Source organism: Microbacterium sp. LWS13-1.2 (genome assembly GCF_040144835.1).
GTDB lineage: Bacteria > Actinomycetota > Actinomycetes > Actinomycetales > Microbacteriaceae > Microbacterium.
In genome coordinates this window covers 784,283-841,598 of record NZ_CP151632.1, presented here as the reverse complement: position 1 = coordinate 841,598, position 57,316 = coordinate 784,283, and the positions used below count along the sequence as shown (strand labels likewise).

At 69.8% G+C, this 57,316-nt stretch carries 53 protein-coding genes and 1 pseudogene (2 of these 54 cut by a window edge); 41 read left to right on the top strand and 13 right to left on the bottom strand.

Annotated features, from left to right (window positions below):
• Positions 1-80, bottom strand: the 5' portion of a protein-coding gene (lpdA, locus tag MRBLWS13_RS04090) for a dihydrolipoyl dehydrogenase (RefSeq protein WP_349427764.1). The gene continues 1,321 nt to the left of window position 1, outside the view; only the first 80 of its 1,401 coding nucleotides appear in the window; it begins with the start codon at positions 78-80; its stop codon lies off the left edge, out of view.
• 9 nt (positions 81-89) lie between these two features.
• Positions 90-788: a copper resistance CopC family protein gene (locus MRBLWS13_RS04085; RefSeq protein WP_349427763.1), complete on the bottom strand. Its 699-nt coding sequence runs from the start codon at positions 786-788 to the stop codon at positions 90-92.
• Positions 789-894: 106 nt separating this feature from the next.
• Between MRBLWS13_RS04085 and MRBLWS13_RS04080 the strand changes: the two genes are divergently transcribed.
• Entirely contained in the window at positions 895-1,290 is a 396-nt protein-coding gene (locus tag MRBLWS13_RS04080) for a hypothetical protein (protein ID WP_349427762.1), read from the top strand.
• Between the two features lie 72 nt (positions 1,291-1,362).
• On the opposite strand, the gene MRBLWS13_RS04075 is transcribed toward MRBLWS13_RS04080, so the two are convergent.
• The gene (locus tag MRBLWS13_RS04075) at positions 1,363-1,728 is read right to left on the bottom strand and encodes a hypothetical protein (protein ID WP_349427761.1); all 366 of its coding nucleotides are present in this window, start codon (positions 1,726-1,728) and stop codon (positions 1,363-1,365) included.
• A gap of 259 nt (positions 1,729-1,987) precedes the next feature.
• On the opposite strand from MRBLWS13_RS04075, the gene MRBLWS13_RS04070 reads away from it, so the two are divergent.
• The 3 genes from MRBLWS13_RS04070 to MRBLWS13_RS04060 all read left to right on the top strand — a co-directional run bounded on the left by MRBLWS13_RS04070 (position 1,988) and on the right by MRBLWS13_RS04060 (position 3,892).
• Positions 1,988-2,491 (top strand): FHA domain-containing protein, encoded by a 504-nt coding sequence (locus MRBLWS13_RS04070; RefSeq protein WP_331910068.1) that lies wholly within the window; start codon positions 1,988-1,990, stop codon positions 2,489-2,491.
• Entirely contained in the window at positions 2,491-3,183 is a 693-nt protein-coding gene (locus MRBLWS13_RS04065; RefSeq protein WP_349427760.1) for a MerR family transcriptional regulator, read from the top strand. Before MRBLWS13_RS04070 ends, MRBLWS13_RS04065 begins: the two co-directional genes overlap by 1 nt.
• 166 nt (positions 3,184-3,349) lie before the next feature.
• Positions 3,350-3,892, top strand: a complete 543-nt coding sequence (locus tag MRBLWS13_RS04060) for a MerR family transcriptional regulator (protein ID WP_308867592.1) — start codon at positions 3,350-3,352, stop codon at positions 3,890-3,892.
• A 1-nt stretch (position 3,893) separates the two neighbouring features.
• Here the strand turns inward: MRBLWS13_RS04060 and MRBLWS13_RS04055 are convergent, their stop codons facing one another.
• Both MRBLWS13_RS04055 and MRBLWS13_RS04050 read right to left on the bottom strand, forming a co-directional pair.
• Entirely contained in the window at positions 3,894-5,108 is a 1,215-nt protein-coding gene (locus tag MRBLWS13_RS04055) for an aminotransferase class I/II-fold pyridoxal phosphate-dependent enzyme (protein ID WP_349427759.1), read from the bottom strand.
• A 133-nt stretch (positions 5,109-5,241) separates the two neighbouring features.
• Entirely contained in the window at positions 5,242-6,051 is an 810-nt protein-coding gene (locus MRBLWS13_RS04050) for a ParA family protein (RefSeq protein WP_308867590.1), read from the bottom strand.
• An 86-nt stretch (positions 6,052-6,137) separates the two neighbouring features.
• Here MRBLWS13_RS04050 and MRBLWS13_RS04045 point away from each other — a divergent pair, with 86 nt between their 5' ends.
• From MRBLWS13_RS04045 to MRBLWS13_RS04035, 3 genes are all read left to right on the top strand, one after another.
• Positions 6,138-9,545 (top strand): pyruvate carboxylase, encoded by a 3,408-nt coding sequence (locus tag MRBLWS13_RS04045; RefSeq protein WP_349427758.1) that lies wholly within the window; start codon positions 6,138-6,140, stop codon positions 9,543-9,545.
• 73 nt (positions 9,546-9,618) lie between these two features.
• Positions 9,619-11,682 carry a MinD/ParA family protein gene (locus tag MRBLWS13_RS04040; RefSeq protein ID WP_349427757.1) on the top strand — a complete coding sequence of 688 codons (2,064 nt, stop codon included), beginning with the start codon at positions 9,619-9,621 and terminating at the stop codon, positions 11,680-11,682.
• Positions 11,683-11,690: 8 nt separating this feature from the next.
• Positions 11,691-12,182, top strand: a complete 492-nt coding sequence (locus MRBLWS13_RS04035; protein ID WP_349427756.1) for a peptide deformylase — start codon at positions 11,691-11,693, stop codon at positions 12,180-12,182.
• A 67-nt stretch (positions 12,183-12,249) separates the two neighbouring features.
• On the opposite strand, the gene MRBLWS13_RS04030 is transcribed toward MRBLWS13_RS04035, so the two are convergent.
• Complete coding sequence (locus tag MRBLWS13_RS04030; RefSeq protein ID WP_349427755.1) at positions 12,250-14,076, bottom strand: long-chain fatty acid--CoA ligase; 1,827 nt, start codon at positions 14,074-14,076, stop codon at positions 12,250-12,252.
• Between the two features lie 153 nt (positions 14,077-14,229).
• Between MRBLWS13_RS04030 and MRBLWS13_RS04025 the strand changes: the two genes are divergently transcribed.
• The 3 genes from MRBLWS13_RS04025 (at position 14,230) to MRBLWS13_RS04015 (ending at position 17,271) form a co-directional block, all read left to right on the top strand.
• Entirely contained in the window at positions 14,230-15,165 is a 936-nt protein-coding gene (locus MRBLWS13_RS04025) for an ROK family protein (protein ID WP_349428979.1), read from the top strand.
• A 4-nt stretch (positions 15,166-15,169) separates the two neighbouring features.
• Entirely contained in the window at positions 15,170-15,859 is a 690-nt protein-coding gene (locus MRBLWS13_RS04020; RefSeq protein WP_349427754.1) for a lysophospholipid acyltransferase family protein, read from the top strand.
• Positions 15,860-15,921: 62 nt separating this feature from the next.
• Entirely contained in the window at positions 15,922-17,271 is a 1,350-nt protein-coding gene (locus tag MRBLWS13_RS04015) for a 3-deoxy-7-phosphoheptulonate synthase class II (protein ID WP_349427753.1), read from the top strand.
• A gap of 61 nt (positions 17,272-17,332) precedes the next feature.
• Here the strand turns inward: MRBLWS13_RS04015 and pknB are convergent, their stop codons facing one another.
• Together pknB and MRBLWS13_RS04005 are read right to left on the bottom strand one after the other, a co-directional pair.
• Positions 17,333-19,288 (bottom strand): Stk1 family PASTA domain-containing Ser/Thr kinase, encoded by a 1,956-nt coding sequence (gene pknB, locus MRBLWS13_RS04010; protein WP_349427752.1) that lies wholly within the window; start codon positions 19,286-19,288, stop codon positions 17,333-17,335.
• A gap of 77 nt (positions 19,289-19,365) precedes the next feature.
• Positions 19,366-20,580, bottom strand: coding sequence for a LysM peptidoglycan-binding domain-containing protein (locus MRBLWS13_RS04005; RefSeq protein ID WP_349427751.1), 1,215 nt, complete (start codon positions 20,578-20,580; stop codon positions 19,366-19,368).
• Between the two features lie 165 nt (positions 20,581-20,745).
• Between MRBLWS13_RS04005 and MRBLWS13_RS04000 the strand changes: the two genes are divergently transcribed.
• A complete protein-coding gene (locus MRBLWS13_RS04000) occupies positions 20,746-21,132 on the top strand; it encodes an Rv2175c family DNA-binding protein (protein WP_349427750.1) in 387 nt (128 codons plus the stop codon).
• A gap of 46 nt (positions 21,133-21,178) precedes the next feature.
• On the opposite strand, the gene MRBLWS13_RS03995 is transcribed toward MRBLWS13_RS04000, so the two are convergent.
• Positions 21,179-22,273, bottom strand: a complete 1,095-nt coding sequence (locus MRBLWS13_RS03995; RefSeq protein ID WP_349427749.1) for a polyprenyl synthetase family protein — start codon at positions 22,271-22,273, stop codon at positions 21,179-21,181.
• A gap of 63 nt (positions 22,274-22,336) precedes the next feature.
• On the opposite strand from MRBLWS13_RS03995, the gene MRBLWS13_RS03990 reads away from it, so the two are divergent.
• The 10 genes from MRBLWS13_RS03990 (at position 22,337) to MRBLWS13_RS03945 (ending at position 33,497) form a co-directional block, all read left to right on the top strand.
• Positions 22,337-22,702 carry a DUF3040 domain-containing protein gene (locus MRBLWS13_RS03990; protein ID WP_349427748.1) on the top strand — a complete coding sequence of 122 codons (366 nt, stop codon included), beginning with the start codon at positions 22,337-22,339 and terminating at the stop codon, positions 22,700-22,702.
• 199 nt (positions 22,703-22,901) lie between these two features.
• Positions 22,902-23,333 (top strand): division/cell wall cluster transcriptional repressor MraZ, encoded by a 432-nt coding sequence (gene mraZ / locus MRBLWS13_RS03985; RefSeq protein WP_163620259.1) that lies wholly within the window; start codon positions 22,902-22,904, stop codon positions 23,331-23,333.
• A gap of 124 nt (positions 23,334-23,457) precedes the next feature.
• Positions 23,458-24,426 carry a 16S rRNA (cytosine(1402)-N(4))-methyltransferase RsmH gene (gene rsmH / locus MRBLWS13_RS03980; RefSeq protein WP_349428978.1) on the top strand — a complete coding sequence of 323 codons (969 nt, stop codon included), beginning with the start codon at positions 23,458-23,460 and terminating at the stop codon, positions 24,424-24,426.
• On the top strand, positions 24,423-25,049 hold the full coding sequence (locus MRBLWS13_RS03975; RefSeq protein WP_349427747.1) for a hypothetical protein: 627 nt from the start codon (positions 24,423-24,425) through the stop codon (positions 25,047-25,049). The genes rsmH and MRBLWS13_RS03975 overlap by 4 nt, the downstream gene beginning before the upstream one ends.
• A gap of 57 nt (positions 25,050-25,106) precedes the next feature.
• On the top strand, positions 25,107-26,894 hold the full coding sequence (locus tag MRBLWS13_RS03970; protein WP_349427746.1) for a penicillin-binding protein 2: 1,788 nt from the start codon (positions 25,107-25,109) through the stop codon (positions 26,892-26,894).
• 27 nt (positions 26,895-26,921) lie between these two features.
• Entirely contained in the window at positions 26,922-28,337 is a 1,416-nt protein-coding gene (gene murF / locus MRBLWS13_RS03965) for a UDP-N-acetylmuramoyl-tripeptide--D-alanyl-D-alanine ligase (RefSeq protein WP_349427745.1), read from the top strand.
• Entirely contained in the window at positions 28,334-29,446 is a 1,113-nt protein-coding gene (gene mraY / locus MRBLWS13_RS03960; protein WP_349427744.1) for a phospho-N-acetylmuramoyl-pentapeptide-transferase, read from the top strand. The genes murF and mraY overlap by 4 nt, the downstream gene beginning before the upstream one ends.
• Positions 29,443-30,996 (top strand): UDP-N-acetylmuramoyl-L-alanine--D-glutamate ligase, encoded by a 1,554-nt coding sequence (gene murD, locus MRBLWS13_RS03955; protein WP_349427743.1) that lies wholly within the window; start codon positions 29,443-29,445, stop codon positions 30,994-30,996. The genes mraY and murD overlap by 4 nt, the downstream gene beginning before the upstream one ends.
• Positions 30,947-32,221: a putative lipid II flippase FtsW gene (ftsW, locus tag MRBLWS13_RS03950; RefSeq protein ID WP_349427742.1), complete on the top strand. Its 1,275-nt coding sequence runs from the start codon at positions 30,947-30,949 to the stop codon at positions 32,219-32,221. Before murD ends, ftsW begins: the two co-directional genes overlap by 50 nt.
• A 178-nt stretch (positions 32,222-32,399) precedes the next feature.
• The gene (locus MRBLWS13_RS03945; protein ID WP_349427741.1) at positions 32,400-33,497 is read left to right on the top strand and encodes a UDP-N-acetylglucosamine--N-acetylmuramyl-(pentapeptide) pyrophosphoryl-undecaprenol N-acetylglucosamine transferase; all 1,098 of its coding nucleotides are present in this window, start codon (positions 32,400-32,402) and stop codon (positions 33,495-33,497) included.
• Here MRBLWS13_RS03945 and MRBLWS13_RS03940 read toward each other — a convergent pair.
• Positions 33,483-33,857, bottom strand: a complete 375-nt coding sequence (locus MRBLWS13_RS03940) for a GntR family transcriptional regulator (RefSeq protein ID WP_349427740.1) — start codon at positions 33,855-33,857, stop codon at positions 33,483-33,485. The two genes, MRBLWS13_RS03945 and MRBLWS13_RS03940, sit on opposite strands and share 15 nt — an antisense overlap.
• Positions 33,854-34,768 (bottom strand): hypothetical protein, encoded by a 915-nt coding sequence (locus MRBLWS13_RS03935; protein ID WP_349427739.1) that lies wholly within the window; start codon positions 34,766-34,768, stop codon positions 33,854-33,856. Before MRBLWS13_RS03935 ends, MRBLWS13_RS03940 begins: the two co-directional genes overlap by 4 nt.
• A gap of 114 nt (positions 34,769-34,882) precedes the next feature.
• Between MRBLWS13_RS03935 and murC the strand changes: the two genes are divergently transcribed.
• The 9 genes and pseudogenes from murC to MRBLWS13_RS03890 all read left to right on the top strand — a co-directional run bounded on the left by murC (position 34,883) and on the right by MRBLWS13_RS03890 (position 42,630).
• Positions 34,883-36,319: a UDP-N-acetylmuramate--L-alanine ligase gene (murC, locus tag MRBLWS13_RS03930; protein WP_349427738.1), complete on the top strand. Its 1,437-nt coding sequence runs from the start codon at positions 34,883-34,885 to the stop codon at positions 36,317-36,319.
• 5 nt (positions 36,320-36,324) lie between these two features.
• Positions 36,325-37,341, top strand: a complete 1,017-nt coding sequence (locus tag MRBLWS13_RS03925; RefSeq protein WP_349427737.1) for an FtsQ-type POTRA domain-containing protein — start codon at positions 36,325-36,327, stop codon at positions 37,339-37,341.
• A gap of 172 nt (positions 37,342-37,513) precedes the next feature.
• Entirely contained in the window at positions 37,514-38,665 is a 1,152-nt protein-coding gene (gene ftsZ, locus MRBLWS13_RS03920) for a cell division protein FtsZ (RefSeq protein WP_349427736.1), read from the top strand.
• 46 nt (positions 38,666-38,711) lie between these two features.
• Positions 38,712-39,398 (top strand): YggS family pyridoxal phosphate-dependent enzyme, encoded by a 687-nt coding sequence (locus MRBLWS13_RS03915; RefSeq protein WP_349428977.1) that lies wholly within the window; start codon positions 38,712-38,714, stop codon positions 39,396-39,398.
• 32 nt (positions 39,399-39,430) lie between these two features.
• Positions 39,431-39,895 carry a cell division protein SepF gene (gene sepF / locus MRBLWS13_RS03910; RefSeq protein WP_308867697.1) on the top strand — a complete coding sequence of 155 codons (465 nt, stop codon included), beginning with the start codon at positions 39,431-39,433 and terminating at the stop codon, positions 39,893-39,895.
• 9 nt (positions 39,896-39,904) lie between these two features.
• Positions 39,905-40,204 (top strand): YggT family protein, encoded by a 300-nt coding sequence (locus tag MRBLWS13_RS03905; RefSeq protein WP_308867539.1) that lies wholly within the window; start codon positions 39,905-39,907, stop codon positions 40,202-40,204.
• Between the two features lie 139 nt (positions 40,205-40,343).
• Entirely contained in the window at positions 40,344-40,916 is a 573-nt protein-coding gene (locus MRBLWS13_RS03900; RefSeq protein ID WP_349427735.1) for a DivIVA domain-containing protein, read from the top strand.
• Between the two features lie 3 nt (positions 40,917-40,919).
• Positions 40,920-41,450: pseudogene (gene lspA / locus MRBLWS13_RS03895) on the top strand (signal peptidase II); the annotation flags it as partial.
• A 259-nt stretch (positions 41,451-41,709) separates the two neighbouring features.
• Positions 41,710-42,630 (top strand): RluA family pseudouridine synthase, encoded by a 921-nt coding sequence (locus MRBLWS13_RS03890; protein ID WP_349427734.1) that lies wholly within the window; start codon positions 41,710-41,712, stop codon positions 42,628-42,630.
• Between the two features lie 45 nt (positions 42,631-42,675).
• Here MRBLWS13_RS03890 and MRBLWS13_RS03885 read toward each other — a convergent pair whose 3' ends face one another.
• Positions 42,676-43,155: an NUDIX domain-containing protein gene (locus tag MRBLWS13_RS03885; protein ID WP_349427733.1), complete on the bottom strand. Its 480-nt coding sequence runs from the start codon at positions 43,153-43,155 to the stop codon at positions 42,676-42,678.
• A gap of 77 nt (positions 43,156-43,232) precedes the next feature.
• On the opposite strand from MRBLWS13_RS03885, the gene MRBLWS13_RS03880 reads away from it, so the two are divergent.
• The 7 genes from MRBLWS13_RS03880 to MRBLWS13_RS03850 all read left to right on the top strand — a co-directional run bounded on the left by MRBLWS13_RS03880 (position 43,233) and on the right by MRBLWS13_RS03850 (position 52,114).
• Positions 43,233-43,802, top strand: a complete 570-nt coding sequence (locus MRBLWS13_RS03880) for a GNAT family N-acetyltransferase (protein ID WP_349427732.1) — start codon at positions 43,233-43,235, stop codon at positions 43,800-43,802.
• A 9-nt stretch (positions 43,803-43,811) separates the two neighbouring features.
• The gene (locus tag MRBLWS13_RS03875; RefSeq protein WP_349427731.1) at positions 43,812-44,258 is read left to right on the top strand and encodes a hypothetical protein; all 447 of its coding nucleotides are present in this window, start codon (positions 43,812-43,814) and stop codon (positions 44,256-44,258) included.
• Between the two features lie 203 nt (positions 44,259-44,461).
• Complete coding sequence (gene dnaE, locus MRBLWS13_RS03870; RefSeq protein ID WP_349428976.1) at positions 44,462-47,932, top strand: DNA polymerase III subunit alpha; 3,471 nt, start codon at positions 44,462-44,464, stop codon at positions 47,930-47,932.
• 119 nt (positions 47,933-48,051) lie between these two features.
• Positions 48,052-49,161: a hypothetical protein gene (locus tag MRBLWS13_RS03865; protein WP_349427730.1), complete on the top strand. Its 1,110-nt coding sequence runs from the start codon at positions 48,052-48,054 to the stop codon at positions 49,159-49,161.
• 84 nt (positions 49,162-49,245) lie between these two features.
• The gene (hisD, locus tag MRBLWS13_RS03860) at positions 49,246-50,547 is read left to right on the top strand and encodes a histidinol dehydrogenase (protein WP_349427729.1); all 1,302 of its coding nucleotides are present in this window, start codon (positions 49,246-49,248) and stop codon (positions 50,545-50,547) included.
• A gap of 31 nt (positions 50,548-50,578) precedes the next feature.
• Positions 50,579-51,070 carry a transcriptional regulator NrdR gene (nrdR, locus tag MRBLWS13_RS03855; protein ID WP_349427728.1) on the top strand — a complete coding sequence of 164 codons (492 nt, stop codon included), beginning with the start codon at positions 50,579-50,581 and terminating at the stop codon, positions 51,068-51,070.
• 18 nt (positions 51,071-51,088) lie between these two features.
• Positions 51,089-52,114 carry a quinone-dependent dihydroorotate dehydrogenase gene (locus tag MRBLWS13_RS03850; protein WP_349427727.1) on the top strand — a complete coding sequence of 342 codons (1,026 nt, stop codon included), beginning with the start codon at positions 51,089-51,091 and terminating at the stop codon, positions 52,112-52,114.
• A 30-nt stretch (positions 52,115-52,144) separates the two neighbouring features.
• On the opposite strand, the gene MRBLWS13_RS03845 is transcribed toward MRBLWS13_RS03850, so the two are convergent.
• Positions 52,145-52,741: a DUF3043 domain-containing protein gene (locus tag MRBLWS13_RS03845; RefSeq protein WP_349427726.1), complete on the bottom strand. Its 597-nt coding sequence runs from the start codon at positions 52,739-52,741 to the stop codon at positions 52,145-52,147.
• Between the two features lie 47 nt (positions 52,742-52,788).
• Between MRBLWS13_RS03845 and MRBLWS13_RS03840 the strand changes: the two genes are divergently transcribed.
• From MRBLWS13_RS03840 to ctaD, 4 genes are all read left to right on the top strand, one after another.
• Entirely contained in the window at positions 52,789-54,189 is a 1,401-nt protein-coding gene (locus MRBLWS13_RS03840) for a dipeptidase (protein ID WP_349427725.1), read from the top strand.
• Positions 54,190-54,318: 129 nt separating this feature from the next.
• Positions 54,319-54,684, top strand: coding sequence for an iron-sulfur cluster assembly accessory protein (locus MRBLWS13_RS03835; protein ID WP_349427724.1), 366 nt, complete (start codon positions 54,319-54,321; stop codon positions 54,682-54,684).
• Positions 54,685-54,853: 169 nt separating this feature from the next.
• The gene (gene coxB / locus MRBLWS13_RS03830; protein ID WP_349427723.1) at positions 54,854-55,753 is read left to right on the top strand and encodes a cytochrome c oxidase subunit II; all 900 of its coding nucleotides are present in this window, start codon (positions 54,854-54,856) and stop codon (positions 55,751-55,753) included.
• A 2-nt stretch (positions 55,754-55,755) separates the two neighbouring features.
• Positions 55,756-57,316 carry the 5' portion of a cytochrome c oxidase subunit I gene (gene ctaD / locus MRBLWS13_RS03825; RefSeq protein WP_349427722.1) on the top strand. Its footprint extends 203 nt past the window's final position, so 1,561 of the gene's 1,764 nt are visible here — the first part of the coding sequence; the start codon lies at positions 55,756-55,758; the stop codon falls past the right edge of the window.

Sequence of the window (57,316 nt, the reverse complement as noted above, 5' to 3'; positions counted from 1 at the left end):
AGGCCGAGCTGAGAAGCACGGACGGCCGCGACGTACCCGCCGGGCCCCGCGCCGAGGATGGCGACGTCGTAGTGAGGCATGCTTCCAGCCTAGTGGTCGGCCGGAGGCTCGGAGTCGGGCTGCGAGGGGGCGCCCGGAGCGCTCGCGGACGAGGCGGCGAGGGCCTTCTCGCGCCGCGAACGCGACACCAGCAGGTAGACCACGGCGGCCACCAGCGCGAGCGCCAGCACCCCTGCGATGACCCACGGCCACGCGCTCGGTGCGTCGTCGGAGGCAGGAGCGCTCGTCGCGGTCGGGGTGGGCTCGACGGTCTCCGTCGGCGCAGCGGTCGCCGTCTCGGACGGCGTCGGCGCCGTGGTCTCCGTGGGCGCCGGCGTCGGTGCAGGCGCTCCCGCGACCGTGAACGAGAACTCGCCCGAGATGGGATGCCCGTCGCTCGAGACGACCTTCCACAGCACGGTGACCGCACCGGACGCCTCACCCGCGAGCGGCTGCGTCAGCACGTTGTCGTTCACGACCGGGGCACCGGCGGTGAGCGCGGTGCCCGCGGCATCCGTCACCTCCACGACCGATGCGCCCTCGTCGTCGGCGATCTCGGCGCTGAACGTGAGCGTGAGCTGCGCGGGAAGAGCATCGAGACTGCTGTCGGCGGCGGGATCGCTGCCGAGCAGCTCATCGTGCGCCTGAGCGGGGGACGCCGTGCCCAGCACGACGGCGAAGGCGACCAGCAGGGCGGCGACGAGCGCGGAGACGGGGGCTGAGAGCCGCTTGTGAACTCTGTGTGACATCACGCGATCGAGCCTATCCGGCCCTTCGATCCGGGCGTTCCGAGGTCTAGCATGGCCGCAAGGCGGGGGATCTGCCCGCCGACCCGGTGACGGAAGGATGGCGGCGATGGACTCCATGATGATGGACGCCATGTCGAAGGCGTCGATGCCCGGCATGGACACCATGGACATGTCGGTGATGCAGGCCTGTATGGACGCCTGCTCGGCCTGCGAGCAGGCATGCACGGTGTGCTCCACGCAGATGATGTCGTGCGCGCCCGCGTGCATGAACTGTGCGGACATGTGCAACACGATGATGCGCGCCATGATGCGCATGCAGGGCATGACCCCGGCGGCGATGATGTCGATGCTCGACGCGTGCATCGCGATGTGCCAGGTCTGCATGGACGAGTGCATGGAGCACGCGGACCACAGCGAGGTCTGCAAGATGTGCGCTCAGGCCTGCCAGGCGTGCATGGACGCCTGCATGGCGATGAAGAACTCGATGATGGCGATGGGCTGAGGCCCGTCGCCTTTCTCATTCCTCCTGCGCGATACCCCGCGCAGGAGGAATGCACGATCGCGGCGGGACCGGTCAGGCTTCGGCGAGCTCCGCGCGGAGGACGTTGAAGCGCGCCCCGCCGACGGCGAGCACGTGGTAGCGCTCATGCAGCGCGACGGGCGTGCCCGGGGTCGCGGTCACCGCGGCGCCCACGCCGTTCCACAGCACGATCGACGTCGCGTCCGCCAGCGTCCGGACGATCACGAAACCGGAGCGCTCGTCGGACTCCTCGACGATGGCATCCGCCCACTCCGACGGCGTCGCCGACGCCAGGCGCGCCTGGATCAGGTGCAGCGCGTGGCCGGGAGCGAACGAGGAGCAGCTGCCGCCGTGGTCGCACATGCACGCCGCACGCTCACGCACCTGGAGGGGCGGGATGTGGCTGTGCGGGCTGGACACGGTGGTCTCCTTCTCATTCGACGAATCGTCTACGGTCCTGCCAGGCTAGGCGGGCACGTGTTCCGGCGCATCTCGCGCGACACGTGGCGAAACATTGCAGTACGAGCGCTTTTCCGGGTGCGCCGAGGCTCCGCCTCACCCCGCGGACGCGCCGGAGCTCTCGGGAGTGCCGGTGGCGGTGATCGGGGGAAATGGGGCGCAAACGACCTCGTCGCAGCCGAGGTCGATCGGATAGGCTGAACGGATAGAGGAGGAAACCGTGGAGCACGACCGCCGACCCGATCAGGGCGACATCCGCCGCGCAGCAGGGGCCGACGCACACGAGTCCGACCGTGCCGCCGACACCACGCAGACGTTCGGCCACGACTCCGATCTCTCGTTCGTGCCGTTCGGCAGCGAGCTCGGCGATGCGGAGCTCGACGCGATCGATGCCCTCCCCTCCGGTGCTGCACTGCTGCTCGTCCGTTCCGGACCCACCGCAGGCGCCCGCTACCTGCTGGACTCCGACGTGACGACCGTGGGGCGGCATCCCGAAGCCGACATCTTCTTCGACGACGTCACCGTCTCGCGCCGCCATGCCGAGATCACGCGCTCCGGCACGACCTTCGAGCTGGTCGACCAGCGCTCCCTCAACGGCACCTACGTGAACGGCGAGCGGGTCGACAGGGCCACGCTCACCAATGGCGCCGAGGTGCGCGTCGGAAAGTTCCGCCTCAACTTCTTCGTCTCGCCGGCCGACCTCGCCCGGGCGGCGGACGCCTGATGCCCGCGGCTTCCGCCCACGAAAGGGCGTCGTCCGCGGGTCTTCTCAGTATCGGGCAGGTTCTCGCACGCCTGTCACCGGAGTTCCCGTCCCTGACCTCGAGCAAGCTGCGCTTCCTCGAGGTGCAGGGGATCGTCACACCGCTGCGCACCGAGTCGGGGTACCGCAAGTTCTCTCAGGACGACCTGGAGCGGCTGCGCCTCGCGCTGACGCTGCAGCGCGACCACTACCTGCCGCTGTCGGTCATCCGCGACTATCTCGAGGACGTCGACGCCGGTCGCGACCCAGCCACGCCGACCGCAGTGCCGCCTCCGTCGATCGTGCCCGCGCCGCGCCGCTACCGCCGCGACGAGATGCTCGCCGCCGCCGGTGCCGCCCCGCAGCTGCTCAACGACGCCATCAGCACGGGCATCATCGCCGGCGCCGAGTCGTACACGGAGCAGTCCGTCACGCTCCTGCGCGCGCTCGTCGCCCTCGACCGGCACGGCATCGAGCCGCGCCACGTGCGTGCGCTGCGACAGAGCGCCGAGCGCGATGTCGCCCTCGTCGAGTCGGCGCTCGCCCCGCTCCTGCGACGGACGGATGCCTCGTCCCGCGGTCGTGCCGGCGAGCTCGCGCCCGAATTGACCCGGCGTCTCGACGACGTGCGGGCGATCTTCGTGCGCGCCGCGCTCGACCGCATGCTCGCCTGATCAGCCCGTCAAACCAGGCGAGCCGAACAGCCTGCGCCAAGCCCGGAACCGGTCGCGGAGCCCGTCCAGGCGTGCGACACGCCGACCTGCGAACAGCGGATGTCATTGCCGCGAGGGGGAGGCTGATCTAGCGTTGAGGTATTCGATTCCGGAGGGGGGAACGAGCATGACCGGAGACGTGGCTGCAGGTGAGCCATTCGGTGCCGAACTCCTCTTCACCGACGGACTTCCTGCGATGGACGACGAGGTCGGCTATCGCGGTGCCGTGGCGGCGAAGGCCGCCGGCATCACCTATCGTCAGCTCGACTACTGGGCTCGCACCGAGCTCGTGGAGCCGACCGTGCGGGGCGCGAGCGGGTCGGGCTCCCAGCGGCTGTACGGCTTCCGCGACATCCTGGTGCTGAAGCTCGTCAAGCGACTGCTCGACACCGGCATCTCGCTGCAGCAGATCCGCACCGCCGTCGACCAGCTCCGTGCCGCCGGCATCCGCGATCTCGCCGGCACCACCCTCATGAGCGATGGCGCGTCCGTCTACCTCTGCACATCTAACGACGAGGTCATCGACCTCGTCAGCCGCGGCCAGGGCGTGTTCGGCATCGCCGTCGGCAAGGTGCTGCGCGAGGTCGAGTCCGAGCTCGTCGAGTTCGAGTTCGAGCGGCCCGACCCCATGGACGAACTCGCGGTCCGCCGCGCCGCCCGCTCCGCCTGACTCACGCGAGCGCCGGCTCGACCCGTCCTCGCTCAACAGTGGTGGCGTTGAAGGCCTGAGCCAGGTCGGCGATCAGGTCGGCCGGGTTCTCGAGGCCGATCGACAGGCGCACCAGCGCGTCCGAGGGCTTCGCGTCCGACGCCACCGGGCGATGTGTGAGAGCGGCCGGGTGCTGGATGAGCGAATCGACGCTGCCCAGCGACACCGCGTGCGTGAACAGCTCGACCGCCGCCGTCAGCGACGATGCGGCGTCGAAGCCGCCGGCCAGCTCGATCGCGATCATCGCGCCCGGACCCGACTGCTGAGTGCCCACGAGCCCGCGCGGATCGCTCGCCGCGAAGCCGGGGAAGTGCACGCGCGCTACCTCGGGTCGAGTCGTGAGCCACTCTGCGACGACGCGGGCGCCCTCCTGCTGCGCCCGCATGCGCACCGGCAGCGTCGCGAGACCGCGGTGCAGCAGGTACGCGGAGAGCGGGTGCATGATCGCACCGGTGATGGCGCGCGTGCGGCGCAGCGCCGCGGCGAGCCGTGCGTCGCAGGCGACCACTCCGCCGACGACGTCACCGTGACCGCCGAGGTACTTCGTGGCGCTGTGCAGCGACAGTGCGGCACCGAGATCGAGTGGATGCTGCAGCACGGGCGTGGCGAACGTGTTGTCGACCAGCACGGGCACGTCGCCGGCCGCAGCGACGACGGCGCGGATGTCGACGAGTTCGAGCGTCGGGTTGGCCGGCGTCTCGAGCACGACGAGCGCCGTGTCGTCACGCATCGCCGCGGCGACCGCGTCGGGGGCGCAGAACGAGGTCTCGACGCCGAGCAACCCCGATGCGAGCAGATGGTCGGTGCCGCCGTACAGAGGACGCACCGCCACGACGTGGCGGCGCTGGGACTCGTGCGTCAGCGCGAGCAGCACCGCGGTGACCGCGGCCATGCCCGACGAGAACGCCACCGCCTCCTCGGCGTGTTCGAGGCGCGCGAGGGCGTCTTCGAACCGGGCGACCGTCGGGTTCCACAGCCGCGCGTAGACGTTCGAGCCTCCTTCGAACGGGTGGCCGCCGGTCGCCAGCACCTCGTACGACATGCCGCCGAGCTCGATGCCGGGCAGCGGATTGGTCGACGAGAGGTCGAGGGGGAGTGCGTGGACGCCCAGCGCTGCGAGATCGTCGCGGCCGGCGTGCACGGCAAGGCTGTCAGGGTGCAGCGTCATCGATGCCATGGCGATATGGTCAGTGATCGAGAGCCGATTAGCAAGTCCTGATCACTCACGCGTGCACAAAGTGCGCAAAGTGTTCATCGAGTGAGCAGACTGGTCACCCGCGCGGATGCCGGGATGCCGGCATCCGTCGCCGTCAGGAGCGCGTGTCTTCGGGGACCGGGATGCGGCCGGTGCGCATGACGCGGTCGAGCAGCGAGTCGAAGTCGGCCGCGAGCTCCTGGGCGGAATCGCCGGGCCAGATGTGCAGGGGCTTCGCGGCACCCTGCGCCTGCTGCAGCGAGGTGCGCTCGGGCAGCTGCGGGCTCAGCACGAGGGGGCCGAACATGTCGCGCAGCTCCTTGATGCGGAACTGGTGCTCGATCGACTGGGGGCGCACGCGGTTGACGACGATGCCCAGCGGCTGCAGGCGAGGGGAGAGGCCGCGGCGGATCTCCTCGATGGCGCGGAGGGCGCGGTCGGCTGCGGCGACCGAGAACAGGCCGGGCTCGGTGACGACGATGACGCGGTCGGATGCCGCCCACGCGGTGCGCGTGAGGGCGTTCAGCGACGGCGCGCAGTCGATGAGGACGAGGTCGTAGTCGGCCTCGATGGTGGCGAGCGCCTCTTCCATCTTCCAGACGTCGCGCACGCTCGGGTGCGGGCCGTCGAAGTTGATCGCGGACGGGCTGCCGATCATGACGTCGATGGTGCCCGGATGCACCTTCGCCCAGCCGCTGGAGGTGATGGCCTGGCGGACCGTCTTCTCCTTGGGATTGGCGAGGACATCGGCGACATTCAGTCGACCGGCGACTTGGATGTCCATGCCCGTCGATACGTCGGACTGCGGGTCGAGGTCGACGACGAGCGTGCGGACACCGCGGGCGAAGGCCGCCGACGCGAGTCCGAGAGTCACGGTCGTCTTGCCGACGCCACCCTTGAGCGAGCTGACGGATAGGACGTGCACAAGGCACCACGTTACCGTCCCCTAGGCTGTGAGCACACTCAGCCTGTTTCCAGAGGCCCACCCGCGCCGCCGCTCACGGAGGTCGAATGTTCCGCAAGATCCTGGTCGCGAACCGAGGCGAGATCGCCATCCGGGCTTTCCGCGCCGCGTATGAGCTGGGGGCCCGCACCGTGGCGGTGTTCCCGTACGAGGACCGCGGCTCGCTGCACCGGCAGAAGGCGGACGAGTCGTACGAGATCGGCGAGAAGGGCCATCCGGTCCGCGCGTACCTCGATGTGGACGAGATCGTGCGCGTCGCGAAAGAGGCCGGCGCGGACGCGATCTACCCGGGCTACGGCTTCCTGTCCGAGAACCCGGAGCTCGCCGAGAAGGCGGCCGCGAACGGCATCGCCTTCATCGGTCCGCCCGCCAAGGTGCTCGAGATGGCCGGCAACAAGGTCACCGCCAAGCACCACGCGGTCGCGGCGGGCGTGCCCGTTCTGCGCTCGACCGAGGCCTCGGACGACGTCGACGCCCTGCTCGGCGAGGCCGACGAGATCGGCTTCCCGATCTTCGTCAAGGCCGTCGCCGGCGGCGGCGGACGCGGGATGCGGCGCGTCGAGCGCAGCGAGGAGCTCGCCCCGGCACTCGCCGAGGCGATGCGCGAGGCAGGGAGCGCCTTCGGCGACGCCCGCGTCTTCCTCGAGCAGGCCGTGCAGCGCCCGCGCCACGTCGAGGTGCAGATCCTCGCCGACGCGACGGGCGAGACCGTGCACCTGTTCGAGCGCGACTGCTCGGTGCAGCGTCGCCATCAGAAGGTGATCGAGATCGCCCCGGCGCCCAACCTCGACCCCGCCGTCCGGGACGCGCTGCACGGCTACGCCGTGGCCTTCGCCCGGTCGATCGGCTACGAGAACGCGGGAACGGTCGAGTTCCTCCTCGAGACGGCCGGTCCTCGCACCGGGGAGGTCGTCTTCATCGAGATGAATCCCCGCATCCAGGTCGAGCACACCGTCACCGAGGAGGTGACGGATGTCGACCTCGTGCAGTCGCAGATGCGCATCGCCGCCGGGCAGACGATCGCCGAGCTCGGCCTCACGCAGGACCGCATCCAGCTGCGCGGAGCCGCGCTGCAGTGCCGCATCACGACCGAGGACCCATCGCAGGGGTTCCGGCCCGACACCGGCCGCATCACCACCTACCGCTCGCCGGGCGGCGCCGGCATCCGCCTGGACGGCGGCACCACCGCCGCCGGCTCGCAGATCAGCCCGCACTTCGACTCGATGCTGGCGAAGCTCACCTGCCGCGGCCGTGACTTCCCGGCCGCCGTCGCCCGCGCCCGCCGAGCACTCGCGGAGTTCCGCATCCGCGGCGTCTCCACCAACATCCCGTTCCTCCGTGCCGTCCTCGACGATCCCGCGTTCATCGCGGGCGACGTGAGCACGTCGTTCATCGACGAGCGCCCCGAGCTGCTCACCAGCAACCCGTCGCGCGACCGGGCGACCAAGCTGCTGAACTGGCTCGGCGACATCACCGTCAACCGCCCCTACGGCGACAAGCCCCTGTCGGTCTCGCCGGGCAGCAAGCTGCCCGAGATCGACCTCGCCGCCGCGCCGCCCGCCGGCGCGATCGCCCGGCTGCGCGAGCTCGGCCCCGAGGGGTTCGCCCGCGCGCTGCGCGAGCAGAGCGCCCTCGCCGTCACCGAGACGACCTTCCGCGACGCCCACCAGTCGCTGCTCGCCACCCGGGTGCGCACGCGCGACCTCGTGCGGGTCGGTCCGCACGTCTCGCGGATGACGCCCGAGCTGCTGTCGGTCGAAGCGTGGGGCGGTGCGACCTACGACGTCGCACTGCGCTTCCTCGCCGAGGACCCGTGGGAGCGTCTCGAGGCGCTGCGCGAGGCGATGCCGAACATCCCGATCCAGATGTTGCTGCGCGGCCGCAACACGGTGGGCTACACACCGCGCCCGATGGAGGTGACGGACGCGTTCGTGCGCGAGGCCGCGGCCACCGGCGTCGACATCTTCCGCATCTTCGACGCGCTGAACGACGTGTCGCAGATGCGTCCGGCGATCGACGCGGTGCGCTCGACCGGCACGGCGATCGCCGAGGTGGCGCTCTGCTACACCTCCGACCTGCTGGACCCGGCGGAGCAGCTCTACACGCTCGACTATTACCTGCGTCTCGCCGAGCAGATCGTCGAGTCGGGCGCGCACATCCTGGCGATCAAGGACATGGCAGGGCTGGTGCGCCCGGCCGCCGCCGCGAAGCTCGTCACGGCGCTCCGCGAGAACTTCGACCTGCCGGTGCACCTGCACACGCACGACACCGCAGGCGGCCAGCTCGCGACCCTCCTCGCGGCCAGTGCCGCTGGTGTCGATGCCGTGGACGCCGCGGCGGCGCCGATGTCGGGAACCACCAGCCAGCCGTCGCTCTCGGCGCTCGTCGCCGCCCTCGCGCACACCGATCGCGACACCGGCCTGAGCCTGCAGGCGGTGAGCGACCTGGAACCGTACTGGGAGGCCGTGCGCCATCTGTACCGCCCGTTCGAGTCGGGACTGGCCTCGCCGACGGGCCGCGTCTACCACCACGAGATCCCGGGCGGACAGCTCTCGAACCTCCGCCAGCAGGCGATCGCGCTCGGCCTCGCCGACGACTTCGAGCTCATCGAGGACATGTACGCCGCCGCCGACCGGATCCTGGGCCGCATCCCGAAGGTGACGCCGTCGTCGAAGGTCGTCGGCGATCTCGCGCTGGCACTGGTCGCGGTGCGCGCCGATCCCGCCGACTTCGAGGCGAACCCGCAGAACTACGACATCCCCGACTCGGTGGTGGGCTTCATGGCGGGCGAGCTGGGCGATCTGCCGGGCGGGTGGCCGGAGCCGTTCCGCACCAAGGTGCTCGAGGGTCGCACGATCTCGATCGACGTGCCCGAGCTGACCGCCGACGAGCGCGAGGGCCTCGGCGGCGACACGGCGCTGCGCCGTCGCACGCTGAACCGGCTGCTCTTCCCTGGCCCGGCACGCGAGTTCGAGAAGAACCGCGAGGCGTACGGCGATCTGACCGCGCTCGGCACGCCCGACTACCTCTACGGCCTCAAGCCGGGGGAGGAGCACGTCGCCGAGATCGACCCGGGCGTCCAGCTGTACGTCGGGCTCGAGGCGATCGGCGAGGCCGACCCCAAGGGCATCCGGACGGTGATGACGACCCTCAACGGCCAGCTGCGCCCGGTGTTCGTGCGCGATCGCAGCATCACGGTCGAGGCGCGCCAGGTAGAGCGCGCCGACACCACGAAGCCCGGGCAGGTCGCGGCACCATTCTCGGGCGTCGTCACGCTCAAGGCGGCCGTCGGCGACACCGTGACAGCGGGGGAGCCGGTGGCGTCGATCGAGGCCATGAAGATGGAAGCGGCCATCACTGCACCCGTCGACGGCGTCGTCGACCGCCTCGCGATCGCCGCGACCGCGCAGGTCGATGCGGGCGACCTTTTGGTCGTCATCCGTCCCGCCCAGTAGCCTGGAGGGCGGCATACGCCCGATATGCGCCCCGGCACCGGCACAGGCGCCGTCTTCCCAGGAGAACTTCGCAGTGACGCCCGATCGCACCGAACACACGCCCGACGAGCCCGAGAACGGGGTGCTCTCCGAGACGGGCAGCATCGACACGACCGGTCTCGGCATCCTGGGTGGTGCGACGGCGCAGGTGAACGTCGAGCTGCCGTCCGAGTCCGACGACGACCTTGCCGATGACGACGTCATCGACGACGAGGTGCCGTTCATCATCGAGATCCCCGCCGACGCGGACCTTCCCGTCATCGCGTCCGCGCCGGCCGCGGAGTATCCGGCCGACACGACCGAGGCGGAGATCATCGAGACGAACGCCGATCTCGAGGAGTGGACCATCGAGGGCGAAGGCTTCGCGGCCGCGGCCCCGGTGGAGGACATCGCCGACGCCGACGAGGTGCTCGAGGTGCTCGAGGCCGCCGAGACGGCCCAGGCCGAGGAGTACCAGGCCGAGACGGTCCATGCCGAGGAGCACCAGGCGGACGAGCAGGCGGCTGCCCCCGTGGCCGCCGAGGACGCGGCCTCGGCGGCGTACGTCGTCGAGGACGAGCCGGGTGTCGCAGCGGAGAGCATCGAGCCCGCGTTCGAAGCCGCTGAGCCCGAGTCCGAGGAGTCCGAGCCCGCCGGCGACCAGCCTGCCGCGGCGGCCGTCACCGCCGAGCCCGCCGCCGCCGAGCGTGCCGTCGATGAGTTCGAGGTCGTCGACTTCGACGCCGTCGAGTTCGAGGACGCGGACTTCGATGAAGAGTTCGATCCCGCCGAGTTCGACATCGTCCTCGCCGAGGAAGAGGTCGAAGCCGCTCTGGCGGAGAACGCCGCAACGGGAGACGATGTCATCGCGACCGACGACACCGCGGAGGAGCCTATGAGCGCGAAGACCCCGGCCGACAACGGCGAGGACGCCGGCACGACGGATGCCGCGGCCGCGGCATCCGCGCCCCCGACGTCGCCCGCACCGCCGTCGGTCTCGGCCGCCGCCGCTGCCGCGAAGACCGCCACAGGCCCGACGCCCGCGACACGCCGCGCAGCGAACCACACCGGGGCGCAGCCCGTCGTCGAGCGCTCGGCCGTCGAGCGCGCCGCATTCCCGCGCGCAGACGTCACCCTGTCGTCGAAGCGCCTGGGTGAGTTCGAAGCCGACCGCGAGACCGCCGACCTGCTCACCGCCGACCGGCTGCTCGACCCCCACCAGGTCGTGCGGCCAGAGCCCGAGGGCGCCTGGCAGCATTTCGTCTACTCGATCTCGGGTCGGCGCATCAACCTCGGCGACAGCAAACGCGCGAAGGCGCGCAAGGATCTCGACCGTCGCATCGCAGCGCCCCTGACCGGCGGCGCGCGATTCGTACCGGTGCTGTCGCGCAAGGGCGGCGTCGGTAAGACGACCGTCACCGCGCTGCTCGGCCAGGCGCTGGCGGACGCACGCGACGACCGCGTCATCGCGATGGATGCGAACCCGGACCGGGGGACCCTCGCCGAGCGGATCTCGAGGGACAGCGGCAAGACCGTCCGCGACCTGGTGCGCATCAGCCCCGAGGTCGTCGGCTTCAACGACCTCTCGAACATCGTCGCGCGCGACGAGACCCGGCTCGACGTCGTCGCCTCCGATGCCGACCCCCGCGTTTCGGAGGCGTTCAACGACGCCGACTACCGGAACGTCGCGGCACTCGCGGCCCACTACTACTCGGTCGTGCTCACCGACACCGGCACCGGCATCGTGCACTCGGTGATGGGCGCCACGCTCGATCTCGCCGACCAGCTCGTGATCGTCGCCGGGCTGAGCGTCGACGAGGCGCGCCTCGCGTCGGAGACGCTCACGTGGCTCGAGACGAACGGGTACGCGGACAAGGTGCGCAGCGCCGTCGTGGTGCTCAACAACGCACGCCCCGGGCAGCCGCTCGTACAGCTCGACGAGCTGGAGTCGCATTTCCGCTCCCGCGTGCGCGCCGTGGTGCGCGTCCCCTACGACGCCCACATCGCGGCCGGCAGCGCCATCGTGTTCCGCGAGCTGCAGCCCGCGACGCGGGATGCCGCACGTGCTCTCGCGGCGACCGTGGTAGAGGGCCTCCGTTCGCTCGCGCCGGCGGCCTGAGGCACCCGATGGCTGTTCGTCCCATCCGTGTCTTCGGCGACCCCGTTCTCACGGCGGTCAGCGCGCCCATCGAGAAGATCGACGACGGCGTGCGCGCCCTCGTCCGCGACCTCCTCGACACCGTCGAGCTCCCCGGCCGCGCCGGTGTGGCGGCACCCCAGATCGGCGTCGGCCTGCGGGCCTTCAGCTACAACATCGACGGCGACATCGGGTACGTCCTGAACCCCGTGCTGGTGGAGGTGTCGGGCGAGCCCGAGGCCATCGGCGAGGGATGCCTGTCGGTGCCGGGGCTCTGGCACGACGCGGTCCGCTACCCCTGGGCGAAGGTCGTGGGCATGGACCTCGACGGCAACGAGCTCGTCCTGGAGGGGGAGGGGCTGCTCGCCCAGGCGCTGCAGCACGAGACGGACCACCTGGACGGCATGCTCTACCTGAAGCGGCTCACCCCCGAGGAGCGCCGCATCGCGATGCGCGAGATCCGCGAGTCCGACTGGTTCTGACGCGGGCCGGATGAACAGAAGCCCCGGGTCCTGGAGGGCCCGGGGCTTCTGGCATCCGTCGCCGGAGTTACGAGAGCGAGACGTTCGTGGTGTTCACCGGCACGGCGTAGATCTCCTCGATGTCGCCGGCGAAGTCGGCGAGGATCACGTTGCGCTTGATGCTCATCTTGGGCGTCAGGTGACCGCTGGCCTCGGTCCATTCGCTCGGAAGGATCGTGAACTTGCGGATCGACTCCGCGCGGGACACCGTCGTGTTGGCGCGATCGATCGCACGCTGCACCTCGGCGCGCACCGCGTCGTTCTTCGCGGCATCGGCGAGGGACATGTCGGCGGACAGGCCGTTGTTCGACAGCCACGTCGGCAGCATCTCGGGGTCGAGCGTCACCAGCGCGGCGATGAACGGCTTCTGGTCGCCGACGACGACGACCTGGCCGACGATCGGATTGGCGCGGATCGGGTCTTCCAGAGCGGCGGGCGCGACGTTCTTGCCGCCGGCGGTGACGATGATCTCCTTCTTGCGACCGGTGATCGTGAGGAAGCCCTCGTCGTCGAACGCCCCGATGTCGCCGGTCTTGAACCAGTCGCCGTCGAAGGCGTCGGCCGTCGCCTCGGGGTTGCGCCAGTACTCCTTGAACACGTTGATTCCGCGCACCTGGATCTCGCCGTCATCGCCGAGACGGATGCCGACGCCGGGGATCACGGGGCCGACCGTGCCGATCTTCGACTTGCGGGCCTGGTTGACGGTCGCCGGCGCCGTGGTCTCGGTCAGGCCGTAGCCCTCGAGGATGGTGACGCCGAGGCTATGGAAGAAGTGCCCGAGGCGGGGGCCGAGCGGCGCGGAGCCCGAGACCGCGTAGGCGATGTTGCCGCCCATGGCCGTGCGGAGCTTGCTGTAGACGAGCCGATCGAACAGCGCGAACTTGATCTTCGTGCCCAGCGGGACCTTCTTGCCCTCCTGCTTCAGACGGGAGTGTTCGACCGCCGTGTGCGCAGCGGCGCGGAAGATCTTGCCCTTGCCGCCGGCCTCGGCCTTCTGCTCGGCGGAGTTGTACACCTTCTCGAAGACGCGCGGCACGGCGAGGAGGAACGTCGGCTTGAAGGAGCCGAGCGCGGGCAGCAGCTGCTTGGTGTCGGGCTGGTGCCCGGTCTTCACACCGGCGTGGATGTCGAGGATGGAGATGAACCGCGCGAACACATGCGCGGTCGTGATGAACAGCAGGGTCGACGCGCCCGGGGTGGCGAACACCTCCTGGTTGGACAGCGTCGCGTTGCGGGTGAGCTCGACGAAGTTGCTGTGCGTGAGCACGCACCCCTTGGGGCGCCCGGTCGAGCCCGACGTGTAGATGAGCGTGGCGATGTCGGCGCCGTTGGCGATACTGCGCCGGCGCTCGATCTCGTCGTCGGAGACGCCGGCGCCCTCGGCGATGAGCCGGTCGAGGTCGCCGCTGTGCATCTCCCACGCGGCGCGGATGAGCGGCAGCTCGTCGCGCGCCGCGGCGAAGCGGGCAGTGTGATCGGACGATTCGGTGATGATCGCGATCGCACCGGAGTCGGTCAGGTTCCACGCGATCTGCGCCGTCGAGCTGGTCTCATAGATCGGTACCATCACGGCACCGGCATAGAACAGGGCGAAGTCGACCAGCGTCCAGTCGTACGTGGTGCGGGCGATGAAGCCGACCTTGTCTCCGGGCTCGATGCCTCCGGCGACGAAGCCCTTGGCGAGCGCAATGACCTGCTTCTGGAACTCGGCCGCGGTGATGTCGCGCCAGCCGTCGCCATCGGGCACGGCGAACAGCGCGCGGTCGGGCGTCGCCTTGACGCGCTCGACCAGCAGGTCGGTGACGTTTGCCTGCGGATCGGCGGGGACTATGGCAGGGACTTCGAACTGAACCACGGCAGCTCCTTCGGTACCGGACGGATGAATCTCGGGTGGATCTCATCCGAGTCTAATCGGCCGTCACATCGCGGACAGTGGCGGGTGTGGACGAAGACCGCCTGGATAGACTTCAAGGCGCTGTCGTACGTGCGGCGGCCGGAGAGGGAGATCGTGCTCAAGGTCGGTATCGACATCGGCGGAACCAAGATCGCGGGAGGCGTCGTCGACTCCGACGGCGGCATCGTCGAACAGCTCCGTGTCGACACGCCGACCGACACGGCCGCGCTCGCGCAGGCCGTGGTCGACATGGCCCGGTACTTCCGCGCGACCCACCGGGTCGCCGCCGTCGGCGTCGCGGCCGCCGGCTTCATCGACCGCGACCGCGCCACCGTCATCCACGCACCGAACATCGCCTGGCACAACGAGCCGCTGAAGGCGACGCTCGAAGACGGCATCGGCCTCCCGGTCACGATCGAGAACGACGCGAATGCCGCCGGCTGGGCCGAGTTCCGCTTCGGCGCCGGACGCGACGTCGACCACATGGTCATGCTCACCATGGGCACGGGCGTCGGCGGGGCCATCGTCCTCGACGGCAAACTGTTCCGCGGCGGCCACGGCATCGCCGCAGAGCTCGGCCACACGCGCTTCATCCGGGACGGCCTGCTCTGCGGGTGCGGACAGCACGGCTGCCTCGAGCAGTACGCCTCCGGCCGCGCGCTCCAGCGCGAGGCCGGTGAGATCGCCGACGCCGGCGGGATCGGCGCGGCCCTGGCCGCCCACCGCGCCGAGCACGGCTCGATCAGCGGCCCGGCCGTCTCGCGCCTGGTCCTCGCCGGGGACGCCGGCGCCGCAGAGGCCCTGCGCCGCGTCGCGACCGCGCTCGGCGAGGCGTGCGGCGGCTTCCAGGCGGTGCTGGACCCCGAGTTGTTCGTCATCGGCGGCGGCGTCGCCCAACTCGGCGATGCGCTGCTCGAGCCGATGCGCCTGGCGTACGAGCGGTCGCTGCCCGGCTACGGCGACCGGCCGATCGCGACCTTCGCCATCGCGAGGCTCGTCAACGACGCCGGCCTGATCGGCGCCGCCGACCTCGCCGGCACAGAGGCGTAGCGGGATGTTCTATTGGCTGATGAAGTACGTGGTCATCGGGCCGATCGTCAAGGCGATCTGGCGCCCGTGGATCGTCGGCCGGCGCAACGTCCCCGCAGAGGGAGCCGCGATCCTTGCCAGCAACCACCTGTCGTTCGTCGACTCGATCTTCCTGCCGCTGATGCTCGACCGTTCGGTGTCGTTCCTCGCCAAGAGCGACTACTTCACGGGCAAGGGCCTCAAGGGCTGGGCGACGCGCATGTTCTTCAAGGGCACGGGGCAGCTTCCGATCGACCGCTCTGGCGGCAAAGCCTCGGAGGCCTCGCTCAACACCGGCCTGCAGGTGCTGGGCCGCGGGGATCTGCTCGGCATCTACCCCGAGGGCACGCGCAGCCCCGACGGCAAGCTGTACCGCGGCCGCACCGGCATCGCGCGCATGGCGCTCGAGGCGCACGTCCCGGTGGTGCCGGTGCTGATGGTCGACACCGACACGATGATGCCGATCGGCACCACGATCCCGCGCATCGTGCGGGTGGGCATCGTCGTCGGCGAGCCCCTCGACTTCTCGCGGTTCGCGGGCATGGAGGGCGATCGCTACATCCTGCGCTCGATCACCGACGAGATCATGGTGGCGCTGCAGCGGCTGGGCGAGCAGGAGTACGAGGACGTCTACGCGTCGACGGTCAAGGACCGCCTCAAGAAGAAGACTCGCTGACCGCCCGGCGAACGGGCGTCACGCGGCGCCGGCGCCGACCTCGTCACGGCTAGACTCGAGGGATGCTTCAGCAGCTCGACGCACTCGACCACTGGCGGACCCTGCCCATCAAGCAGCAGCCCCAGTGGTATGACGCCGAGGCGGCGGTCGCGGCATCCGCTGAGCTGGCCACACTGCCCCCGCTGGTGTTCGCGGGTGAGGTCGACAACCTGCGTGACCGTCTCGCCCGTGCCGCGTCGGGCCGCGCGTTCCTGCTGCAGGGCGGCGACTGCGCCGAGACCTTCGCGGGGGCGACCGCCGAGCAGATCCGCAACCGCATCAAGACGGTGCTCCAGATGGCCGTCGTGCTCACGTACGGCGCATCGATGCCGATCGTGAAGATGGGTCGCATGGCGGGTCAGTTCGCCAAGCCGCGCTCGAGCGACACCGAGACGCGCGGCGATGTCACGCTGCCGGCCTACCGCGGCGACATCGTCAACGGCTACGACTTCACTGAAGGCTCGCGCCAGGCGGACCCGCAGCGGCTGCTGAAGGGCTACCACACGGCGGCGTCGACCATCAATCTGATCCGCGCGTTCACGCAGGGCGGCTTCGCCGACCTCCGCGAGGTGCACTCCTGGAACAAGGGCTTCGCGCAGAACCCCGCGAACCAGCAGTACGAGCGTCTCGCGACCGAGATCGACCGTGCGATCAGGTTCATGGAGGCTGCCGGCGCGGACTTCGACGAGCTCAAGCGCGTCGAGTTCTACACCGGTCACGAGGGCCTGCTCATGGACTACGAGCGGCCGATGACGCGGATCGACTCGCGCACCGACACGCCGTACAACACGTCGGCCCACTTCCTGTGGATCGGTGAGCGCACCCGTGATCTCGACGGCGCGCACGTCGACTACTTCTCGAAGATCCGCAACCCCATCGGCGTGAAGCTCGGGCCGACGACGACGCCCGAGACGGCGCTGGCGCTCATCGACAAGCTCGACCCGAACCGAGAGCCCGGCCGTCTCACGTTCATCACGCGCATGGGCGCGGGCAAGATCCGCGACGCGCTGCCGCCGCTCCTGCAGGCCGTGCGCGATTCCGGCGCCACCCCGCTGTGGGTCACCGACCCCATGCACGGCAACGGCATCACCACGCCCACCGGCTACAAGACGCGTCGCTTCGACGACGTCGTCGACGAGGTGCGCGGCTTCTTCGAGGCGCACCGCGCGGTCGGCACATTCCCGGGCGGCATCCACGTCGAGCTCACCGGCGACGACGTCACCGAGTGCCTGGGCGGCTCCGAGCACATCGATGAGGCCACCCTCGCCACGCGGTACGAGTCGCTCTGCGACCCGCGCCTGAACCACATGCAGTCGCTCGAGCTGGCCTTCCTCGTCGCCGAAGAGCTCGAGAAGCTCACCGCTCGCGCCTGACACACGCAGAAGATCCCGGATGCCTCGGCCGAGGCATCCGGGATCTTCGCTGTATCTGCGGTCAGAGCGCAGCGGCGATGCGCAGGGAGATCACGGTGCCGCGGGGCTCCAGGTCCTCGGCATCGGGCTTCTGCGATTCGACCTGCGTGAACGGATCGGGGAAGGCATCCCAGCGGGCGTCGTAGTCGATGGTGAAGCCGGCATCGGTGGCCGCGTTGCGGGCTTCGGCGAGCGTCATGCCGACGAGATCCGGCACAGCGAACAACGGGGGACCCGTCGACACCACGAGGGTCACGGTGTCGCCCGGGGCGAGCCAGCCGCCGTCCTCCTTGCCGATGACCCGGATGACGCGGCCCTCGTCGACCGAGTCGCTCGCCTCGGTCTGGCTCGGTTCCGCGACGACCAGCTCAAGGCCCTCGAGGGTGCTGCGGGCCTTGCCCTCGCTCTCGCCCGAGACGTCGGGCAGAGGGCCGAGCGACACCTGGAGCCGGGCGCTGTCACCCTGGTGCACGGTGCACCCGTCGATGCACGGGACGTCCTGCGAACCGTCGTCGGGTGCGCCGACGGGCCGGACGAAGGCGCCGATGACGGTCCCGGCGGCGGCATCCGTGAAGAACGCGGCGCTGTCGTCGGCGACCGAGACGGACTGCGCCGTGAAGGCCGATCGGGCATCGGCCTCCGACATGCCGGCGAACGACGCGAAGGTGGCCTCGGCCGGACCGAGCGAGACGAAGACGTTCACCTCGGTGTCCTTGTCGACGCGTGTGCCCTGCGGGGGGTTCGTGCGGATGACCTGCCCGGCGGCGACCTCGAGGCTGTTCTCGCCCTGCTGCACGGCGACGAGGGAGTCCGCAGCGAGGATCTCGGATGCCTCGTCGAACGTCTTCCCCGTGACATCGGCGACAGCCACCAGGGATCCGGGTCCCGAGCCGAACCACCACCCGAGGCCGCCCGCGAGAGCCGCGAGCAGCAGCACGAGCACGATGAGCCAGGCGCCTCGCGAGCGGCGGCGCTGCGTGGCGCGGCGAAGGCGGCCGGCGTTGTCGACCTCTTCCATCGCGGCGGTGGGCCCGGTCGGCGTGCCCGGCAGCACTGCGGTGAGTTCACCCGTGGCCGTGGTGTCGTCGCGCACGATCCCGATCGGACCGGTGCGCGCGACGACGGGGGAGATGCCGAGCTCGCGCTCGATGTCGCGCAGGCGCTGCAGCATCTCGCGCGCGTCGAGCGGGCGCTCATCCGGCGACTTCTCGGTCGCCCACAGCACGAGTTCGTCGAGGGGTTCGGGCACGCCCGGATTCTTGACGCTCGGCCGCGGCACGGAGTCGGTCGCGTGCTGGAAGGCGATCTGCATCGGCTGCTCGCCCTTGTAGGGCTGCTCACCGGTGAGCATCTCGTAGAGCATGATGCCGATGGCATAGATGTCGCTGCGCGCGTCGGCGGTGCCACGGGTCACGAGCTCGGGAGCGAGGTAGGCGATCGTGCCGAGCAGCTGCGCGCCCGACGCGGTGTTCGCGGTCGTGGCGCGGGCGAGCCCGAAGTCGCCGATCTTGATGCGGCCGTCCTCGGCGAGGAGCACGTTCTCGGGCTTGACGTCACGGTGCACGATGCCGGCCTTGTGCGCGGCGGCGAGCCCCGACAGCACGGCGTCGAGGATCGACACCGCCTGCGGCACGGTCAGCCGCCGCTGCTCGCGCACCAGCTCACGCAGTGTGATGCCCGGCAGGTACTCCATGACGAGGTACGCCATGTCGCCGTCCTGACCCTGGTCGAACACGTTCACCACGTTCGGGTCGGCCAGCCGGGCCGCCGCGCGGGCCTCCTGGATGAACCGGCTCTGGAACACGGTGTCGTCGCTCAGGTGGCCGTGCATGACCTTGAGGGCGACGCGCCGCTCGAGGCGCAGATCCGTGGCGACGTACACGGTCGCCATCCCGCCGCGGGCGATGCGAGCACGCACCCGGTACCGGCCGTCGACGAGACGGCCGATCAGCGGGTCCGTCTGCTGACTCGTGCTCACGCTGAGAGTCTACGGACGCGGGCCTGCGAGGAAGCGGAGCGCCTCACCCCGCGAGATCGTAATGTGACGCTTCCGGATCAGCCGAGCGCAGCGAGCCACGAGTGCGCCGGCGCCTCCCACTTCGCGTACGCGTCGGGATAAGCCGAGATCTGCACCGCCTGGGCGGCCTGCGTGAACGTCAGGCCCTCCCATCCGGCGATGTCGAGGAGACCGCGCGTGCGGGGTCCGTTCGGGTCGCCCGAGCCGCCGAAGAAGGCGCGGGTCGCGCGCGCGGCATCCTGCACCTCCGCCTCGGTGCCCCAGTCGTAGCTCGGGCGCTGCTGGAAGAGGCCGAGCGAGTCGCGATCGCCCCACGTGACGTTGCGCAGCGACGACTCCTGCATCGCCGTGCCGAGGGCGATCGCGATGCCGCGATCGGACACCCCGAGTTCGCGGCCGATGCGCACGATCAGCTGCGCGTTGGCCACCTGCTCCGAGGTCAGCCCCGGCACGGAGGAAGCGGATGCCGGGATCCGGAGAGTCTGGCCGGGGTAGATGATCGAGGACCGATCGAGCCCGTTGGCCGACAGCACGGCATCGATGCTCACGCCGTACCGCTTCGCGATCGCGCTGACCGTGTCGCCCGCCGAGATCGTGTGCGTGCCGGCGGCCGGCGCGCTCGGAGCGGGAGCCGGCGCCGGAGCCGGCGCAGGAGCGGATGCGGCGGGCGCCGCGGCGCCGGGAATCGTGAGCGTCTGGCCGGGGTAGATGATGGACGACCAGCCGAGCCCGTTGGCCGACAGCACGGCGTCGGTGGTGACGCCGTGGCGCTTCGCGATCGCGCCGACCGTGTCGCCCCCTTGCACGGTGTACGAGCCGCCGGCGGGTGCCGCTGCCGGGCTCGCCGGCGCAGGTGCGGCGACGGCGCCCGCGGCCAGCTTCAGTACCTGCCCCGGGTAGATGGTCGAGGACCAGCCCAGGCCGTTGAGCGCGAGCACGTCGGCGGTGCGCAGCCCGAAGCGGGCGGCGATGCGGCTCACGGTGTCACCGCGCTGCACGGTGTACGTCGCGGGTGCGGCCTCAGCGGTCACGCGGGCGACGGCGATGACCGCCGCGTGCGCGGCGATCCCCTCCGCAGGTCCGGCGAGCGCCCTGGGCACCGAGACGGTCGCCACTGCGGGGCCCGCGGAGCGGATGCCGCGTAGCACGTGGTCGGCGCTCTGAGCGGCGGCATCCGTCGGCGCGGCATGCGCCGGAACGGCCGAGAGCGTCAGCGCGATCGAGCCGGCGACGGCCGCCGGAACCCCGGCCATGAGCATCCGCGAGGCGGCGCTCCGATGGGCATTCTTCCTGGTACTCCGCACCTGTCGCACGAGTTTTCCCCCCTCAGTCGACTCCGAAAACCGTGTCACGGAAGTCATATGGTGTCAACGGCTGTTATAAGAAGAGGCCTGTGTGACAGAAGTGGCTGAAGTGCAATGGGCTCGGCCTCGCTGCGATCTGAGATAGTTGCTTTCGTGACCTCTGACGCGCCCCGCTTCGAGACCGACTGGCTCACCCTTCCCGACCTTGTGGAGGTGCTCGGCGAACCCCTCGGCCGCGTGCGCCGGCTGCTGGACGAGTTCCACCTCGTCGGATCCAAGCGCGACGGCGTCCTGAAGGTCCCGGCCGTTTTCATCGTCGACGGGCACCCGCTGCCGTCGCTGCGGGGCACCGTGTTCGTGCTCCATGACGTGGGGTTCTCGGACGACGAGGTGATCGACTGGCTGCTGAGCCCCGAGGAGTCGATCGGAATGTCGCCGATCGAGGCTCTGCTCGCCGGTCGCAAGAGCGAGGTCCGTCGGGTCGCGCGCACCGTGGTCTGAGCGGCAGCGTCAGCCGCACCGCTCCGGGGTGCCGAAGGGCCGGTACTCAGGTGGTGCGGACGGTCGCCGCACGAGCCAGATCCCGCAGCTCGCCGACGGCAGCATTGCCGAGCCGTGCTCCCGACAGGGCGCGATCGGCCTCGTGTGCGTAGTCGGCGATGAGGCGCTCGATTCGGTCGAGCGCGCCGGTCTCGACGATCGTCTGCTGCAGCGACGCGATCTGCCCGGCATCCAGGCCGGGATCGCCGATCAGCTCGTCGACGAGTCGGCGCGCGCCGGGAGCGAGAGCCTCGCGCGCATACGCGATGAGCACCGTGCGCTTGCCCTCTCGCAGGTCGTCGCCCGAGGGCTTGCCGGTGGCGGCCTCGTCGCCGAACACGCCCAGCACATCGTCGCGCAGCTGGAACGCCATGCCGAGCGGATGCCCGAACGCGGCGAGCGCGGCTGCCTGCGCAGCGTCCGCTCCCGCGAGCGCCGCGCCGATCGCGAGCGGCTGCTGCACGCTGTACCGGGCGGACTTGAACGAGGCCACGCGCAGCGCCCGCTCGGCGTGGCGCTCGTCGGGCTCCGTGACGAAGGCGGACTCCTCGGCGATGTCGAGGAACTGACCGAGCGTGACCTCGCGACGCATCAGGGCGTACTCCCGGCGGGCGGCCGCCGCGCGGTCGGGCGACGTCTCGGCGAGCCCCTCTTCGAGGAGGTCATCGCTCCAGGCGACGAGGAGGTCGCCGAGCAGGATCGCACCCGACCGGCCGAATGCGTCGGCATCGCCGCGCCACCCGGAGTCGCGGTGCCCCGCCTCGAGGGCACGGTGCGCCGCAGGGCGGCCGCGCCGCGTGTCCGAGTTGTCGATGACGTCGTCGTGCACGAGGGCGGCGGCGTGGAAGACCTCGAGCGCCGCGGCCGCTGCCACGACCGGGTCGGGAGCGTCGCCGGCACGGGCCGACGCTTCCTCCACAGCCCTCCACCCGGCGATGCAGAAGCGCCCGCGGAGCCGTTTGCCGCCCGTCGCCGCATCGGCCGCGGCCGAGACGAACCGCGCCGCCTCGGCGCCGGCATCCGTCAAGGACTCCTGCTGAGCCGAGATGAAGATGTCCACTCGCTGGGAAATGGCTTCGATCGGTTCTGCGGGTGCGGACACGGGCCTAGCCTAGTGAGGAACGGCACGCGTACAATCGAGCCACCGAAGTACAGAGGGGGATGCATGCCACTCTCCGAACAGGAGCAGCGCCTGCTGGACGAGATGGAACGCCATCTCATGCGCAACGACGCGGATGTCGTCAGCGCGCCCCGCGACGGACGCACCCTGAGCTATCGCAACATCGTCTACGGCACGGTCCTCGTGCTGCTGGGGCTCGGCGGTCTGATCGTCGGGGTCTCGCAGCAATTGATCGTCGTCGGTGTGATCGGCTTCGTCGTGATGCTGGGCGGAGTCCTCCTCGCCGTCACGCCGGGTCGCGGCCCCGGCAAGATACCGGCAGAGCCCAACCGGCCCGCAAAACCACATAATGCCTCCTCGTTCATGGACCGCATGAACGACCGATGGGACAAGCGGCAAGGGGAGCGCTGAGCGCCGCCGCCGGCTGAGTCCGCACGAGAAGCACCGACCTTCGGGTCGGTGCTTTTTTTGTTGCCCGGAAGCCGCGCCGAGGACCGCGGCAAGGGGGGCGCGGTGGAGCGTCCGGCGATCCGTTAGTAGCAAAGTGGAGGAGAGTGGAGTAAAGTGGCGAACAACCCGGGGGGCCGGACGAAGGGGGTGTGATGTACCGATGCTGTTGGGCACGCACACACCCAAGCTCGATGACAAAGGACGCGTCATCCTCCCGGCCAAGTTCCGCGATGACCTTGGTGGGGGTGTCGTCGTGACGCGCGGACAGGATCGCTGCCTGTACGTGTTCAGCGAGAAGGAGTTCGAACGGGTGCACGACCGCATCCGTGAGGCCCCGCTCGCGAACAAGCAGGCGCGCGACTTCCTGCGCATGTTCCTCTCGGGTGCCAGTGCCGAGAAGCCCGACAGTCAGAACCGCATCACGATCCCCCCTCCGCTGCGCGCATACGCCGGCCTGGAGCGCGACCTCGTCGTCACCGGCGTCGGCGCTCACGCCGAGATCTGGGACGCCACGGCATGGAACACCTATGCCGAGGCCAACGAAGAGACATACGCCGAGCTGGAGCAGGAGGTGATTCCGGGCCTGTTCTGACGCGCCCTGTCGCCTGGACCCCGACTCCCAGCCGCTCCCGCCCTGTCGCCACTTCCCCGGTGCCAGGTCAGAGCGGATGGGGATCAGGATCCAGGGGGCGGAGCCCGCAGAGGCCCCGACGATCATGAACCTGCGCGACATCCACACCCCGGTCATGCTCGAGCGCTGCATCGAGCTGCTCGCACCCGCCCTCCAGCACGACGGCGCCGTCTTCGTCGATGCCACGCTCGGCATGGGCGGCCACTCCGAGGCATTCCTCGAGCGCTTCCCGAACCTCCACCTCGTCGGTCTCGACCGCGACACCGACGCGCTGCGCATCGCGGGGGAGCGGCTGGCGCGCTTCGGCGATCGCATCACGCTCGTCCACACCGTCTACGACGGGATCGCGGATGCCGTCACCTCGAGCGGCTTCGCCGCGGCCGACGGCATCCTGTTCGATCTCGGGGTCTCGTCGCTGCAGCTCGATGTCGCCGATCGCGGCTTCGCGTACGCGCAGGATGCCCCGCTGGACATGCGCATGGACCAGTCGGCGGGCACGACGGCGGCCGACATCCTCGCCACCTACGGCGAGGGGGATCTCCGCCGCATCTTCGAGCGGTACGGCGAGGAGAAGCTGGCCGGCCGATATGCCCGCGCGATCATCGCGGCCCGGGCGCAGGAGCCGATCGAGCGCTCCGGCCGGCTGGTCGAGATCCTGCAGGCGGCGACGCCCGCGGCCGTGCAGCGCACGGGGCATCCCGCCAAGCGCGTGTTCCAGGCTCTGCGCATCGAGGTGAACCGCGAGCTGTCGGTGCTCGAGCGCGCCATTCCTTCGGCCCTCGGCATCCTGCCGGTCGGCGGCCGCATGGTCGTCCTGTCGTACCAGTCCCTCGAGGACCGGCTGATCAAGCGCGCCCTCGCTGAGGCATCGGCGTCCACGGCGCCGGCGGGTCTTCCCGTGGAACTCCCCGAGCACGCCCCGAGATTCCGACTGCTCGTCAAAGGTGCCGAGCTCGCCACCGACGAGGAGCGCGCGGTCAACCCGCGTGCGACGCCGGTGCGCCTCCGCGCCGCTGAGCGCGTGAGGCCCGAGCACGCGGAGGGTGCCGCATGAGCACGATCGCGAACGCCATGACAGCGGCCGGGCTCTCGGGCTCCGCCGCGCGCCGACCGGTCGGCAGTGCCGCCCCTGATCGATCGGACGCCCCGCGCCGGCGCCTGCAGGTCGTCGACGCGCCGGCCCGCCGGCGTCGACCCAAGCTCTTCTACGGGATCGTCGCCGTGATGGGGGCGTTCCTCATCGCCGCCGCGCAGATGTCGCTGTCGATCATGACGACGCAGAGCACCTACGAGCTCGCCGCTCTGTCGAAGGAGCAGCGTGACCTCACCTACGAGAAGCAGATCCTCTACGACGATGTCGCCGGGCTCAGCTCGCCCCAGTATCTGGCGGCGAACGCCGCCGCCCTCGGCATGGTGATCAACGAGGCGCCGAGCTACCTGCGGCTGAGCGACGGCGCGATCCTCGGTCCGTCCGAGGTGGCCTTGGGGTCGTCGTCGGTCGACGCGATCGGTCGCGGCGCGGTGGCGAACGCCCTCATCACCGACACGCCCCTCGTCACCGTCCCCGACGCGACCATCGACGGTGTGCCCGTCGAGATCGCCGAGACGCCGGACGGCGGAGTCGGCAACACTCCGCCGCCACTCACCAACGGACTGCCCACCCCGAGCACACACTGAACCGACGGCACCGCCGGCGGTCGACACGAGAACGCGAGACCAGAGCACGAGACGCACATGACGACACGAAGCACGAGAAGTCCCCGCCGCCGCACCGTCGTGGCCCTCGCCGTCGTCCTCGCCGTCCTCGCCGGATTCATCATCCGCCTCGTCGACATCCAGGTCGTGAACGCCGACGACCACATCAAGGACTCGCTCGACACCGCGTTCGCGGGCAAGCAGACGCTGTACGGCACCCGTGGCTCGATCGTCGACGAGACGGGGCAGACGCTGGCCGGCAGCATCCTGCGATACGACTGCCAGCTCGATCCGCTGCTCATCACGCAGACCGACGCGGATGTGCTGGAGGAGAAGTCGGAGTCGCGGCTGTGGGCCGACGTGTCGAACGACGTCGCCGAGATCACCGGGCAGACGCCCGAGGACGTTCGCGCGATCGTCGGCACCGCGCTCGCGGATGACCCGGACACCCAGTACGCCGAGCTCAAGAACGGCGTGTCGACCGAGCAGTTCCGCGCTCTGGCCGACCTGAAGATGCCCTACATCACCTGCGTCTCCCACCCGGCGCGCGCATACCCCGACGGGGCCGTGGCAGGAAACCTCGTCGGGTTCATGGGCACGGACGGCGAAGCGCTGGAAGGTCTCGAACTGTCGCAGAACGACTGCCTCGCGGCGACCGACGGCGAGCGCCTCTACGAGCGGGGCAAGGACGGCGTCGTCATCCCCGGTACCGAGACCGAGGTGCCGGCGGCTGACGGCGGCACGCTGCAGCTCACCATCAACCGTGACCTGAACTGGTACCTGCAGCAGCTGATCGCCGAGCAGACGCAGAACATGGCCGCGCAGCACGGCTCGATCCTCGTGTACGAGGTGAAGACCGGAAAGGTGCGCGCGGCGGCCGAGTATCCGACCGTCGATCCGAACAACGTGGATGCCACGGCCGCCGACGATCGCACCAGCCAGATCCTGCGCGGCACCTTCGAGCCCGGTTCGACGTTCAAGGGCCTGACCGCCGCGACCGTCATCGACGCCGGCGGGCAGACGCCCGATTCGACCGTCGTGGCATCGGGGCTGGAGAACTTCCCGAACGGAGCGCGCGTGCGCGACTCGTTCCAGCACCCGGCGTACACCTACACGCTCACCGGCGTGCTGATCGACTCGTCGAACGCCGGCATCTCGAAGTTCAGCGAGAAGGTCGACAAGAAGACGCGCTACGACTACTTCAAGCAGTTCGGGATCGGTGACGGCACCTCGAGCGGGTACCCGCTCGAGGCGAACGGCCTGATCCATCCCGTCGAGGAGTGGGGCGCTCAGACCGCCTACAACACCGCGTTCGGGCAGGGTGTCACCACCACGATGCCCGAGCTCGCCCGCGCGTACGGCGCGATCGTGAACGGCGGCGTCAAGATGCCGCTGCAGATCATCGAATCCTGCACCAAGCCCGATGGGACCGTCGTCGAGCCGGAACTGGCCGAGCCCGAGCGTGTCATCAGCGAGAGCACCTCGGCGCAGATGCGAGAGATGCTCGAGAACGTGTTCCTGCAGGCTCCGTACGCCAAGACCGTGGAGATCCCCGGGTACCGCATCGGCGGCAAGACGGGCACCGGCGAGAAGGCGGACCTGGTCAACGGCGGTTACAAGGCCGGCGTGTACTACACGACGATGGTCGGCTTCGCTCCGGCCGACGACCCGCAGTACGTGGTGGTCGTCACCCTCGACGAGCCGACGAAGGTAACATCGTCTGCGGCCAACGCGACCGCGTTCCAGAAGGCCATGACCCAGGTGCTCAAGACCTACCGCGTCATGCCCTCGACGACGTCGCCGGAGCTGCTGCCCAAGTTCGGGTAGTCTCCCCACCCGACGGAGAGTTCCCTGATGATCGCGCTCACCATCGCCCAGATCGCCCACGCCGTCTCGGGCGAGACGCACCTCGCCGACGGCGACACGCCCGACACGCTGATCGAGGGCGCCGTCGACACCGATTCTCGACTGATCGGTCCGGGTGGCGTGTTCGTCGCGAAGCCCGGCGAGGAGACGGACGGCCACCTGTTCGTCGACGCCGCCGTCGGCAACGGCGCGGCGCTCGCGATCGTCGAGCGCCGGGTCGAGGCCGGCGTCAGCCAGATCGTCGTGCCCGACGTCGTCGCCGCCCTCGCGGACCTCGCACTCGAGGTCGTCGCGCGCGTGCGGGATGCCGGTGCGCTGCGGGTGGTCGGCATCACCGGCTCGAACGGCAAGACCACCACGAAGAACCTGCTCGCCCGCATCCTCGAGGGCGAAGGCGAGACCGTCTCACCGAAGGCGTCGTTCAACAACGAGGTCGGTGCGCCGCTCACGATGCTGCGCGTCACCGAGACCACGAAGTTCCTCGTGAGCGAGTTCGGCGCGAGCGCCCCCGGCGAGATCGCGCGCCTCGCGGGTCTGGTCGACCCCGATGTCGGCGTGGTCCTCATGGTCGGCATGGCGCACGCCGGCGGCTTCGGCGGCATCGAGGCCACCTTCCACGCCAAGTCCGAGCTCGTGCGAGCGCTGAGCGCCGGGGGAGTGGCGGTGCTCAACGCCGACGACGCCCGCGTCGCCGCGATGGCGCCGATCGCCGCCGAGCAGGGCGCGTCGGTGCGCTGGTTCGGCCGCGGCGCCGCTGCCGCCGACGTGCGCGCCGACGACGTCGTGGTGACGGCATCCGGAACAACCTTCACGGTGACCGCCGACGGCGCCTCGCTGCCGGTGCGCCTGCGAGTGCTGGGCGAGCACCACGTCATGAACGCCCTCGCCGCCCTCGCCGCCGCCACGACCCTCGGGGTGTCGCTCACCGACGCGGTCACGCGGCTGGAGACGCTCGAGATCGCTGAGCGCTGGCGCATGCAGCCGCTCGGATCGGACCGCGTCCGCATCATCAACGACGCCTACAACGCCAGCCCCGACTCGATGTCGGCCGCGCTGCGCACCCTCGCGCAGATCACCGCTCCCGGCGAGCGCACCGTCGTCGTGCTCGGCGCGATGAGCGAGCTGGGCGAGTACGCCGAGGAGGAGCACGACCGGATCGGCCTTCTCGCGGTGCGGCTCGGCATCCAGCGCATCGTGATCGTCGGCGACGCCGCGCGCCGCATGTACCTCGAGGCCGTCGCGCAGGGCTCGTGGGACAACGAGGCCGTCTTCTTCTCGACCGCCGACGAGGCGTTCGCCTACCTGCAGGGCGAGCTGCGCGACGGCGACCGCGTGCTGGTGAAGTCATCGAACTCGGCCGGGCTCCGGTTCCTCGGTGATCGTCTGGGAGAATCGTTCTCGTGAGATCTCTCCTTACCGCGGCGGCGATCTCGCTGGCATTCACGCTCTTCCTCACCCCCGTCTTCTTGAGGCTCTTCCGCAAGTGGGGATGGGGTCAGGTCATCCGCACGCCTGAAGACATCCGCAACCCGAACCACCAGACGAAGCGCGGCACGCCCACGATGGGCGGCACGATCTTCATCGTCGGCACGATCATGGGCTACCTCATCGGCTGCTACGTCGGAAACAACCCTCCGACGATCTCCGGCCTGCTCGTGATCTGGATGATGGTGGGCCTCGGGGCCGTCGGCTTCATCGACGACTACATGAAGGTGCGCCAGCAGAAGTTCATGGGCCTGAGCGGCTGGCGCAAGGTCGCCGGGCAGGTCGCGGTCACGGTGCCCTTCGGCGTCGTCGCGCTCAACTTCCCGAACCAGTTCGACCAGACCCCGGCCTCGCCGTACATCTCGGTGTTCCGAGACGTGCCGGTGCTCGGCTTCATGACGCTCGGCCTCATCATCGGGTGGATCCTCTACCTCGCGTGGGTGACGTTCATCGGCGTGGCGTTCTCGAACAGCACCAACGTGACCGACGGGCTCGACGGCATGGCCGCCGGCGCCGGCATCTTCGTGATCGGCGCCTACAGCCTGATCGCGTTCTGGCAGTTCAACCAGGCGTGCTGGGGCGGTGAGGGTCTCTCCGCGGCGGCCAAGGCCGCGTGCTATCCGACCCGCGACCCGTTCGACCTCGCGATCATCTCGGCCTCGTTCGTCGGCGCGCTGGTCGGGTTCCTCTGGTGGAACGCCCCGAAGGCCAAGGTCTTCATGGGCGACGTCGGATCCATGGCCATCGGCGGCGTCATCGCCGCGATGGCGATCCTCACCCGCACCGAGCTGCTCGCCGTGCTCGTCGCGGGCGTCTTCATCATCGGCCCCGGCTCGGTGATCCTCCAGCGCCTCTACTTCAAGATCACCCGCGGTAAACGGCTGTTCCTGATGAGCCCGTTCCACCACCACCTCGAGCTGCGCGGCTGGTCCGAGGTCACGATCGTGGTGCGCATGTGGATCATCGCGGGCCTCCTCGCCGTCTCGGGTGTCGGATTCTTCTACGTCGAATGGCTCTCTCGCACATGACCTCGGAACGCCTGTCCACCCTCACCAGCTGGAACGCCGACTGGAAGGGCCTGCGGGTCGCCGTGCTCGGACTGTCGGTCACCGGCTTCTCGGTCGCCGACACGCTGGCGGAGCTGGGCGCAGAGGTGCTCGTGGTGACGGAGAAGGCCGACGAGGAGTACGCGCGCCTGCTGCCGGTCATCGGCGCGCGGCTCTGGACCGGGAGCCTCGACGCCGTGCCCGCTGAGCTCGCCGACTTCGCGCCCGAGGTCGTCATGGCGTCGCCGGGCTTCGCGCCGCGGCATCCGCTCGTCTCCTGGGCGCGTGAGAACGACATCGCGCTGTGGGGGGATGTCGAGCTCGCCTGGCGCGTGCGCGACAAGGTGGTGCGGGCCGACGGCACGCCGGCCGACTGGATCCTCGTCACCGGCACCAACGGAAAGACCACGACCACGCGCCTCGCGGCGACGATGCTCGTCGCGGGCGGCCTGAGGGCGGCGCCCGTCGGCAACATCGGCACGCCCGTGCTTGACGCCGTGCGCGATCCTTCGGGGTTCGACGCCCTGGTCGTGGAGCTGTCGAGCCACCAGCTCTGGTACCTGGGGCTGCAGGACTCGCCGGACCCGGTCTCGCCGTGGGCCGCGGTCTGCCTCAACCTCGCCGACGACCACCTCGAGTGGCACGGCTCGTTCGAGGAGTACCGGGCCGCGAAGGCGCACGTGTACGACAACACGCGCGTCGCGTGCGTCTACAACAAGGCGGATGCCGCCACCCAGCGCATGGTCGAGGACGCCGAGGTCATCGAGGGCGCGCGCGCCATCGGGTTCGACCTGGGGACACCGGGGCCCAGCGACCTCGGAGTCGTCGAGGGCATCGTCGTCGACCGCGCGTTCCTGGAGGACCGGCGCACCAGCGCGCTGGAGCTCACCACGGTGGACGAGCTCGCCTCGCTCGGCCTCGCGGCGCCGCACATCGTCTCCAACATCCTGGCCGCCGCCGCACTGGCGCGGTCACTGGATGTCGCGCCCGCCGCGATCCGCGAGGCGCTGCGGGGCTTCCGCCTGGACCCGCACCGGATCGAGGTCGTCGCGCGGCACGCCGGCGTCACCTGGGTCGACGACTCGAAGGCCACCAACCCGCACGCGGCCGCCTCATCGCTCGCGGCATACCCGGGCGCCGTGTGGGTGGTCGGCGGACTGCTCAAGGGCGTCGACATCTCCGAGCTCGTCTCGGGCCGCGGTGCGGGCGCCAAAGCCGCCATCGTGATCGGCGTCGACCGCGCGGCCGTCGTCGCCGCGTTCGAGCGACACGCCCCGGCGGTGCCGGTGTTCGAGGTCGAGGCCGATGAGACTGAAGGGGTCATGGCGCAGGTCGTCGAACTGGCGGCAGGGGTGGCGCGTGACGGGGACGTGGTTCTGCTCGCTCCCGCTGCGGCGTCCTTCGACCAGTTCGCGTCGTACGCGGACCGCGGGCGGCGATTCGCCGCAGCGGTGAGGGAGCGGATCGGAACGGGGGACCCGGGTGACCACGACACAACCGCCGCGGGCCCGGCAGACCCCGACTCCGCCTGAACCACCGGCCCGCCGCGGACTCGCCGCGCGCGTGTCGCTGGGCCGGGTGTTCGCGCCCGTGCCGAGCGAGTTCCTGCTCATCGCCTCGACGGCGCTCCTGCTCACGGTCTTCGGGCTCGTCATGGTGCTGTCGGCGACGTCCGCCACCGCCACGGCAGCCGGCGAGGCGCCGTGGGAGATGGTGATCAAGCAGGTCGTCTTCGCCGTGATCGGCATCCCGCTGATGTTCATCGCGAGCCGTCTGCCCGTCGCATTCTGGAAGAAGATGGCCTGGCCGGCGCTCATCTTCGGTGTCGCGTTCCAGCTGCTGGTGTTCACGCCCCTCGGCCACGGTGCCGACGGCAACCGCAACTGGATCACGATCGCCGGCTTCCAGGCGCAGCCGTCGGAGTTCCTCAAGCTGGGGCTCGCGCTCTGGGTCGCCTACGTGCTGTTCCGCAAGCGGTCGCTGCTGACGAAGTGGCAGCACGTGTTCATCCCGCTCGTCCCGGTGGCAGGGCTGGCGATCGCGACAGTCCTCGCCGGCGACGACCTCGGCACGGCGATGATCCTCGTGCTCATCGTGCTCGGCGCCCTGTTCTTCTCGGGCGTGAAGCTGCGCATCTTCGTCCTCCCCGCGATCGGCGCGGCGGCGGCGGTGGCGTACCTCGCCGTCACCAGCCCCGACCGCATGCGGCGGTTCATGAGCTTCCTCAACCCGAACTGTCTCGACGACTACTTCAACGACTGCTACCAGCCGCTGCACGGCATCTGGGGCCTCGCGAGCGGAGGCATCTTCGGGCTGGGGCTCGGAAACTCGCGCGAGAAGTACGACTGGCTCCCCGCCGCGGCGAACGACTACATCTTCGCCATCGTCGGCGAAGAGCTCGGGCTCATCGGGTGCGCGGTCGTGCTCAGTCTCTTCGCCCTCTTCGCGGTCGGCGCCTTCCACGTCATCCGCAAGACCGACGACGCCTTCGTACGGATCGCCGCCGGTGGCATCACGGTGTGGATCGTCGGACAGGCGCTCATCAACGTCGGCGTCGTGCTGCGCGTCTTCCCGGTGCTCGGCGTGCCGCTGCCGTTCATGTCGCAGGGCGGCACGTCGCTGCTGTCGGTGCTGATCGCCTCCGGCGTGCTGCTGGCGTTCGCGCGCTCGCTCCCGGCATCCATCGCCCGTCGTGAAGCCGCGATCGCCTCGGCCCGCGCGGCGCGCGAGCGGGCGAAACTGCGCACCGTCCGCTGAGCCGAGGCTGAGCCGAGGCTGAGCGGGGCTGAGCCGAAGCGTCCCGTTCCGCGCCGTCAGCTGTTCTGCGGTTCCCGGGTTTGGGGCGCGGCGCGAGCGTTCGGGGCGCGCGGCGTGCGCCCCGAACGTCCGCCGTGCGCCCCAAACCCGATACAGGTCGGCCGGGTAGGCTCGGGGAGTGACGACGTACCTCCTGGCCGGCGGCGGCACCGCCGGACATGTCAACCCGCTCCTGGCGGTCGCCGATGCGCTGCGCGCCCGCGATCCGGAGGCCGTGGTGCTCGTGCTCGGCACTCGAGAGGGGCTCGAGGCCCGGCTCGTGCCCGAGCGCGGCTACGAGCTGCTGTTCGTCGACAAGGTGCCGTTCCCGCGCCGCCCCGACAAGGCCGCCGCCGCCTTCCCGGCGCGCTTCCCGCGCGCGATCGCACAGGTGCGTGCCCACATCTCCGAGCGCCACGTCGATGTCGTCGTCGGCTTCGGCGGCTACGCCTCAGCCCCCGCCTACGTGGCAGCCCGCCGTGAGCGTTTGCCGTTCGTCGTCCACGAGGCGAACGCGCGCCCAGGCCTGGCGAACGTCCTGGGCGCCCGTCGGGCCGCGGGTGTCGGCGTCGCCTTCGAAGGCACCCCGCTGAAACGGTCGCGGGTCGTCGGGATGCCGCTGCGCCGCGAGATCGTCACCCTCGACCGCGATGCACTCCGCGCCGAGGCGGCCGCGCACTTCGGTCTCGATCCCGCGAAGCCGGTGCTCCTGGTGTTCGGCGGATCGCTCGGCGCGCAGCGCCTGAACGCCGCGTTCGGCGAGGGGCACGGCGCCGCGTGGCGCGACGTGCTCGACGCCGGCTGGCAGCTGCTGCACATCACGGGGGAGCGGTCCGAGCTGGTCGATCCCGGGGTCGCCGGCTACGCGCTGCGCCGTTACGTCGACCGCATGGACCTCGCGTTCGCGCTCGCGGACCTCATCGTGTCCCGCTCCGGCGCCGCGACCGTCAGCGAGATCAGCGCGCTCGGCATCCCGACGGTCTACGTGCCGTACGCCGTGGGCAACGGCGAGCAGGCTCTGAACGCCTCGTCCGCCGTCCGCGCCGGCGCGGCTCTGCTGATCTCGGATGCCGACTTCACGGGCGATCGCGTGCGCTCGGAGGTCGTTCCGCTCCTGGCCGACGATGCCCGGCGCACGGTGATGGCGGCGGCTGCGGCATCCGTCGGCACGCGCACCGGAACCGAGAACGTCGTCGCGATGATCGACGATGCGCTGCGGGCTTCACGACGCGGGTGACGCCTCTCCGCCGCGCAGCGCGGCGGTGACGATCGCGAGCGCCTCGTCGGCGTCGAGGCGGAGGTCGCGCACCTGTGCGGCGAATGCGGCGGCGGCGCGCTGAAGCTGCTGCCGCGCAGGGTCGGCGTCGAAGGCGACGAACGTGCCGTTGCGGCCACGGGTCTCGATCATGCCGGATGCCTCGAGCTCGCGGTACGCGCGCGCGACTGTGCCGGGCGCGACGCCCAGATCCTCGGCGAGGCGGCGCACGGTGGGCAGTCGCTCCCCAGGACCGAGCTCGCCCGAAGCCACGGCGTCGACGAGGCCGGATCGCAGCTGCTCGAACGGCGGGACGGGGGAGGACGGGTCGATGACGATCATGCGGGACCTCCCACGACGGCGGGGCGGCGCAGCCACTCCGGATAGAGGTCGGCGCGGAGGCGCCGACCAGTGCTCGGATAGATGAATGTGAGGGCGATGAGCCCCCACGTGGGCACCTGACTCGCGAACGTGCTGAACAGCCCGTCTGCCCCCAGCCACAGGGCACCCAGCGCAAGTGCGCACGCCAACCAGGCGGACAGCGCCGCCGAAAGTCGAAGCGCGCTGAGCGCCGTGGTGCGGAAGGCATCGTCCCATGCGAGTTCAAGCGTGTCCGTGGCGGGCTGCGGCTGCGCCAGCACGAGTCGCTCCACAGGAGGCAACGCGACGAACACGACGACGGTGACGACCAGGGCGAAGAGCGCAGCGGCAGCGAACGCATCGTCGACGCGGGAGGGCTGGCGGACCCATTGCAGGGCGAGCGCTGTGAACGCGAGCACCGCGGCGGCGGCGAGGACCCAGGGGAGCACGAGCCTGAAGCGGTCGAGATAGTCGACCGCGCTGAGCGCACGGGCGCGGGCGACTCGCGGTGCGTCCGGTGCGGGCCGGAACAATCGCTCCCGGACGTTGACGACGGCCGAGGCGAACCCGGTCGCCACGAGCAACGGGATGACGACGATGATCGGAAACGCCGGGTTGGCGGCAACCGGAGTGAGCAGCAGCGGCGAGAGGATCACGGTCGTCGCCAGCATCGTGACGGCGGTCGTGAGGCTGCTGACGCGACTACGCCGGGCGACCGAGTCCCGCGTCGTCGTACTTCCAAACGGAAGGCGCACGCGCATGGAGAATCGGTCCGCGCGCGCGTAGGCGGACGTCTTCGACGACATCGCGACGACGAGTCCGACGCACAGCATCAGCATCACGAGGAGGAACGCTCCGTTGAGGGTGCGTGCGAGCTCTGGATCGATGTTCACACCTTCTTTGTACGCGTTCTGTATCAATGTGTCAACACAAAAGATGCCAGGGCTGAGGGTGGTCCAGCGCGCCGGAGCCGCGGTCACCGCCGCCCAACTTAGGATTGACGGGCCATGATCAGACCCGATCTCAGTCTTCCCATCCCCGACGACATCGCCGCCGCCCACTTCATCGGAATCGGCGGATCCGGCATGTCGGGGCTCGCCCGCATGTTCCTGGAGCGCGGCATCCGCGTGTCGGGGTCCGATCGCGCCGATAGCAAGGGGCTTCGCGAACTCGCCGAGCTCGGGGCGACGGTCTACGTCGGCCACGACGCATCGAACCTCGCCGACGACGTCGACACGGTCGTGCACACCGGTGCGATCTGGCCGGAGAACCCCGAGTTCGTGCTGGCCAAGGAGCGCGGCCTGCACGTGATCCACCGTTCGCAGGCGCTGTACTGGCTCATCGGCGGGCGCCGGCTCGTGTCGGTCGCCGGTGCGCACGGCAAGACGACGTCGACGGGCATGATCGTGACGGCGCTGCGCGACCTGGATGTCGACCCCACGTTCGTCAACGGCGGGGTGATCGCGCAGCTCGGCGTCTCGAGCGGCAGCGGCCGCGACGACCTCTTCGTCATCGAGGCCGACGAGTCCGACGGCACGTTCCTGCTCTACGACACGTCGATCGCCCTCATCACGAACGTCGACCCCGACCACCTCGATCACTGGGGCACTCGCGACGCGTTCTATGCGGCATTCGCCCGGTTCGCGAACGAGGCGCGCGAGGCGGTCGTGATCTCGTCCGATGACGCCGGTGCCCGACTCGTGGCCGCGCAGCTCACCCATCCGCACGTCGTCACCTTCGGCGAGGCCGCGGATGCGACCGTTCGGGTGAGCGACATCGTCACCGAAGGCCCGGTCGCCTTCCGCATCAGCCACGGCGGGGCCTCCGTGGACGCGCAGCTGCCGATCCCCGGCGCGCACAACGCGATCAACGCCGCAGGAGCCGTGGCCGTGCTCCTGACGCTCGGCCACGAGCTCGAGCCGGCGGTGCGCGCCGTCGAAGACTTCGCGGGCACGGTGCGGCGCTTCGAGCTGCACGGCGTCGAGCGCGGAGTGAGCGTCTTCGACGACTACGCCCACCACCCGACCGAGGTCGCGGCTGCCCTGGCGGCGGCCCGCACCGTCGTCGGCGACGGGCGCATCATCGCCATCCAGCAGCCCCACACATACTCCCGCACGAAGGACATGTACCAGGAGTTCGCCGACGTGCTCGAGCGCTACGCCGACCACACGGTCATGCTCGACGTGTACGGCGCCCGCGAGGATCCCGTTCCGGGAGTCACCGGCGAGCTCGTGAGCGACGCCTTCGCCGACCCGTCCCACGTGCACTTCGTGCCCGACTGGCAGGAGGCCGCCGACTACACGGCGTCGGTCGCCCGCGACGGCGACTACGTCATCACGCTCGGCTGCGGCAACGTGAACCTCATCATCCCGCAGGTCCTCGAGTCGCTCGCCCGCCCGGGCAGCGGCACGACGAGTCACGAGCCCACGAGCACGACGGAGTAGGACCCATGCGCCGTCCGTCGCCGTTGCCGCAGTCGCCGGTCGCCTCGCGCGGCGCGGCGGATGCTGCCGCGCCGTCGCAGCGCGCGCCGCGGCGAGGCACGGCGACGTCGGTCGTCACGGAACCCGCCGAGTCCGTCGAAGCGCCGCTGACGGAGAACGACGACACCACGGCCCCGGTCATCCCGCTCGCGCTTCCCACGGATCCTCCCGCGCCCGCCTCCGCTGCGGAGGCCGCAAGCGCCGGGACGGATGCCGGCGACGTCGGCTTCCGCGAGGTCTGGAAGGCGTCGCGGGCCCGGCGCAAGGCGCTGCGCGCCGAGATCCGCCGCTTCACTGTGCGGCAGCGACGCAGGCGAGCGATCTGGCTCGGAGCGGCGGCATCCATCCTCCTGCTCGCGCTGGGCACGCTCGGCGCCGCGTACAGCCCGCTGTTCGGCGTGGAGAAGATCTCGGTGGTGGGTGCGCAGCAGGTCTCGGCGGATGCCGTCTCGGATGCGCTGGCGGGACAGCTCGGCACCCCGCTGCCCCTGATCGACGAGAGTGCGGTCAAGGCGGAGCTCGTCGCCTTCCCGCTCATCGAGACCTACGCGCTCGAGGCCCGGCCGCCGCACGAGCTGGTGGTGCGCATCGTGGAGCGCACGCCGATCGGCCTCATCGAGACCCGCGCCGGCTACACGCTCGTAGATGCGGCGGGCGTGGCCCTGTCGACCACCGGCACGCCCAGCCCGGGGACGCCGCTGCTCACGATCACCGGCGGCGTCGATTCCGATGCCTTCGCGGCCGCCGGCCAGGTGATGCGGTCGCTGCCCGAAGACATCCGGGCCCAGGTGACCGAGGTGGCCGCCTCGACGCCCGACGATGTCACACTCACGCTCGGCGGGTCGAACGCGCAGGTGGTGTGGGGGAGCGCGGACCAGTCCGCCAGGAAGGCGATGGTGCTGGCGACCGCCATGGCGGCGCGTCCGCCCGCGGACGTCGTCAGCTACGACGTGTCCTCGCCCGACGCGATCGTCATCCGCTGACCGCAAGCCTTCCGCCACGGCTTACGGCACCGGATGCCGCGACACGCCGTCTCGGTCCGCACGCTGGCGCGGCATCCGCTTACTTTCGAGTCAAGGAATTGCATACCGGGCAATTCTTTATACCTCTACTAGAGGTTGAAGGTTTAGAAGGTCCAGGGCTACGGAGGCCGGCATGAGCCAGAACCAGAACTACCTCGCCGTGATCAAGGTCGTCGGCGTCGGCGGCGGCGGCGTCAACGCGGTCAACCGCATGATCGAGCTCGGTCTGCGGGGCGTCGAGTTCATCGCCATCAACACCGACGCCCAGGCGCTGCTGATGAGCGACGCCGACGTCAAGCTCGACGTGGGGCGCGAACTGACCCGAGGGCTCGGCGCAGGTGCCGACCCCGAGGTGGGTCGGCGCGCCGCCGAAGACCATGCCGAAGAGATCGAGGAGGCGCTGCGCGGCGCCGACATGGTCTTCGTCACGGCCGGCGAGGGCGGCGGCACGGGCACGGGTGGTGCCCCGGTGGTCGCGAAGATCGCCAAGTCGATCGGCGCCCTCACCATCGGTGTCGTGACCAAGCCGTTCTCGTTCGAGGGCCGCCGTCGTCAGCAGCAGGCCGAGACCGGAGTCGCGAAGCTCAAGGAAGAAGTCGACACCCTGATCGTGGTGCCGAACGACCGCCTCCTCGAGATCAGCGACCGCGGCATCTCGATGATCGAGGCGTTCGCGACCGCCGACCAGGTGCTTCTCGCCGGTGTGCAGGGCATCACCGACCTCATCACGACGCCGGGTCTCATCAACCTCGACTTCGCCGACGTCAAGTCGGTCATGCAAGGAGCCGGATCCGCCCTCATGGGCATCGGCTCGGCGAGGGGGGCCGATCGCGCCATCAAGGCCGCCGAGCTCGCCGTCGAGTCGCCGCTGCTCGAAGCGTCGATCGAGGGTGCGCACGGCGTGCTGCTGTCGATCCAGGGCGGGTCGAACCTCGGCATCTTCGAGATCAACGACGCGGCCCAGCTCGTCAAGGAGGCCGCGCACCCCGAGGCCAACATCATCTTCGGAACGGTGATCGACGACACCCTCGGCGACGAGGTGCGCGTCACGGTCATCGCGGCAGGCTTCGACGGCGGCGAGCCTCAGACGCGCATCGAGCCGATCACGGCCTCGCGCATCGTCTCGACGCCCGCCGTGCCGGCGACGCCCGCCGACGAGGCGGCGAAGGACCGCGACGTCGTCGAGCAGTCGGTCGTGCCCGTGTCGGTCGGCGCCGTCACCGAGTCCTCGTACGACGCGGCCTTCGGTGACGACGACCTCGACATCCCCGACTTCCTCAAGTAAGCCCATCGGCACGCTCGCGGACCGCCCTTCGACAAGACCGGAAACCGTGGGAGATCTACGTTCGCGCCTCGCGGCGATCGATGAGCGGATCGCGGATGCCGCACGCGCGGCGGGCCGCGATCCTTCGGAGCTCACCCGCATCGTCGTGACGAAGTTCCACCCCGCATCGCTCGTGCAGGAGCTCTACGAGCTCGGCGTGCGCGACGTGGGGGAAAACCGGCAGCAGGAGTTCAGCCGGAAGGTCGTCGAGACCGGCGAGCTCGCGGGCCTGCGGTGGCATTTCATCGGGCAGGCGCAGACCAACAAGGCGCGCGCGATCCGGGCAGCGTCATCCGTCGTCCATTCGCTCGATCGCGCCCGCCTCGCCGACGCGCTCGATGCGGCGGCCGAGCCCGGTGAACCGGCGCTCGACGTGTTGCTGCAGGTCAACCTCACCGCCGACCCCGGTCGCGGCGGCGTGGCGCCTGCGGAGCTCGAGGCCCTCGCCGCACACGCGGCAGCGCTGCCCTCGCTGCGCGTGCGCGGCGTGATGGCGGTCGCGCCGCTCGACGAGCCGCCGGCGCCGGCGTTCGCGCGTCTGAACGCCCTCGCGGACGTCGTGCGTGCCGTCGTGCCCGACGCCGACTGGATCTCGGCCGGGATGACCGCAGACTTCCCCGAAGCGATCGCGGCCGGCGCGACACACCTTCGGATCGGTTCGGCAATCACGGGCCCCAGACCAGAACCCGGTTAACCTCGGAACAGATGAGCACTACGGAGGATCAGATGTCGAACCCGCTCAAGAAGACCATGGTGTATCTCGGACTCGCGGACGAGGAAGAGGTCTACGAAGAGCCGGCGCCCCAGCCGCGTGCTCGCAAGTCGGAGCAAGTCGTCGATAAGCCGGCCGCACCCGTGACCCCGATCCACCGGCCCGCGGTCGTCCGTCAGCCGGCGCCGGCGACGATCAACGAGATCCTCACGGTGCACCCCAAGCAGTACCGCGACGCCCAGGTCATCGCCGAGAACTTCCGTGACGGCATCCCCGTCATCATCAACCTCTCGCAGATGAGCGATGCCGACGCGCGACGCCTGATCGACTTCGCCAGCGGCCTGTCGCTTGGCCTGTACGGACGCATCGAGCGCGTCACGAGCAAGGTCTTCCTGCTCTCGCCCGAGAACGTCGCCGTATCGGGCGATGGAGCCGTCGCGCAGGCCGATCCGGAGTCGGTCCCCTTCACTCAGCCGTAGTCTGGCTACGTGGCCGTCGTTCAACTCATCGCAGCGATCCTCAACCTCGCGCTGCTGCTCTATGTCTTCGTGTTGCTCTCGCGGCTGATCCTCGACTGGATCCCGTTCTTCAACCGCGAATGGCGTCCGCGTGGCGCCGGGCTCGTCGTTGCGGAGCTCATCTACACCGTCACCGATCCGCCCATCAAGCTGTTCCGGCGCTTCATCCCGCCGTTGCGGGTGGGCGCCATCGCGATCGACTTCGGGTTCGCGCTGACGATGCTGGGATGCTTCATCCTGCTCAGCATCACGCGCACGCTCGCCGGCTGAAACCGGCGACGCGCCGCGACCCGGGCGTCGCCTTCGACACTCTCAGAACCGATGACTATGCTTTGCTGATACGAACGGCCGCCAGCCGGCGGCCGCCCCGACATCGGCCAGCGACCAGACGCTCGAAAGAGGAATCACCATGGCATTGTCCCCCGATGACGTCGTCACCAAGCAGTTCCAGCACGTCCGCTTCAAGGAGGGCTTCGACCCCGACGAGGTGGACGATTTCCTCGACGAGATCGTCGTGGAGTGGCGCAAGGCTCTCACCGAGAACGAGGAGCTGAAGGCCAAGCTGGCGGCGTACGAGTCGGGTGCCGCTCCCGCACGTGCCGCCGAGCCCGCCCCCGCGCCGGTCGCCGAGGCCGCCCCGGTCACCGGTGCCGCCCCCGCCGCGAGCGCAGGCATCATCGAGCTGGCCCAGCGCCTGCACGACGAGCACGTCGCCGAGGGCATCGCGCAGCGCGACCAGCTCATCTCCGACGCCAAGTCGCAGGCGGCCTCCATCGTGTCCGAGGCCGAGACCCGCGGCCGCGAGGAGCTCGCGAAGCTCGACCGCGAGCGCACCACGCTCGAGGGCCGCATCACCGAGCTGCGCAACTTCGAGCGCGACTACCGCGCTCAGCTGCGCAGCTACATCGAGGGCAAACTGCGCGACCTCGAGACCTCGGCGACGACGTCCGGCGCACAGCCGGTCTCGGCGCTGGGCCTCTAGGCCTTGACGCGTCGACCTCCCCTTCGTCAGGCGGCGGCCGGCATCATCATCGCGAGTCTCGCGGTGCTGGTGCTGGCCGCCGACCAGTTGGCGAAGTATCTCGCTCTCGAGAACCTGCCGTACCAGGAGCCCGTCGAGGTCCTCGGCGACTTCCTGAGCTTCTACCTGACACGCAATCCCGGTGCCGCGTTCTCGCTCGGCGCTGAGGTCACGTGGATCTTCACCATCGCGCTGGCCGTCGTGGCCGGCGTCATCGCCTGGCTCGCCGCGACACGGGTGCGTTCCCGGCTGTGGGCCGTCGCGCTCGGACTCCTTCTCGGCGGCGTCCTGGGCAATCTGACCGACCGGCTCTTCCGCGACCCCGGGTTCGCGGTCGGACATGTCGTCGACTTCATCAACACGCCGTGGATGTGGTTCTTCCCCGGCATGTCGCCGGCGATCTACAACATCGCCGACATCTTCATCGTGTGCGACATGATCGCGATCGCACTGCTGGTACTCGTGGGGGTGCACATGGACGGATCGCGCGACCGCGGCCGCAATGACGAAGAGGAAACCGAGACCCTGCTGGGTGCCGAGGGCGATCAGTTCGCGCCGGGCGGCGCGGTGGCAGGCTTCGGGAGCGAGTTCCCGGTGGCGGAGGCCGATGCCGGCGTCCCCGCCGACGAGCGCGGGCTCCCGCCGCTGAGCGAGAGCGAGCAGCTCGAGGTCGAGGCGGAGGCCGAGCGCGAGGCGGAGGAGTACGAGGCCGAGCCCGAGCACCGCCGCCCTGGGCGCGACGCCGAGATCTGACGTGGAGTCGCGGAGCCTTCCCGTTCCCGACGGGCTCGACGGCACGCGCGTCGACGCGGCGCTCGCGAAGATGCTCGGGTTCTCGCGCACCTTCGCGGCCGACGTGGCCGATGCCGGCGGCGTGTCGATGGACGGGCGGACGCTCGCGAAGTCCGACAAGCTGCGCGGCGGCGCGTGGCTGGACGTGGCGTGGGCACCCAAGGAGGAGCCGCGCGTCGTCCCCGTCGAGGTGCCCGACCTCGGCATCGTCTACGACGACGACGACATCGTGGTGGTCGACAAGCCCGCCGGGGTCGCCGCCCACCCGTCGCTCGGATGGGAGGGGCCGACCGTGCTCGGCGCCCTCGCCGCCGGCGGCTACCGCATCGCGACGACCGGCGCAGCGGAGCGCCAGGGCGTGGTCCACCGCCTCGACGTCGGCACGAGCGGCCTCATGGTGGTCGCCAAGACCGAGAGCGCGTACGTCGCGCTCAAGCGCGCGTTCAAGGAGCGCGAGGTCGAGAAGATCTACCACGCGGTCGTGCAGGGCCACCCCGACCCCCTCGCCGGCACGATCGACGCGCCCATCGGGCGGCATCCGTCGCACTCGTGGAAGTTCGCCGTGACGCCCGACGGCAAGGACTCCGTCACGCACTACGAGACGCTCGAGGCCTTCCCGGGCGCCTCGCTGCTCGAGATCCACCTCGAGACCGGCCGCACGCACCAGATCCGCGTGCACATGGCCGCGCACCGGCATCCGTGTGTCGGGGATCCCCTGTACGGCGCCGATCCGACGCTGTCGGCCCGGCTCGGTCTCACGCGCCAGTGGCTGCACGCGCATGAGCTCTCGTTCGCCCACCCGAGCACGGGGGAGTGGGTCACCTTCACGTCGGCGTACCCGGCCAATCTCGCCCACGCGCTCGCGATCCTGCGCGGCGACTGAGCCCGACGCCGCCCGTCGTCACGGGGCTACGAGGGCTCACATCGGTCAGCGACCGCCCTCGAAACGGGCGACGCCCTCGTCGCGCAGGGCGGCCTGGATGCGTCCGCGCATATCGTCCGAGAGCTGCAGGGCGGGCAGCGCAGCGAGGTCGTACCAGCCGACCTCGCTCATCTCCCCGTCCGCCGGGTAGGGGTCTCCCGACACGAAGGCGCACCGGAAGGTCAGGTCGAGGTAGTCGCTCTGGTCGCCGTTCTCGTACGTGACCCGCGGGATCTGATGCACCCATGCGAGGCGCTCGGCGCGGCAGGTCACACCCGCCTCCTCGAGCGTCTCGCGCACCGCCGCGTCAGCCGGCTCCTCTCCCGGATCGACGATGCCGGTGACCGGCGTGAGGGCGCCGTTGTCGCTGCGGCGGCCGAGCAGCACGTGGTCGCCGCGCAGGACGACGGCAGTCACGCCGACGAGCGGCAGCGGCCGGGTGCCGACGAATCGGCGCAGGTCGAGGACGAAGTCGGGCGTCGGCATGACATCACCCTAGAGCGACGCGCGCGGAGGCAGCGGGAACGGTGGACGATGTCGGATGCCGGGGGCACAGTGGTCGCATGACGATCGAGGTGCGGCCGGCCACGGTGTTCGAAGACGTCGCCGCTCTGGTGGGGCCGAAGAATCCGGCGTCCAACGTGTGCTTCTGCCTGAGCTATCGCATCCCCGCGAAGGAGGCGACCGCCCTGCGCGGACCCGAGCGGGCCGAGCGTGTGCGCCGGCTCATGGACGAGGAGGGACCGATCGGGGTGCTGGCGTACGACGGCGACGAGCCCGTCGGCTGGGCGGCGGTGGCGCCTCGCACCCGGACGCATTTCGCCACCTTCCGCAAGATCCCCCATGTCGACGACCTCGATGTGTGGTCGCTGTGGTGCTTCCGCGTTCGGCCGGGTCATCGCAAGCAGGGGGTGATGCACGCGCTGGTCGACGGTGCGGTGGACTTCGCGCGCACGAGCGGAGCCCCCGCGATCGAGGGGTACCCGGTCGACAACGGCGCTGCCAGGGTGGATCTCACGATGGCCTACGTCGGCACGCAGCGCCTGTTCGAGCAGGCGGGCTTCGTCAAGGCGGCCGATACGACGTCGGTTCTCTCCGGATTCCCCCGTGTGCTCATGCGGCTCGAGCTCTAGCGTGGACGCGTGAACGACCTTCTGCGACGCCGCTTCACGCGGTCCAACACCCTGTACATCGACCTCGTCGACGCGCTCACCACCGAGCAGCTCGGGTCACGGCTCGCCGTGCCGTCCGACACCGTCGGCCATCAGCTGTGGTGCGTGCTCGGCGCGCGCGAGAGCTATCCTCGCGCGGCCCAGGCGGGGCAGTGGCAGGGGTTCACGAGTCCCGTCTCGGTGGAGCAGACGACGGATGCCGCGGCCCTGCGCACCGCCTTCGTCCAGACGGCGTCCGATGTCGGCGAGTGGATCGCGGGCCTCGACGCCGAGGACGAGGCTGCTCTCACCTACGCCCTCGCGCTGCTCGAGCACGAGACCCAGCATCACGGCCAGCTGATCCGCTTCCAGTACGGCCTCGGCATCGATCGGCCTCACTCCTGGCAGCAGCAGTACGCGCTCGACGAGGACTTCTGAAAGCCCTTCGACCTTCACTCTCCACGTGAGCGTGAGCAGGCGCAGTTCGCCCGACCTTCACCTTCGACTCGAGGGTGAATCGACCTCGCCGCGGGAGTCCGCGACTCACGCGATCGCCCGCGGCCGGTGTCGGCGGCCGAACCTAGACTCGATCCGTGGCATCCGACTCCTTCGTTCATCTGCACGTGCACAGCGAGTACTCGATGCTGGACGGTGCCGCCAAGATCGGCGCCATGACGCAGGCCGCGGCCGAGTACGGCATGCCGGCGATCGCGGTCACCGACCACGGCAACACCTTCGCGGCGTTCGAGTTCTACAACGCGGCCAAAGCCGCGGGCGTCAATCCGATCATCGGGCTCGAGGCGTACGTCACCCCCGGCACGCATCGCAGCGACAAGTCCCGCGTCGCGTGGGGCACGCCCGAGCAGAAGAGCGATGACGTCTCGGGCTCCGGCGCCTACACGCACATGACGATGTGGAGCCAGACCACGGAGGGGATGCACAACCTCTTCCGGCTGAGCTCACTCTCGAGCATGGAGGGCTACTACTTCAAGCCCCGCATGGACCGCGAGCTGCTCGAGACCTATGGCAAGGGGCTCATCGCGACGACGGGGTGCCCGTCCGGGGAAGTGCAGACGCGCCTCCGCCTGGGTCAGTACGACGCCGCCCGCGCGGCGGCCGCGGAGTTCCAGGACATCTTCGGCAGGGAGAACTACTTCGCCGAGATCATGGACCACGGGCTCTCGATCGAGCGCCGCGTCATGACCGACCTCATCCGTCTGTCCAAGGACCTGAACATCCCGCTCGTTGCGACCAACGACTCCCATTACACGCACCAGCACGAGGCCGACGCGCACGCGGCGCTCCTCTGCGTGCAGTCCGGTTCCACGCTCGACGACCCGAACCGGTTCAAGTTCGACGGGGACGGCTACTACATCAAGACCGCGCAGGAGATGCGGCAGATCTTCCGCGACCACCCCGAGGCCTGCGACAACACCCTGCTCATCGCCGAGCGGTGCGAGGTGGAGTTCAACACGAGCGCGAACTACATGCCGCGCTTCCCGGTCCCCGACGGCGAGACCGAGGACAGCTGGCTCGTCAAAGAGGTCGAGGCGGGCCTGCACTACCGCTACCCCGGCGGCATCCCCGACCGGGTGCGCAAGCAGGCCGAGTACGAGACCGGGATCATCCTCCAGATGGGGTTCCCCGGCTACTTCCTCGTCGTCGCCGACTTCATCAACTGGGCCAAGAACAACGGCATCCGCGTCGGCCCCGGCCGCGGCTCGGGCGCCGGCTCCATGGTGGCCTACGCGATGCGCATCACCGACCTCGATCCGCTCGAGCACGGCCTCATCTTCGAGCGATTCCTCAACCCCGACCGCGTCTCGATGCCCGACTTCGACGTCGACTTCGACGACCGCCGCCGCGGCGAAGTCATCGACTACGTCACGGAGAAGTACGGTTCAGAGCGCGTCGCGCAGATCGTGACCTACGGCACGATCAAGTCGAAGCAGGCGCTGAAAGACGCGGGGCGCGTGCTCGGCTTCCCGTTCAGCATGGGCGAGCGGCTCACCAAGGCCATGCCGCCGGCCGTCATGGGCAAGGACATGCCCCTGAGCGGAATGTTCGACTCGCAGCATCCCCGGTTCAAAGAGGCCAGCGAGTTCCGCGCGCTCATCGACACCGACCCCGACGCGAAGACGGTCTTCGATCGCGCGCTGGGGCTGGAGGGCCTCAAGCGTCAGTGGGGCGTCCACGCCGCGGGCGTCATCATGTCGAGCGAGCCGCTGCTCGACATCATCCCGATCATGCGCCGCGAGCAGGACGGCCAGATCGTCACGCAGTTCGACTATCCGTCGTGCGAGACGCTCGGTCTCATCAAGATGGACTTCCTGGGGCTGCGCAACCTCACGATCATCTCGGACGCCCTCGACAACATCCGCATGAACCGGGGCGAGGAGCTCGACCTCGAGCACCTCGAGCTCGACGACCGCCCCGCCTACGACCTGCTCACGCGCGGCGACACCCTCGGCGTGTTCCAGCTCGACGGCGGCCCGATGCGGTCGCTCCTGCGCCTGATGAAGCCCGACAACTTCGAGGACGTCTCGGCCGTGATCGCGCTGTACCGCCCGGGGCCGATGGGCGCCAACTCGCACATCAACTACGCGCTGCGCAAGAACGGGCAGCAGGAGGTCACGCCGATCCACCCCGAGCTCGAAGAGCCGCTCCGGGACATCCTCGACATCAGCTACGGCCTGATCATCTATCAGGAGCAGGTCATGGCGATCGCGCAGAAGGTCGCCGGGTTCTCGCTCGGACAGGCCGACATCCTCCGCCGCGCGATGGGCAAGAAGAAGAAGTCCGAGCTCGACAAGCAGTACGAGGGCTTCTCGGGTGGCATGAAGGAGCGCGGGTTCGGCGATGACGCCATCAAGGCGCTGTGGGACATCCTTCTGCCGTTCTCCGACTACGCGTTCAACAAGGCGCACTCGGCGGCGTACGGCCTCGTCTCGTACTGGACCGCATACCTGAAGGCCCACTATCCGGCCGAGTACATGGCGGCACTGCTCACCAGCGTCGCGGACTCGAAGGACAAGATGGCGGTCTACCTCAACGAGTGCCGCCGCATGGGCATCAAGGTGCTGCCGCCCGACGTGGGGGAGTCGATCCGGTATTTCGCCGCCGTTGGCGAAGACATCCGGTTCGGGCTGGGTGCCGTCCGCAACGTGGGCGCCAACGTCGTCGACGGGATCGTGGCGGCACGCAAGGACGCGAAGTTCACGTCGTTCCACGACTTCCTGGTCCAGGTCCCGATGCACGTGGCGAACAAGCGGACCATCGAGTCCCTGATCAAGGCCGGCGCGTTCGACTCGATGGGCGACACCCGTCGAGCGCTCCTGGAGGTCCACGAGGACGCCACCGAGGCAGCTGTCGATCGCAAGCGCAACGAGGCTCAGGGAGCCATCGGGTTCGACTTCGACAGTCTCTACGACGCCGTCGAGGAGGTCGTGCCGCCGAAGGTCCCGGTACGGCCGGAGTGGACCAAGAAGGACAAGCTCGCCTTCGAACGCGAGATGCTCGGCCTCTACGTGTCGGATCACCCGCTCGCCGGCCTCGAGATCCCGCTCGCCAAGCACGCGTCGACCAGCATCCACGACCTGCTCGCCTCGGAGGACGTCGGCGACGGCGACCAGGTGACGATCGCCGGCCTCGTGACGAGCGTGCAGCACCGCGTCGCCAAGCAGAGCGGCAATCCCTACGGCATGATCACGGTCGAGGACTTCGACGGCGAGATCACGGTCATGTTCATGGGCAAGACCTACACCGAGTTCCAGCACATGCTGCAGGCCGACTCGATCCTCGTCGTGCGAGGACGCGTGTCTCGACGCGACGACGGGATGAACCTGCACGCGCAGTCGGCGTTCACGCCCGATCTGGGCACGACGGACGACTCCAGCTCGCTGGTGCTGATGATGCCGGAGCGCCGAGCGAGCGAGGCCCTCATCGGCGAGCTGCTGCAGACGCTGAACCGCCACGCGGGCGACACCGAGGTCTCTTTGAAGCTCCACAGCGGCACGGTGGCGAAGGTCTTCGAGGTGCCGCATACGGTGCGGATCACCCCCGACCTCTATGGCGAACTGAAGGGTCTGCTCGGGCCGCAATGCCTGGGATGATGCGTGACACGCGGGCGGCAACGGATGCGGCGAACCCCGCGCGTAGTCTCATCGGCGTCTCATACGCCGTGGGTAATATCGGGTCGACGCGGGCTTCAGGCCCGCCGGAAGGGACGATCGTGACGGACGAGAAGCAGGACGGGAACATCGACGAGGCGGTCGCGACCGAAGAGCCGCCGCAGTACGGAGTAGGGCCCTTCTCGATCCGCGAGGTCGCCCTCGCCGGCACGTGGCTCGTCGCTTTCGTGGTGTCGTTCTTCCCGATCTACGGCGATCTGGGTGAAGGTCCGTCGGTCTGGAGCAGCGGCATCGACTGGGTGCTGACCGTCGGAGTGCCCACTGTGGCGGTATTCCTCATCGCGCTGCGCCGGCTCTCGCCGCAGGGCATCCGCCGCGTCGGCTCGCTCGGCATCGACCAGTTCGCGTCGGTCGCGTTCTCGGTGGCCACCGTGCTGTGGCTGACGATCATCTGGAACTCCTTCATCCAGCTCGCGAGCGGACGCGTCTTCGTCGCGACCTGGGTCGTCTGGGTCGAGTTCTTCCTCATGCTCGCCGGCGTGGTGCTGACCGTCCTGGCGCCGTTCATCGCGCCGTTCGCGCAGGACTTCCGAGGACGCCCCGAGGTCCCGGCGCACCGCAACGCGCGTCCGGTGCTGCCAGTGGCGCCCCGCCCCGCGTACGTCCGCCCGGAGCCCGCAGCCGACTCCGCGTACGCCGACGACTCCGCCTACGCCGCGGAGGCCGCGTACGCCGCCGAGGCTGCCCCCGAGGCGCCTGCAGCGCCCTACGCGTCGGCCGGCGACGAGGAGGCGCCGCGCGGGTACGACCTCGACGAGACCCCCCGCGCGACGACGGACGACGCCGCGACCACGGTGATCCCGCTCGACGAGCAGGACGCCGGCGCAGCGGACGAGTCGGTCTCCGCGGAGACTGCGGCGACCGAGCCTGCCGCGACCGAGCCCGCCCACGCACGTGAGTCGTTCGAACCCGTCGACAACCCGTCGTCGACGGTCGAGCCCCCCGCCGCCACCGCGCCGCAGCACCAGGCGTTCTGGGCGCTCGTCCCCGAGGAGCGCGACATCGTCGACGAGATCGGCATCCCGGTGTTCCGCATCGGTCCGACCGCGTGGGCGCTCGTGATCGAGGACCGCGGCGAGGTCTTCGTGGTGCGCCACGAGGACGGTCGCATCGGCTACCTGCACGACGTCTCCGGCGTCACGCGCGGCTGATCCCGATACGCGACGCCGGGCTTTCGCCCGGCGTCGCCGGTCGATCCGGCGAAGCCCTTCCTATCGGCGCGGTACCGTAGACGGATGCTCCGGACGATCGACCTGCGCGGGCGCACGCTCTCGCCCGCCGAACTGCTCGCGACCGTTCCCCGTGCCGCTGCGGCAAGGGAAGAGGCCCTGGCGACGGCCGCCCGCATCGTGGACGACGTCGCCGCCCGCGGCGAGGACGCACTGCGCGAGCAGGCGGAGAAGTTCGACGGAGCGACGGGCCACGACATCCGTGTGCCGGCCGCCCACCTCGACGAGGCCCTCGCGGCGCTCGACCCCGCGGTGCGCTCTGCGCTGGAAGAGGCGATCGCACGCGTGCGCGAAGCCTCTGCCGCACAGGTGCCCGCGCCGACGGTGACCGAGCTCGGACCCGGCGCCCGGGTCACCCAGCGCTGGCAGCCGGTGCGCCGCGTCGGTCTCTACGTCCCCGGCGGCAAGGCCGTCTACCCCTCCAGCGTCGTGATGAACGTGGTGCCCGCGCAGGTCGCCGGCGTGCGCGAGATCGCGCTCGCCTCGCCGCCCCAGCGGGAGTTCGGCGGCCGTGTGCACCCGGTGATCCTCGGAGCCGCCCGGCTCCTCGGCGTCACGGAGGTGTATGCGATGGGCGGGGCGGGGGCGATCGGCGCGCTCGCTCACGGCGTCGCCTCCCTCGGCCTCGAGCCGGTGGACGTCGTCACGGGCCCGGGCAACAACTTCGTGGCTGCGGCCAAGCGGGCCGTCGCCGGCCTGGTCGGGACGGATGCCGAGGCCGGCGCCACCGAGATCCTCGTCGTCGCCGACGACAGCGCCGACGCGCGCCTGGTCGCCGTCGACCTCATCAGCCAGGCCGAGCACGACGAGCAGGCCTCGGCTGTGCTCGTGACGACTTCGGAGCAGCTCGCCGACGACGTGCGGGAGGCGATCGCCCCGCGCGCCGCCGCGACCCGGCACGCCGAGCGCGTCGCGGCTGCCCTTGCCGGCCCGCAGTCGGCGATCGTCCTCGTGGACGACCTCGCCGCCGCGACGGCGTTCAGCAACGCCTACGCGCCCGAGCACCTGGAGCTGCACCTCGCCGACCCGCGCCCGGAGGAGTTCGTGCACGCGGGGGCGGTGTTCGTCGGCGCCGACTCGCCGGTGAGCCTCGGCGACTACCTCGCCGGAAGCAACCACGTGCTCCCGACCGGCGGGCAGGCGCGGTACTCGGCGGGTCTGTCGGCCGCGACGTTCCTGCGTCCGCAGCAGGTCATCGAGTACGACCGCGACGCCCTCGCGGTCGTCCGCGACGCCATCGTGACGCTGGCCGAAGCAGAGGCGCTTCCCGCGCACGGCGAGGCGATCACGGCTCGGTTCGAGGACTGAGGCCGGATTCCCGGCGTAGGCTGTCTCTGCCATGCACTGCCCGTTCTGCCGCCACGCCGATTCGCGCGTCATCGACTCGCGCACCAGCGACGACGGTCTCAGCATCCGTCGCCGGCGTCAGTGCCCCCAGTGCGGCGGCCGCTTCACGACGATCGAGACCGCCAGCCTCAACGTGATCAAGCGCTCCGGCGTGATCGAGCCGTTCAGCCGCGAGAAGGTCATGTCGGGCGTGCGTAAGGCCTGTCAGGGGAGACCCGTGACGGATGCCGATCTCGCGGTACTCGCGCAGACGGTGGAGGAGAGCATCCGCCAGACCGGCGCCTCGCAGCTCGACGCCAACGAGATCGGGCTGGCGATCCTCGGGCCGCTGCGTGACCTGGACGAGGTCGCCTACCTGCGGTTCGCGAGCGTCTACCAGGCCTTCGACTCGCTCGAGGACTTCGAGGCGGCGATCGAGCAGCTGCGCGTCGACCACGGGCGCGCGCCCGCACACGAGGACAGCGCGGCGGCCGCGGGGGAGTGACCGGATAGCCTAGGAGGGATGTATCCCCTCCTCTTCCGCACCGTGCTGTCGCGCATGGATCCCGAGTCCGCCCACCACGCCGCGATGGTCGTGATCCGCGTCCTGGGTGTGCCGCCCTTCTCGTGGGTCGCACGCGCGATCACCCGGCCGGCGCCCGAGCTCGCGACCACGGCGCTGGGGCTCACGTTCGACTCGCCGTTCGGCGTCGCCGCGGGATTCGACAAGGATGTTACCGGCGCCAAGGGCCTGCACGCGCTGGGATTCGGTCACGTCGAGGTCGGGACGGTGACGGCGATCCCGCAGGACGGGAACCCGCGCCCGAGGCTCTTCCGGCTCATCCCCGATCGCGCCGTCGTGAACCGCATGGGGTTCAACAACCACGGCGCCCAGGCGGCGGCGGCACGTCTGCGGCGCCTGCGCAAGCGCTCACGTCGTACGGTGCTCGGCGTCAACATCGGCAAGAGCCGGGTGGTCGACGTCGCCGATGCGACGGCGGACTACGTCCGAAGTGCGACCCTGCTGGCGCCGCTGGCCGATTACCTCGTCGTCAACGTCTCGTCGCCGAACACGCCCGGTCTGCGCGGCCTGCAGGCGGTCGAGACGCTGCGCCCGCTGCTGGAGGCCGTGCACGCGGCAGCAGGCGTGACGCCGCTGCTGGTGAAGATCGCGCCCGATCTCTCTGACGACGAGGTCGTCGCGATCGCGCAGCTCGCCGTCGATGCGGGGCTCGCGGGCATCATCGCGACCAACACGACGATCTCTCGCGAGGGCCTCGTCACCGACCCGGCCACGATCGCCGCGGCCGGCGACGGCGGCCTGTCGGGGGCGCCGCTGAAGACGCGCGCGCTCGAGGTGCTGCGCCTCCTGCGCGCGACGGTGCCGGCCGACTTCGCGGTGATCTCCGTCGGCGGGGTCGAGACCGCCGCAGACGTGCAGGAGCGGTTGGATGCCGGTGCCACGCTGGTGCAGGGCTACACGGCCTTCCTCTACCGCGGGCCGCTGTGGGCCCGGCAGATCAACCGCGGTTTGGCCGCGCGCCGTTGAGGCCGTGCGGCCGAGGACGTCCTGTGATGATCAGGCGGGCTTCTGGCCGCGCTTGACCTGCGGCTTCGGCAGGCGCAGGAACCGCATCTGCACGGTCCGCATGGCGGCGTACCAGCCGAGACCCTTCTCCGCCTTGCCCTCGCCGAACTTCTTCTTCACCGCGCGCTTGACCGTGATCGACGTGATCACCATGTCGCCGATCACGAAGAAGATGAAGATCCAGAGGCCCACGAACGCGTAGTACTGCAGCGCCGGGATGGGAAGGAACGTCGCCAGGATCACGAGCACCATCGCGGGCATGACCGCCTCGCCCAGGTGCCAGCCGGCGTCGACCCAGTCGCGCACGAACTTGCGCTGGGGGCCCTGGTCGCGCGCGGGGAGGTAGCGCTGGTCGCCGTTGGCCATGCCGATGCGGGCCTTCTCGCGCTGCGTGGCGAGGTCGGCCTTCGCGCGGGCCCTCGCCTCCTTCGTGTCGGCGACGAGGGGGCGCTTGCGCGCGGCCTCCTGCTCGGCGCGGGAAGGAGTGGGGCGTCCCTTGGGCGAGGGACCGCCGAGGGGGACGCCGTTCAGCGCGGTGCCCTCCGACGGTGCGTCGTTGGACGAAGGTGCTGCAGGTGTCTTGGCCACGGATGATCCTCGATGTGCGGAGTAGGGGTGCACTTAAGATTACCCGCATGAGCTCTGACCTCTCCCGACAGGATGCTGTGCGCGACGCCGCGGCATCCGGCATCCCTTCCGCACTCGCCGATCTCGGGACGCTGGTGCGTATCCCGTCCGTCGCATTCCCCGGGTTCGACCCCGCAGAGGTGCAGCGCAGCGCCGAGGCGGTCGCCGGTCTGGTGCGCGACACCGGACTGTTCGAGACCGTCGAGATCCGTTCGGCTGTCATCCCGGCCACGGGGGAGCAGGGCAGCCCTGCCGTCGTGGCCACGCGCGCGGCCCGCAACGGCCGGCCGACGATCCTGCTGTACGCGCACCACGATGTGCAGCCCGTCGGCGACGAGTCTCTGTGGGAGTCGCTCCCCTTCGAGCCGACGATTCGCGGCGGACGGCTGTACGGCCGCGGCGCCGCCGACGACAAAGCCGGCATCATGGCGCACCTCGCCGCGCTCCGCGCGCTCAAGGAGGCCATCGGCGAGGACTTCGACCTCGGTGTCGCCCTGTTCTTCGAGGGTGAGGAGGAGGCGGGATCGCGCTCGTTCGCGCAGTTCCTCTCCGACAACGCGGACGCCCTCCGCGCCGACGTGATCGTCGTCGCGGACTCGGGCAACTGGGACGCCAAGACGCCCGCCCTGACGGTGTCGCTGCGCGGCAACACCCGCTTCACGCTGCGGGTGCGCACGCTCGAGCACGCGTCGCACTCCGGCATGTTCGGGGGAGCCGTTCCCGACGCCATGATGGCGACCGTCAAGCTGCTCGCCACGCTGTGGGACGACGACGGGGCGGTCGCCGTGGCGGGCCTGACGGAACGGGATGCCGACACCCCGCCGTACAGCGAGGAGACGCTGCGCGACGAGGCCGGGCTTCCGGCGGGCGTCTCGCCGGTCGGCCGGGGCACGATCCTCAGCCGCATCTGGAACAAGCCGTCGATCACGGTGACCGGCATCGACGCGCCCAGCGTGGTCAACGCGTCGAACACGCTGAGCCCCGAGATCTCGGTCGTCATCAGCGCCCGCATCGCCCCCGGTCAGGCCGCACGCGACGCGTACGCCGCCATCGAGGCGCACCTGCACGCGCACGCGCCGTTCGGCGCCCAGCTGGAGTTCAGCGACCAGGACTTCGGCGACGCGTTCCTCGTGGACACCTCGGGCTGGGCCGTCGAGGCGGCGCGCGAGGCGCTGCACGAGGGATACGGCGTCGAGTCCGTGGACATCGGCGTCGGCGGGTCCATCCCCTTCATCGCCGACCTGGTGCGGGAGTTCCCGGGCGCGCAGATCCTCGTGACGGGTGTCGAGGACCCCCACGCGAAGGCGCACAGCCCGAACGAGTCGCTGCACCTGGAGACCTTCCGCAACGCCGTCCTGGCCGAGGCGCTGCTGCTCGAGAAACTCGACGCGCGCACCGCGCAGGCGTAGGCCGTCTCCGAGATCGGCGTGGAAACGCCGATCTCGGAGCCTCCTCCCGGCGGGCACGCGTAGAATCGACGCATCCCGCCGCCCGCAGTGGATGATGAACGATCCGGGCGGCCCTTCCGGAGGAGTGCCATGACCGACACCGCACTGACGACCGAGCTGACCGCCCGTGAGCATGGCGTGCTGCTGACCGACGCCGCCGCCGGCAAGGTCAGGAACCTGCTCGAGCAGGAAGGCCGCGACGACCTGCGCCTGCGCGTCGCCGTGCAGCCCGGCGGCTGCAGCGGCCTGATCTACCAGCTGTACTTCGACGAGCGCTACCTCGACGGCGACAAGACCGTCGATTTCAGCGGCGTCGAGGTGATCATCGACGACATGAGCGTTCCGTACCTCGACGGCGCCACGATCGACTTCAAGGACACCATCTCGGAGCAGGGGTTCACCATCGACAACCCCAACGCGGCGGGCTCGTGCGCCTGCGGTGACAGCTTCCACTGATCGGTCTCGGATCCGACACTTTTCCGGCGGGTCCGGCGCGCTTCGAATGGCGCCCGGGCCCGCCTTTTTTGATCCCTGGGACACGATCCAACCTGGGCGGATGGCCTGAATCCCCTGGACGCTTGCCCTAGACTGGCGGGAGTCCTGTTCGTGATCGGAAAGGTGCACCGTGCCTTCGAAACGCCGTATCCGCTGGGCCGTTCTCCCGCTCGGGATCGCAACGGCAGCAGTCCTCGCCGGATGCACCCCGACCGAGCTGCACGGCTTCCTCCCCGGGTTCACCGAAGACGGCCAGCCGGCCACGAATCACACCGACATGGTCGCGGGCCTCTGGGTCAACTCGTGGATCGTCCTGCTCGCCGTCGGCGTCGTCACGTGGGGCCTCATGGGCTGGGCGGCGATCGCCTACCGGCGTCGCAAGGGCCAGATGGGGCTTCCCATCCAGCTGCGCTACAACATGCCGATCGAGATCTTCTACACGATCGTGCCGCTCATCCTCGTCATCGGCTTCTTCGCCTTCACGGCACGGGACCAGACGGTCCTCGAGACGCAATACGACGACCCCGACGTGTCGATCACGGCGATTGGCAAGCAGTGGTCGTGGGACTTCCAGTACGACGGCGAGACCGACGACGACACCGTGTGGACCATGGGCGTCCAGGCCCAGACGGACGAGCGCGGCGACGTCATCAGCGAGCTCCCGACCCTGGTGCTGCCTGTCGGCGAGACGGTCAAGATCAAGCTGCAGTCGCGCGATGTCATCCACTCCTTCTGGATCATCGACTTCCTGTATAAGAAAGACATGTACATCGGCAAGGACAACTACTGGTCCTTCACGCCGACCCGCGAGGGCACGTACAACGGCAAGTGCGCCGAACTGTGCGGCGAGTACCACTCGATGATGCTGTTCAACGTGGATGTCGTGAGCCCGGAGGAGTACGAGGACTACCTCGACTCGCTGCGCGAAGCCGGCCAGACCGGTGACATCAACGACGCCTATGACCGTCTGCAGAACGCGCCCGGGACGGGCGCCACGGGCGAGGCGTCAGACGAAGAGGGAGACCACTGATCATGGCGACGACGCTTCCGCTTCAGGAGACGACGCAGGGTCGCCCGACCACCCTGCCGCCGCGTCAGGCCGCGCTGCTCAGCGCTTCGCGCGTCGAGCAGAAGGGCAACATCATCGTCAAGTGGATCACCTCCACTGACCACAAGACGATCGGCTACCTGTACCTCATCTCGTCCGTCATCTTCTTCCTCCTCGGCGGAGTGATGGCGCTGATCATCCGTGCGGAGCTCTTCGAGCCCGGCATGCAGATCATCCCGACAAAAGAGCAGTACAACCAGCTCTTCACGATGCACGGCACGATCATGCTGCTGATGTTCGCGACGCCGCTGTTCGCGGGCTTCGCGAACGCGATCCTGCCGCTGCAGATCGGTGCGCCGGATGTCGCGTTCCCGCGTCTGAACGCGTTCGCCTTCTGGCTGTTCCTGTTCGGATCGACGATCGCCGTCGCCGGCTTCCTCACCCCGCAGGGCGCGGCGTCGTTCGGATGGTTCGCGTATCAGCCGCTCGCCAACGCCAGCTTCTCTCCGGGCGCGGGTGGAAACCTCTGGATGCTCGGCCTCGGCATGAGCGGCTTCGGCACGATCCTCGGCGCGGTGAACTTCATCACGACGGTGATCACGATGCGCGCGCCGGGCATGACGATGTGGCGCATGCCGATCTTCTCGTGGAACACCCTGATCACCAGCATCCTGATCCTGATGGCGTTCCCGGTGCTGGCCGCCGCCATCCTCGCCGCCGCGGCCGACCGCGTGCTCGGTGCTCACATCTACGACCCGGCCAACGGCGGCGTGCTGCTGTGGCAGCACCTGTTCTGGTTCTTCGGTCACCCCGAGGTGTACATCATCGCGCTGCCATTCTTCGGCATCGTGTCGGAGATCTTCCCGGTCTTCAGCCGCAAGCCGATCTTCGGCTACAAGACGCTCGTCTACGCGACGATCGCGATCGCGGCGCTCTCGGTCGCCGTGTGGGCTCACCATATGTACGTGACCGGCGCAGTGCTGCTGCCGTTCTTCGCCCTCATGACGATGCTCATCGCGGTGCCCACCGGCGTGAAGATCTTCAACTGGATCGGCACGCTCTGGCGAGGCTCCGTGACGTTCGAGACCCCGATGGTCTTCGCACTCGGCTTCCTCGTCTCGTTCGTCTTCGGTGGTCTCACGGGCGTCATCCTCGCCTCGCCGCCGCTGGACTTCGCCCTGTCGGACTCGTACTTCGTCGTGGCGCACTTCCATTACGTGGTCTTCGGCACGGTCGTGTTCGCGATGTTCGCCGGCTTCTACTTCTGGTGGCCCAAGTGGACGGGGCGGATGCTCAACGAGCGCCTCGGCTACGTGCACTTCTGGATGCTGTTCATCGGCTTCCACATGACGTTCCTCATCCAGCACTGGCTGGGCGTCGACGGCATGGTGCGCCGCTACGCGGACTATTCGGAAGCGGACGGCTGGACCTGGCAGAACCAGGTGTCGACGATCGGCGCTGTCATCCTCGGCGCCTCGATGATCCCGTTCCTCTTCAACGTGTGGATCACCTCGCGCAAGGCGCCCCGGGTGACCGTCAACGATC

Coding starts and splice junctions, on each gene's coding strand:
- MRBLWS13_RS04085 (WP_349427763.1), bottom strand. CDS start 788: ATGTCACACAGAGTTCACAAGCGGCTCTCAGCCCCCGTCTCCGCGCTC.
- MRBLWS13_RS04080 (WP_349427762.1), top strand. CDS start 895: ATGGACTCCATGATGATGGACGCCATGTCGAAGGCGTCGATGCCCGGC.
- MRBLWS13_RS04065 (WP_349427760.1), top strand. CDS start 2,491: ATGCCCGCGGCTTCCGCCCACGAAAGGGCGTCGTCCGCGGGTCTTCTC.
- MRBLWS13_RS04060 (WP_308867592.1), top strand. CDS start 3,350: ATGACCGGAGACGTGGCTGCAGGTGAGCCATTCGGTGCCGAACTCCTC.
- MRBLWS13_RS04055 (WP_349427759.1), bottom strand. CDS start 5,108: ATGGCATCGATGACGCTGCACCCTGACAGCCTTGCCGTGCACGCCGGC.
- MRBLWS13_RS04045 (WP_349427758.1), top strand. CDS start 6,138: ATGTTCCGCAAGATCCTGGTCGCGAACCGAGGCGAGATCGCCATCCGG.
- MRBLWS13_RS04035 (WP_349427756.1), top strand. CDS start 11,691: ATGGCTGTTCGTCCCATCCGTGTCTTCGGCGACCCCGTTCTCACGGCG.
- MRBLWS13_RS04020 (WP_349427754.1), top strand. CDS start 15,170: ATGTTCTATTGGCTGATGAAGTACGTGGTCATCGGGCCGATCGTCAAG.
- MRBLWS13_RS04015 (WP_349427753.1), top strand. CDS start 15,922: ATGCTTCAGCAGCTCGACGCACTCGACCACTGGCGGACCCTGCCCATC.
- MRBLWS13_RS04005 (WP_349427751.1), bottom strand. CDS start 20,580: ATGGCCGGGGTTCCGGCGGCCGTCGCCGGCTCGATCGCGCTGACGCTC.
- MRBLWS13_RS04000 (WP_349427750.1), top strand. CDS start 20,746: ATGGGCTCGGCCTCGCTGCGATCTGAGATAGTTGCTTTCGTGACCTCT.
- MRBLWS13_RS03990 (WP_349427748.1), top strand. CDS start 22,337: ATGCCACTCTCCGAACAGGAGCAGCGCCTGCTGGACGAGATGGAACGC.
- mraZ (WP_163620259.1), top strand. CDS start 22,902: ATGCTGTTGGGCACGCACACACCCAAGCTCGATGACAAAGGACGCGTC.
- rsmH (WP_349428978.1), top strand. CDS start 23,458: ATGAACCTGCGCGACATCCACACCCCGGTCATGCTCGAGCGCTGCATC.
- MRBLWS13_RS03975 (WP_349427747.1), top strand. CDS start 24,423: ATGAGCACGATCGCGAACGCCATGACAGCGGCCGGGCTCTCGGGCTCC.
- MRBLWS13_RS03970 (WP_349427746.1), top strand. CDS start 25,107: ATGACGACACGAAGCACGAGAAGTCCCCGCCGCCGCACCGTCGTGGCC.
- murF (WP_349427745.1), top strand. CDS start 26,922: ATGATCGCGCTCACCATCGCCCAGATCGCCCACGCCGTCTCGGGCGAG.
- murD (WP_349427743.1), top strand. CDS start 29,443: ATGACCTCGGAACGCCTGTCCACCCTCACCAGCTGGAACGCCGACTGG.
- MRBLWS13_RS03940 (WP_349427740.1), bottom strand. CDS start 33,857: ATGATCGTCATCGACCCGTCCTCCCCCGTCCCGCCGTTCGAGCAGCTG.
- murC (WP_349427738.1), top strand. CDS start 34,883: ATGATCAGACCCGATCTCAGTCTTCCCATCCCCGACGACATCGCCGCC.
- MRBLWS13_RS03925 (WP_349427737.1), top strand. CDS start 36,325: ATGCGCCGTCCGTCGCCGTTGCCGCAGTCGCCGGTCGCCTCGCGCGGC.
- ftsZ (WP_349427736.1), top strand. CDS start 37,514: ATGAGCCAGAACCAGAACTACCTCGCCGTGATCAAGGTCGTCGGCGTC.
- sepF (WP_308867697.1), top strand. CDS start 39,431: ATGTCGAACCCGCTCAAGAAGACCATGGTGTATCTCGGACTCGCGGAC.
- MRBLWS13_RS03900 (WP_349427735.1), top strand. CDS start 40,344: ATGGCATTGTCCCCCGATGACGTCGTCACCAAGCAGTTCCAGCACGTC.
- MRBLWS13_RS03885 (WP_349427733.1), bottom strand. CDS start 43,155: ATGCCGACGCCCGACTTCGTCCTCGACCTGCGCCGATTCGTCGGCACC.
- MRBLWS13_RS03880 (WP_349427732.1), top strand. CDS start 43,233: ATGACGATCGAGGTGCGGCCGGCCACGGTGTTCGAAGACGTCGCCGCT.
- dnaE (WP_349428976.1), top strand. CDS start 44,462: ATGCTGGACGGTGCCGCCAAGATCGGCGCCATGACGCAGGCCGCGGCC.
- hisD (WP_349427729.1), top strand. CDS start 49,246: ATGCTCCGGACGATCGACCTGCGCGGGCGCACGCTCTCGCCCGCCGAA.
- nrdR (WP_349427728.1), top strand. CDS start 50,579: ATGCACTGCCCGTTCTGCCGCCACGCCGATTCGCGCGTCATCGACTCG.
- MRBLWS13_RS03850 (WP_349427727.1), top strand. CDS start 51,089: ATGTATCCCCTCCTCTTCCGCACCGTGCTGTCGCGCATGGATCCCGAG.
- MRBLWS13_RS03840 (WP_349427725.1), top strand. CDS start 52,789: ATGAGCTCTGACCTCTCCCGACAGGATGCTGTGCGCGACGCCGCGGCA.
- MRBLWS13_RS03835 (WP_349427724.1), top strand. CDS start 54,319: ATGACCGACACCGCACTGACGACCGAGCTGACCGCCCGTGAGCATGGC.